At 69.3% G+C, this 55,866-nt stretch carries 54 protein-coding genes (2 of these 54 running past the window's edge); 36 read left to right on the top strand and 18 right to left on the bottom strand.

All coding sequences use genetic code 11. From position 1 onward, the window contains the following. The 3 genes from ACIBTM_RS19350 to ACIBTM_RS19340 form a co-directional block, all read left to right on the top strand. Positions 1-287, top strand: partial view of an IclR family transcriptional regulator gene (locus ACIBTM_RS19350; RefSeq protein ID WP_395878410.1) — the 3' end only. 484 nt of this gene lie to the left of the window's left edge; only the last 287 of its 771 coding nucleotides appear in the window; the start codon falls outside the window, past its left edge; it ends in the stop codon at positions 285-287. 32 nt (positions 288-319) lie between these two features. Further along, on the top strand, positions 320-1,495 hold the full coding sequence (locus ACIBTM_RS19345) for a 4-hydroxybenzoate 3-monooxygenase (RefSeq protein WP_395878408.1): 1,176 nt from the start codon (positions 320-322) through the stop codon (positions 1,493-1,495). A gap of 83 nt (positions 1,496-1,578) precedes the next feature. Further along, positions 1,579-2,043 carry a hypothetical protein gene (locus tag ACIBTM_RS19340; protein WP_395878406.1) on the top strand — a complete coding sequence of 155 codons (465 nt, stop codon included), beginning with the start codon at positions 1,579-1,581 and terminating at the stop codon, positions 2,041-2,043. A 35-nt stretch (positions 2,044-2,078) separates the two neighbouring features. Here the strand turns inward: ACIBTM_RS19340 and ACIBTM_RS19335 are convergent, their stop codons facing one another. After that, complete coding sequence (locus ACIBTM_RS19335; RefSeq protein WP_395878404.1) at positions 2,079-2,654, bottom strand: TetR/AcrR family transcriptional regulator; 576 nt, start codon at positions 2,652-2,654, stop codon at positions 2,079-2,081. A 105-nt stretch (positions 2,655-2,759) separates the two neighbouring features. Here ACIBTM_RS19335 and ACIBTM_RS19330 point away from each other — a divergent pair, with 105 nt between their 5' ends. Continuing rightward, on the top strand, positions 2,760-3,290 hold the full coding sequence (locus ACIBTM_RS19330) for a hypothetical protein (protein ID WP_395878402.1): 531 nt from the start codon (positions 2,760-2,762) through the stop codon (positions 3,288-3,290). On the opposite strand, the gene ACIBTM_RS19325 is transcribed toward ACIBTM_RS19330, so the two are convergent. Both ACIBTM_RS19325 and ACIBTM_RS19320 read right to left on the bottom strand, forming a co-directional pair. Next, positions 3,267-5,057, bottom strand: a complete 1,791-nt coding sequence (locus tag ACIBTM_RS19325; RefSeq protein ID WP_395878401.1) for a bifunctional sugar phosphate isomerase/epimerase/4-hydroxyphenylpyruvate dioxygenase family protein — start codon at positions 5,055-5,057, stop codon at positions 3,267-3,269. The two genes, ACIBTM_RS19330 and ACIBTM_RS19325, sit on opposite strands and share 24 nt — an antisense overlap. Further along, complete coding sequence (locus ACIBTM_RS19320; RefSeq protein WP_395878399.1) at positions 5,047-5,895, bottom strand: shikimate dehydrogenase; 849 nt, start codon at positions 5,893-5,895, stop codon at positions 5,047-5,049. Before ACIBTM_RS19320 ends, ACIBTM_RS19325 begins: the two co-directional genes overlap by 11 nt. A 112-nt stretch (positions 5,896-6,007) precedes the next feature. Between ACIBTM_RS19320 and ACIBTM_RS19315 the strand changes: the two genes are divergently transcribed. Further along, complete coding sequence (locus ACIBTM_RS19315) at positions 6,008-6,649, top strand: TetR/AcrR family transcriptional regulator (RefSeq protein WP_395878398.1); 642 nt, start codon at positions 6,008-6,010, stop codon at positions 6,647-6,649. 121 nt (positions 6,650-6,770) lie between these two features. Beyond that, complete coding sequence (locus ACIBTM_RS19310; RefSeq protein WP_395878895.1) at positions 6,771-8,135, top strand: MFS transporter; 1,365 nt, start codon at positions 6,771-6,773, stop codon at positions 8,133-8,135. On the opposite strand, the gene ACIBTM_RS19305 is transcribed toward ACIBTM_RS19310, so the two are convergent. Beyond that, positions 8,033-8,608, bottom strand: a complete 576-nt coding sequence (locus ACIBTM_RS19305) for a TetR/AcrR family transcriptional regulator (protein WP_395878396.1) — start codon at positions 8,606-8,608, stop codon at positions 8,033-8,035. The genes ACIBTM_RS19310 and ACIBTM_RS19305 overlap by 103 nt on opposite strands. 79 nt (positions 8,609-8,687) lie before the next feature. Between ACIBTM_RS19305 and ACIBTM_RS19300 the strand changes: the two genes are divergently transcribed. Continuing rightward, positions 8,688-9,584, top strand: a complete 897-nt coding sequence (locus tag ACIBTM_RS19300) for an SDR family NAD(P)-dependent oxidoreductase (RefSeq protein ID WP_395878394.1) — start codon at positions 8,688-8,690, stop codon at positions 9,582-9,584. Here the strand turns inward: ACIBTM_RS19300 and ACIBTM_RS19295 are convergent. Both ACIBTM_RS19295 and ACIBTM_RS19290 read right to left on the bottom strand, forming a co-directional pair. Beyond that, positions 9,574-10,962 (bottom strand): PepSY-associated TM helix domain-containing protein, encoded by a 1,389-nt coding sequence (locus tag ACIBTM_RS19295; protein WP_395878392.1) that lies wholly within the window; start codon positions 10,960-10,962, stop codon positions 9,574-9,576. The genes ACIBTM_RS19300 and ACIBTM_RS19295 overlap by 11 nt on opposite strands. Positions 10,963-11,076: 114 nt before the next feature. Continuing rightward, positions 11,077-11,622 (bottom strand): hypothetical protein, encoded by a 546-nt coding sequence (locus ACIBTM_RS19290; RefSeq protein ID WP_395878390.1) that lies wholly within the window; start codon positions 11,620-11,622, stop codon positions 11,077-11,079. Positions 11,623-11,679: 57 nt separating this feature from the next. Between ACIBTM_RS19290 and ACIBTM_RS19285 the strand changes: the two genes are divergently transcribed. The 6 genes from ACIBTM_RS19285 to ACIBTM_RS19260 all read left to right on the top strand — a co-directional run bounded on the left by ACIBTM_RS19285 (position 11,680) and on the right by ACIBTM_RS19260 (position 18,967). Beyond that, entirely contained in the window at positions 11,680-12,876 is a 1,197-nt protein-coding gene (locus ACIBTM_RS19285; protein ID WP_395878388.1) for an MFS transporter, read from the top strand. A 32-nt stretch (positions 12,877-12,908) separates the two neighbouring features. Next, complete coding sequence (locus tag ACIBTM_RS19280; RefSeq protein ID WP_395878386.1) at positions 12,909-13,913, top strand: LacI family DNA-binding transcriptional regulator; 1,005 nt, start codon at positions 12,909-12,911, stop codon at positions 13,911-13,913. Positions 13,914-14,128: 215 nt separating this feature from the next. Continuing rightward, positions 14,129-15,502 (top strand): ABC transporter substrate-binding protein, encoded by a 1,374-nt coding sequence (locus ACIBTM_RS19275; protein ID WP_395878384.1) that lies wholly within the window; start codon positions 14,129-14,131, stop codon positions 15,500-15,502. Further along, positions 15,480-16,454 carry a carbohydrate ABC transporter permease gene (locus ACIBTM_RS19270; protein WP_395878382.1) on the top strand — a complete coding sequence of 325 codons (975 nt, stop codon included), beginning with the start codon at positions 15,480-15,482 and terminating at the stop codon, positions 16,452-16,454. Before ACIBTM_RS19275 ends, ACIBTM_RS19270 begins: the two co-directional genes overlap by 23 nt. Next, the gene (locus ACIBTM_RS19265; RefSeq protein ID WP_395878380.1) at positions 16,451-17,320 is read left to right on the top strand and encodes a carbohydrate ABC transporter permease; all 870 of its coding nucleotides are present in this window, start codon (positions 16,451-16,453) and stop codon (positions 17,318-17,320) included. Before ACIBTM_RS19270 ends, ACIBTM_RS19265 begins: the two co-directional genes overlap by 4 nt. Before the next feature lie 48 nt (positions 17,321-17,368). Next, positions 17,369-18,967 carry an alpha-amylase family glycosyl hydrolase gene (locus tag ACIBTM_RS19260; protein ID WP_395878378.1) on the top strand — a complete coding sequence of 533 codons (1,599 nt, stop codon included), beginning with the start codon at positions 17,369-17,371 and terminating at the stop codon, positions 18,965-18,967. On the opposite strand, the gene ACIBTM_RS19255 is transcribed toward ACIBTM_RS19260, so the two are convergent. Then, positions 18,968-20,518, bottom strand: coding sequence for a BTAD domain-containing putative transcriptional regulator (locus ACIBTM_RS19255; protein WP_395878376.1), 1,551 nt, complete (start codon positions 20,516-20,518; stop codon positions 18,968-18,970). A 139-nt stretch (positions 20,519-20,657) separates the two neighbouring features. On the opposite strand from ACIBTM_RS19255, the gene ACIBTM_RS19250 reads away from it, so the two are divergent. Continuing rightward, positions 20,658-21,089 (top strand): organic hydroperoxide resistance protein, encoded by a 432-nt coding sequence (locus ACIBTM_RS19250; RefSeq protein WP_037336829.1) that lies wholly within the window; start codon positions 20,658-20,660, stop codon positions 21,087-21,089. A 62-nt stretch (positions 21,090-21,151) separates the two neighbouring features. On the opposite strand, the gene ACIBTM_RS19245 is transcribed toward ACIBTM_RS19250, so the two are convergent. Further along, a complete protein-coding gene (locus ACIBTM_RS19245; protein WP_395878374.1) occupies positions 21,152-23,839 on the bottom strand; it encodes an AAA family ATPase in 2,688 nt (895 codons plus the stop codon). A gap of 238 nt (positions 23,840-24,077) precedes the next feature. On the opposite strand from ACIBTM_RS19245, the gene ACIBTM_RS19240 reads away from it, so the two are divergent. From ACIBTM_RS19240 to ACIBTM_RS19210, 7 genes are all read left to right on the top strand, one after another. Further along, on the top strand, positions 24,078-24,305 hold the full coding sequence (locus ACIBTM_RS19240; protein WP_395878372.1) for a hypothetical protein: 228 nt from the start codon (positions 24,078-24,080) through the stop codon (positions 24,303-24,305). 17 nt (positions 24,306-24,322) lie between these two features. Next, positions 24,323-25,894, top strand: a complete 1,572-nt coding sequence (locus ACIBTM_RS19235; protein ID WP_395878370.1) for a tannase/feruloyl esterase family alpha/beta hydrolase — start codon at positions 24,323-24,325, stop codon at positions 25,892-25,894. 352 nt (positions 25,895-26,246) lie between these two features. Continuing rightward, positions 26,247-27,593 (top strand): alpha-lytic protease prodomain-containing protein, encoded by a 1,347-nt coding sequence (locus ACIBTM_RS19230; RefSeq protein ID WP_395878368.1) that lies wholly within the window; start codon positions 26,247-26,249, stop codon positions 27,591-27,593. Continuing rightward, positions 27,578-28,219, top strand: a complete 642-nt coding sequence (locus tag ACIBTM_RS19225; RefSeq protein ID WP_395878366.1) for a sigma-70 family RNA polymerase sigma factor — start codon at positions 27,578-27,580, stop codon at positions 28,217-28,219. The genes ACIBTM_RS19230 and ACIBTM_RS19225 overlap by 16 nt, the downstream gene beginning before the upstream one ends. Further along, the gene (locus tag ACIBTM_RS19220) at positions 28,216-29,217 is read left to right on the top strand and encodes a LysR family transcriptional regulator (RefSeq protein ID WP_395878364.1); all 1,002 of its coding nucleotides are present in this window, start codon (positions 28,216-28,218) and stop codon (positions 29,215-29,217) included. Before ACIBTM_RS19225 ends, ACIBTM_RS19220 begins: the two co-directional genes overlap by 4 nt. An 81-nt stretch (positions 29,218-29,298) precedes the next feature. Beyond that, the gene (locus tag ACIBTM_RS19215; protein ID WP_395878362.1) at positions 29,299-29,775 is read left to right on the top strand and encodes a DUF6130 family protein; all 477 of its coding nucleotides are present in this window, start codon (positions 29,299-29,301) and stop codon (positions 29,773-29,775) included. Between the two features lie 18 nt (positions 29,776-29,793). Continuing rightward, complete coding sequence (locus ACIBTM_RS19210; protein WP_395878360.1) at positions 29,794-30,885, top strand: aldo/keto reductase; 1,092 nt, start codon at positions 29,794-29,796, stop codon at positions 30,883-30,885. 414 nt (positions 30,886-31,299) lie between these two features. Here the strand turns inward: ACIBTM_RS19210 and ACIBTM_RS19205 are convergent, their stop codons facing one another. Further along, entirely contained in the window at positions 31,300-31,863 is a 564-nt protein-coding gene (locus ACIBTM_RS19205) for a CGNR zinc finger domain-containing protein (protein WP_395878358.1), read from the bottom strand. 80 nt (positions 31,864-31,943) lie between these two features. Here ACIBTM_RS19205 and ACIBTM_RS19200 point away from each other — a divergent pair, with 80 nt between their 5' ends. Further along, entirely contained in the window at positions 31,944-33,095 is a 1,152-nt protein-coding gene (locus ACIBTM_RS19200; RefSeq protein ID WP_395878356.1) for an epoxide hydrolase family protein, read from the top strand. A 4-nt stretch (positions 33,096-33,099) separates the two neighbouring features. On the opposite strand, the gene ACIBTM_RS19195 is transcribed toward ACIBTM_RS19200, so the two are convergent. The 4 genes from ACIBTM_RS19195 to ACIBTM_RS19180 all read right to left on the bottom strand — a co-directional run bounded on the left by ACIBTM_RS19195 (position 33,100) and on the right by ACIBTM_RS19180 (position 35,484). Further along, the gene (locus ACIBTM_RS19195; protein WP_395878354.1) at positions 33,100-33,345 is read right to left on the bottom strand and encodes a hypothetical protein; all 246 of its coding nucleotides are present in this window, start codon (positions 33,343-33,345) and stop codon (positions 33,100-33,102) included. A 282-nt stretch (positions 33,346-33,627) separates the two neighbouring features. Continuing rightward, positions 33,628-33,804, bottom strand: a complete 177-nt coding sequence (locus ACIBTM_RS19190; RefSeq protein ID WP_395878352.1) for a hypothetical protein — start codon at positions 33,802-33,804, stop codon at positions 33,628-33,630. Positions 33,805-33,832: 28 nt separating this feature from the next. Next, positions 33,833-34,477, bottom strand: a complete 645-nt coding sequence (locus tag ACIBTM_RS19185) for an alpha/beta fold hydrolase (protein ID WP_395878350.1) — start codon at positions 34,475-34,477, stop codon at positions 33,833-33,835. Next, positions 34,477-35,484, bottom strand: a complete 1,008-nt coding sequence (locus ACIBTM_RS19180) for a hydroxyacid dehydrogenase (RefSeq protein WP_395878348.1) — start codon at positions 35,482-35,484, stop codon at positions 34,477-34,479. The genes ACIBTM_RS19185 and ACIBTM_RS19180 overlap by 1 nt, the downstream gene beginning before the upstream one ends. 182 nt (positions 35,485-35,666) lie before the next feature. Here ACIBTM_RS19180 and ACIBTM_RS19175 point away from each other — a divergent pair, with 182 nt between their 5' ends. The 10 genes from ACIBTM_RS19175 (at position 35,667) to ACIBTM_RS19130 (ending at position 46,723) form a co-directional block, all read left to right on the top strand. Further along, positions 35,667-36,995, top strand: a complete 1,329-nt coding sequence (locus tag ACIBTM_RS19175) for an extracellular solute-binding protein (RefSeq protein ID WP_395878346.1) — start codon at positions 35,667-35,669, stop codon at positions 36,993-36,995. Next, positions 36,992-37,948 carry a carbohydrate ABC transporter permease gene (locus tag ACIBTM_RS19170; protein ID WP_395878344.1) on the top strand — a complete coding sequence of 319 codons (957 nt, stop codon included), beginning with the start codon at positions 36,992-36,994 and terminating at the stop codon, positions 37,946-37,948. The genes ACIBTM_RS19175 and ACIBTM_RS19170 overlap by 4 nt, the downstream gene beginning before the upstream one ends. Continuing rightward, positions 37,945-38,811 carry a carbohydrate ABC transporter permease gene (locus ACIBTM_RS19165; protein ID WP_038514598.1) on the top strand — a complete coding sequence of 289 codons (867 nt, stop codon included), beginning with the start codon at positions 37,945-37,947 and terminating at the stop codon, positions 38,809-38,811. Before ACIBTM_RS19170 ends, ACIBTM_RS19165 begins: the two co-directional genes overlap by 4 nt. 27 nt (positions 38,812-38,838) lie before the next feature. Further along, on the top strand, positions 38,839-40,140 hold the full coding sequence (locus ACIBTM_RS19160; protein ID WP_395878343.1) for an alpha-L-fucosidase: 1,302 nt from the start codon (positions 38,839-38,841) through the stop codon (positions 40,138-40,140). Between the two features lie 13 nt (positions 40,141-40,153). Beyond that, a complete protein-coding gene (locus ACIBTM_RS19155) occupies positions 40,154-41,596 on the top strand; it encodes a chondroitinase-B domain-containing protein (RefSeq protein WP_395878342.1) in 1,443 nt (480 codons plus the stop codon). A 78-nt stretch (positions 41,597-41,674) separates the two neighbouring features. Beyond that, positions 41,675-42,712, top strand: a complete 1,038-nt coding sequence (locus tag ACIBTM_RS19150; RefSeq protein ID WP_125690705.1) for a LacI family DNA-binding transcriptional regulator — start codon at positions 41,675-41,677, stop codon at positions 42,710-42,712. After that, positions 42,709-43,470: a sugar phosphate isomerase/epimerase family protein gene (locus tag ACIBTM_RS19145; RefSeq protein WP_395878339.1), complete on the top strand. Its 762-nt coding sequence runs from the start codon at positions 42,709-42,711 to the stop codon at positions 43,468-43,470. The genes ACIBTM_RS19150 and ACIBTM_RS19145 overlap by 4 nt, the downstream gene beginning before the upstream one ends. After that, positions 43,467-44,099: an SGNH/GDSL hydrolase family protein gene (locus ACIBTM_RS19140; RefSeq protein ID WP_395878337.1), complete on the top strand. Its 633-nt coding sequence runs from the start codon at positions 43,467-43,469 to the stop codon at positions 44,097-44,099. Before ACIBTM_RS19145 ends, ACIBTM_RS19140 begins: the two co-directional genes overlap by 4 nt. Before the next feature lie 17 nt (positions 44,100-44,116). Further along, on the top strand, positions 44,117-45,424 hold the full coding sequence (locus ACIBTM_RS19135) for a serine/threonine-protein kinase (protein WP_395878335.1): 1,308 nt from the start codon (positions 44,117-44,119) through the stop codon (positions 45,422-45,424). A 120-nt stretch (positions 45,425-45,544) separates the two neighbouring features. Beyond that, positions 45,545-46,723 (top strand): cytochrome P450, encoded by a 1,179-nt coding sequence (locus tag ACIBTM_RS19130; protein WP_395878894.1) that lies wholly within the window; start codon positions 45,545-45,547, stop codon positions 46,721-46,723. Here ACIBTM_RS19130 and ACIBTM_RS19125 read toward each other — a convergent pair. The 3 genes from ACIBTM_RS19125 to ACIBTM_RS19115 all read right to left on the bottom strand — a co-directional run bounded on the left by ACIBTM_RS19125 (position 46,713) and on the right by ACIBTM_RS19115 (position 49,167). Further along, positions 46,713-47,741, bottom strand: coding sequence for a LacI family DNA-binding transcriptional regulator (locus tag ACIBTM_RS19125; RefSeq protein WP_395878333.1), 1,029 nt, complete (start codon positions 47,739-47,741; stop codon positions 46,713-46,715). The two genes, ACIBTM_RS19130 and ACIBTM_RS19125, sit on opposite strands and share 11 nt — an antisense overlap. Beyond that, entirely contained in the window at positions 47,742-48,386 is a 645-nt protein-coding gene (locus ACIBTM_RS19120) for a flavodoxin family protein (RefSeq protein ID WP_395878331.1), read from the bottom strand. A 76-nt stretch (positions 48,387-48,462) separates the two neighbouring features. Continuing rightward, the gene (locus tag ACIBTM_RS19115) at positions 48,463-49,167 is read right to left on the bottom strand and encodes an alpha/beta fold hydrolase (protein ID WP_395878329.1); all 705 of its coding nucleotides are present in this window, start codon (positions 49,165-49,167) and stop codon (positions 48,463-48,465) included. Positions 49,168-49,293: 126 nt separating this feature from the next. On the opposite strand from ACIBTM_RS19115, the gene ACIBTM_RS19110 reads away from it, so the two are divergent. The 3 genes from ACIBTM_RS19110 to ACIBTM_RS19100 all read left to right on the top strand — a co-directional run bounded on the left by ACIBTM_RS19110 (position 49,294) and on the right by ACIBTM_RS19100 (position 52,099). After that, positions 49,294-49,854 (top strand): TetR/AcrR family transcriptional regulator, encoded by a 561-nt coding sequence (locus ACIBTM_RS19110; protein ID WP_395878327.1) that lies wholly within the window; start codon positions 49,294-49,296, stop codon positions 49,852-49,854. Between the two features lie 80 nt (positions 49,855-49,934). Next, positions 49,935-51,518: an AMP-binding protein gene (locus ACIBTM_RS19105; protein WP_395878325.1), complete on the top strand. Its 1,584-nt coding sequence runs from the start codon at positions 49,935-49,937 to the stop codon at positions 51,516-51,518. Further along, positions 51,515-52,099 carry a tyrosine-protein phosphatase gene (locus ACIBTM_RS19100; protein WP_395878323.1) on the top strand — a complete coding sequence of 195 codons (585 nt, stop codon included), beginning with the start codon at positions 51,515-51,517 and terminating at the stop codon, positions 52,097-52,099. Before ACIBTM_RS19105 ends, ACIBTM_RS19100 begins: the two co-directional genes overlap by 4 nt. Before the next feature lie 309 nt (positions 52,100-52,408). On the opposite strand, the gene ACIBTM_RS19095 is transcribed toward ACIBTM_RS19100, so the two are convergent. After that, complete coding sequence (locus tag ACIBTM_RS19095) at positions 52,409-53,683, bottom strand: MFS transporter (RefSeq protein ID WP_395878321.1); 1,275 nt, start codon at positions 53,681-53,683, stop codon at positions 52,409-52,411. Then, entirely contained in the window at positions 53,683-55,068 is a 1,386-nt protein-coding gene (locus tag ACIBTM_RS19090; protein ID WP_395878319.1) for a M20 family metallopeptidase, read from the bottom strand. The genes ACIBTM_RS19095 and ACIBTM_RS19090 overlap by 1 nt, the downstream gene beginning before the upstream one ends. A gap of 117 nt (positions 55,069-55,185) precedes the next feature. Between ACIBTM_RS19090 and ACIBTM_RS19085 the strand changes: the two genes are divergently transcribed. Next, positions 55,186-55,866: the 5' portion of a LysR family transcriptional regulator gene (locus tag ACIBTM_RS19085; RefSeq protein WP_395878317.1), read on the top strand. The gene runs 243 nt beyond the window's last position; 681 of the gene's 924 nt are visible here — the first part of the coding sequence; it begins with the start codon at positions 55,186-55,188; the stop codon falls past the right edge of the window.

Here is a 55,866-nt window from a genome sequence, read left to right as displayed (position 1 = left end):
CGCTCACCCGCGTCACGCCGTACACCGTCACCCAGCCCGGGCGCCTGCGCGAACAGTTGCGACGTGTCCGCCGGGAGGGCTACGCGCAGACCGTCGAGGAGATGAGCCGGGGCGCCTGCTCGGTCGCCGTCCCGATCCGGCCCGCCGGTGGCGACGTCGTCGCCGCGCTCGGCCTGGTCGTCCCGGATCTGAGCCGTGGCCGGGCCCGGCTGATCTCCGCGCTCCAGGTCGCGGCCGCCGGGATCGGCCGGAGTCTGCGGATTTCACTGAGTGGAAGCGAACGCTAGGACTTCGGCCGGCACCCGACCAGACTCCGGTCATGCGTACCCCAGTCGCCATCGTCGGCGCCGGCCCGGCCGGACTCCTCCTGTCGCATCTGCTCGATCTGGCGGGGGTCGAATCGGTGCTCGTGGAGACCCGCTCGCGCGAGTACGTCGAGGCGCGGATCCGGGCGGGCATCCTCGAACAGTCCACAGTGGATCTTCTCCGCGCGACCGGTCTCGGCGACCGGCTCGACCGGGAGGGCGACGAGCACCGCGGGATCTACCTGCAGTGGCCGGAGGAAAGGCACCATCTCGACTTCGTGGACCTGGTCGGGCGAAGCGTCACCGTCTACGGCCAGACCGAGGTGACGAAGGACCTCGGCAAGGCACGTGAGGCAGCTGGTCAGCAGATCCACTACGAGGTCACCGGCACCGCCGTGCACGACATCGAGACCGATCGGCCGTACGTCACTTTCACCGACGCGGACGGAGTACAGCAACGGCTGGACGCCGACGTAGTCGTAGGCTGCGACGGCTCCTTCGGGCCTTGCCGTACCGCGATCCCCGACGCCGCGAAGCAGACTTGGGAGCGCACCTATCCGTACTCGTGGCTCGGCGTCCTCGCCGACGTCGCCCCGTCGACCGACGAGCTCATCTACGCGTGGCATCCCGACGGTTTCGCCATGCACTCGATGCGCTCGGCCACCGTCAGCCGGCTGTATCTGCAGGTGCCCAACGGCACCGACATCGGCGCCTGGTCCGACGAGCGGATCTGGGCGGCGCTCGCGACCCGGCTCGGCCACGGCCAGCACGGCTGGACCCTCACGCCGGGACCGATCACCGACAAGAGTGTGCTGCCCATGCGCAGTTTCGTGCAGCAGCCGATGCGGCACGGCCGCCTCTTCCTCGCCGGCGACGCCGCCCATATCGTGCCGCCCACCGGCGCCAAGGGCCTCAACCTCGCCGTCGCCGACGTCGCCCTCCTCGCCCCCGCATTGGCCGCTTTGGTGCGGGACAAGGACTTCACGCTCGCCGACGCCTACTCCGACACCGCGCTGCGCCGGGTCTGGCGGTGTACGCATTTCTCGTGGTGGATGACGACGATGCTGCACCGCTCGGACGACCCGTTCGACCGGCAACTCCAGCTTTCCCAGCTGCACTGGCTGGCCCGGAGCGAGGCGGGCCGGGCCGGGCTCGCGGAGAACTACGCGGGACTGCCCATCGGGTTCTGACCACACGAGGCGTCGTCACCGCATAGGATCACCCGGCGTGGCCGGACGTCCCGATCTCCGGCGGAGAGCTGTGAAAGGCAGGCATGTCACCCTTAACGTTCGCGAGCATCGAGACCATCCCCCTGGTACTGCAACTCGCGGTGGGCCTGCTCGGCCTGATCGTCTCGGTCAAGGGACGCGCTCGGGGAATCTCCGGCCTGATGGTGGCCGCTTTCGCGATCATGCTCGCCACGACGGTGATGGGCATCGTGTGGCAGTTCTTGGCATTGAACGTGCCGGACTGGAGCGACTCCGGCGGTCTCTCCATCGACGCCATCCGTTGGATCTACCTGGCGGTCGCCATGGTGTTCGACACCGCCTCGCTGCTGTCCTGGCTGCTGGTCGCGATCGCGGTCGTCAAGAGCGGCCGTCCTTCTCGGCAGCAGCAGGGCTTCGCGCCGCCGGCCGGCTATCCGATGGCGCCCCAGCCGGGCTACCCGGCCGCGCAGCCGGGCTACGCCCCGCCCGCTCAGCAGCCCAATCCTCCGGCACAGCAGCCGCCGAGCTGACGCCTCGCCTCGTGAGCGGCGATCATCGAGTCCGCTCACGAGGTGACGTGAAGCCGCAGCAGGTCTTCGACTCCCTCAAGGAACGTTTCACAGATCGGCGCGGGATCGGTCAGGCAGCCGGTGGCCATCGCGCCGTCCCGCAGCAGGACGAAGCGCCGGGCGGCGACCCCGGCCCGGGCGCTTCCCAAGCCGGCCAGCACCTCGGTGATCACCCCCGCGAACCAGTGCCGGTGGGCGAGGACGGCCTTGTGCACGGGGTAGGCCGGGTCCGGGTACTCCGACGCGGCGTTGAGGAAGGCGCAACCGCGGAAACCGGGTGACCGGATGCCCTCCGCGATGTTCGCGGCGATCGCCCGCAGCGTGTCGGGCGCCGCCGCCCCCTTGGCGACGATGGCTTCGATCTGGCCACGGATCGCCTGGTCGGCTTCCTGCAGGTAGTAGACGATCAGATCGTCCTTGCCCGGGAAATGCCGGTAGAGGGTCGCTCGGGTCACCTTGGCCTCGGCCACGATCCGATCGATGCCCACGGAGTGAATGCCCTCCGTGTAGAAGAGCCTGGTCGCCGTGGTGAGCAGCCTTGTGCGCGCTTCGGACGCTTGACCTTTTGACATTACGGCCACCTTACGGGATAGAACGTTCGGTCTTGACGCTGCCGCCCGGCACTGCCAGTCTCGGGGTAGACCGAACGTTCTCCTCACCTATCGCAAGGAGCTCTTGTGAGCAGCCCTACCGCCAGCCTCGCGCCAGTCCTCCGGCGCTTGTACTTCGTTCGTTTCGGCTTCGCCCTCGTATGGGCGGGCCTGCTGTTCACGAGTGCGTCGAAGCTCGGGCCGGTCAGTGTCGCGCTGCTCGTGCTGTACCCGCTGTTCGACGTCGTCGCCGCCGTCATCGACCTTCGCTCGTCGCAGGACACGAAGCCCGCATCGGGCCTGTACGTGAACATCGCGATCAGCGCGATCGCCGGAATCGGCCTCGCGTTCGCCGCCGCGTCCGGTATCCCGGCGGTTCTGCGCGTGTGGGGCGTCTGGGCGGTCGTGTCGGGCCTCGTCCAGCTCGCCGTCGGCATCGGCCGCCGCAAACTGGGCGGCCAGTGGGCGATGATCGCCAGCGGGGCCATCTCGACCCTCGCCGGCGCCTCCTTCGTCCTGCAAGCCACGCAGCCGGACGCCTCACTCGTGAACCTGGCCGGATACGCCGCACTCGGCGGGGTGTTCTTCCTCGTCTCAGCGATCCGCCTCGGCCGCTGACGTCGCCTGGGCGAGGCTGAGGCGGCGCTCCCGATGCGCGGTCATGTACACCGGCGTGTTGACGACGCCGTAGCCGCGATAGCCGCCGATCCGTTGCACCACCTCGAAAAAGACCCGGGACCCGGCCAGCTCGGTGCAGAAGTGCAGGAATTCGCCGTGCTCGTCACGGTCGTACAGCACCGAGTTCTCCCGCAGCCGCGCGGCGAACGGCAGATCGAACCGCGCTTCGAGGTCGTCGTAGTAGTTCCCGGGAATCTCCAGTACCGGCGCACCACCCTCCCGCATGGCGCGTGCGACGGCGATCGCGTCGTCGCACGCGAAAGCGATGTGTTGCGGCGAAGGCACTCCCGGCGCCCACTCCCCTCGCCTCACCAGTGCGCTGTCCAGTGTCAAGCGGACGTCCTGATCACCGACCGCGCGGCTGCGCACCAGCCCGAACGGCGCCGCGAACTCGGACACCGGTTCCGGCCGCAGACCCAGCACCGAACGATAGAACAGCGTCGCCTCGTCGAAATGGTCGAAAGGCTGGGTCAAGGCGATGTGGTCGATGCCGGTGATCCCCGTCCCGGCCGGCGCCGTCCCGGTCGGAACGAAGTCCTTAAGCCATTCATCGTCGCCACAGAAGAAGATCTCGGTGCCGTCCGGCGCGGCGATGGCGGAAAGGTCCGCCTCGCCGGGGCCGTGCTCGCGGGGCAGCACGGGCGCGAGCAAGGTCTCCGCGCGCCGCGCCGATCCGGCCGGGTTCGCGCTGATCAGGCCGAGCGCGCCGATCGTGCCGTCCGCGGCGGCTTCGTTCACCAGCAACCGCGCCGATCCCTGTTGCCACAGCTGAACCGGTTTCGAGCGATGTGTCCCGACGTGTGCGAAACCGAGATCCGCGAGCACGGCCCCCGGAACGGCGAGCTCCGCGAAGGCGGGCCCGAGCAGCCGAGGAGCCTCGGGAACTTCAAGGGCGCCAACGGATTCGCGTAAGGCCACCAGCGATCGCATGGCGTCGACGGCCGCGGGCCGCGGATCCGCCTGCCGGAAGACGTCGTTGAAGACCTCCAACGAAAGCGGACCTCGATAGCCGGCCGCCAGCACGTGCCCGGTGAACGCGGTCAGGTCGAACGAGCCTTGTCCCGGGAAGAGCCGGTGGTGCCTGCTCCAGTGCAGCACGTCCATGTCCAGCAAGGGCGCGTCGGCCAGTTGCAGGAAGAAGATCTTCTCCCCCGGGATCGTCCGGATCGTGCGGGGATCGCCGCGCCGGGACAGGATGTGGAAGCTGTCGAGGCAGACGCCCAAGGCCGGGTGATCGGCCCGGCGCACGATACGCCACGCGTGCTCGTAGGTGTTCACGAACCGGCCCCACGCGAGCGCTTCGTAGGCGACACGGATCCCGCGCTCCCCCGCCAGTTCGGCCAGTTCACGTAGCTGCGCGGCGGCGAGATCGTCGTCGTCGACGGCGTCAGGCGAAACCGACGAACAGACCAGGACGGTGTCCGCCCCGAGTTCGGTCATGAGATCGAATTTCCGTCGCGCCCGGCGAAGGTTCGATCGGAGCAGTTCCGGCGGCACCGCCTCGAAATCGCGGAACGGCTGATAGAGGTCGATCGTGAGCCCGAGATCGGCGCAGAGCCGGCGGATCTCCGACGGCGACCTCCTCGACGCGATCAGGTCGTTCTCGAAGATCTCGACACCGTGGAAACCCGCCGCGGCGGCCGCGGCGAGTTTGTCCTCGAGCGTGCCGGAAAGGCAGACGGTCGCGATGGCGGTGTCACCGGACATGGACGGGCTTTCCTTCCAGCGCTTCGAAATGCCGGAGCATCCGGTCGGCGTCCGGCTCCGCGCCGGTGAAGAGGCGGAACGAGTCCGCCGCCTGGAAGACCACCATTCCGCCGCCGTGCAGCGTCCGGCAGCCCCGCTCGCGCGCCTGCTTGAGCAGCGTGGTCTCCAGCGGCCGGTACACGATGTCGGCCACCCACATCCCCGCCCGCAGCGACTCGGCGGGAACCGGCGACCCCGGGTACGCCGCCATCCCGGTCGGCGTGGCGTGGACGAGGCCGTCGGCACCCCGGACGTCGTCCAGGGAACCGGAAAAGGCCCGGTCGTCACCGAAACGCCTTCGCAGCGCGGAGACCAGGGTTCCGGCTCGCGCGGCGTCGACGTCGTGGACGATCAGCCGCCCGGTGCCCAGGGAGAGCAGGGCGTGGGCCACCGCCGCACCCGCCCCGCCCGCGCCCAGGAGGACGACGGTGTCCATGTCGGCGTCCGGCAGCCCTTGGGTGAGGTTGCGGGCGAAACCGGTCGCGTCCGTGTTGTGCCCGGTCGCGAGCGCTTCGCGGAACACCACCGTGTTCACCGCGCCGAGCGCCGCGGCGTCGGGTGCGACCTCGTCGAGATACGGCAACACCTGTTGCTTCACCGGATGAGTGATGTTGAGACCGTCGAAGCCCGCGGTCCGGGCGGCGGCCAGCACCTCACCGATCGGCAGCCTCAGCACATCGAGATCGAGGCGCCGGTAGAGATAGCGCAGCCCGAGTTCGTCGGCTTCCCGTTCGTGCAGCGCCGGGCTCAGCGACGGCCCGATGCCGGTGCCGACCAGGCCGATGAGGTAGCTGCTCACCAAGATCCTCCGTTAATGTACGAACTAGTGAGTTCACTGTAGCGCGGACCAGTCGACACGAGAAGGGCTGCGCTAGAGTGAGGCCTTCCACCAGCGGTTCGGAGGGAGTCAGGTGGCCGCACCGTCGTCCGAGGTCGAGCGCCAGCGCGACAAGGAACGCACCCGCGCCGAAATCCTCACGGTGGCCACCAGGGAGTTCGCCGACAAGGGGTACGCCGGCGCGAGGGTGGACGAGATCGCCGCTCGCACGAGCACCACGAAGCGGATGATCTACTACTACTTCGGCGGCAAGGAGCAGCTTTACGTCGCCGCGCTGGAGCGGGCGTACGCGACCATCCGCGCGCTGGAACAGGATCTGGACGTCGACCACCTCGAACCCGAGGAAGCGATCCGTCAGCTCGCCGAGCTCACCTTCGACCACCACGAGGCGAACCCGGACTTCATCCGGCTCGTGAGCATCGAGAACATCCATCACGGCGAGCACATCGCACGTTCGGAAGCCTTGTCCGGTATGGCCAACCCGGCCCTGGACGTGCTCTCCCGCATCCTCGACCGCGGCCGCGAAGCCGGCCGGTTCCGCGACGACGTCGACGCACTCGACGTGCACATGGTGATCAGCTCGTTCTGCGTGTTCCGCCTCGCGAACCGGCACACCTTCTCGGCGATCTTCGGCCGGGACATGCTCGACCCCGCGCGCCGCGACCACTATCGCCGGATGCTGGGCGACCTGGTCATCGAGTACCTGACCGCCTGAAATCCCGGCTCTTGACAACCGGGGCACCGTCTCGCACGCTGTATTAACTAACTAGATCGTACATTGCTGGATCGCATCTTGGAGCGTCGACGTGGCCTCTCCCTCCCCTGTCACGCAAGGCATGCCCCGCAAGGCCGCACTGGCCGCCTGGATCGGCAGCGCCTTGGAGTACTACGACTTCTTCATCTACGGAACCGCCGCCGCACTGGTGTTCAACAAGGTCTTCTTCCCCGCCTCCTCCCCCGCCACCGGCACCCTGCTCGCGCTGGCGACCTTCGGCGTCGGATATCTCGCCCGCCCGGTCGGCGCGTTCGTGCTCGGGCACGTCGGCGACCGGCTGGGCCGCAAGAAGGTTCTGGTGTTCACGCTCTTGCTGATGGGCGCCACGACATTCCTCGTCGGCTGTCTGCCGACATATGCCTCCGTCGGTGTGCTCGCGCCGGTCCTGCTGGTGGTCCTCCGCCTGCTACAAGGACTTTCGGCCGCCGGCGAGCAGGCGGGTGCCAACTCGATGTCGCTGGAACACGCGCCGTCCCACCGGCGCGGCCACTACACGAGCTTCACCCTCAGCGGCACCCAGGCCGGGCAGATCCTCGCCACCGCGGTCTTCCTGCCGATCGCCGCACTCCCCCAGGACCAGTTGCTCACCTGGGGCTGGCGGATCCCGTTCTGGTGCAGCGCCGCCGTCGTGGTCGCCGGCTTCGTGATCCGGCGCAAGATCGACGAAACCCCGGTGTTCGAGCAGAACCGGTCCGACGTCGCCAAACTGCCGGTCGCGGTGCTGTTCCGGACGCACTGGAAGGACGTGCTCCGCGTCGTCGTCGCGGCCACCATCGCCTCGGTCAGCACGATCTTCACCGTTTACGCGTTGAGCTACGCGGTCAACACGATCGGACTGGACCGCGGGCCGATCCTGTGGGTCGGCGTACTGGCCAACGTCGTCGCACTGCTCGCGATCCCCTTACTGGCAGGGCTTTCCGACCGGATCGGCCGCAAACCCGTGTTCATCGCGGGCTGTCTCGCCTGCGCGGTGCTGATCTTCCCGTACCTGTGGTCCATTTCGGACGGTTCGTATCCGCTGATCTTCGCCGTCGGCATCCTGCTGTTCGGCGTCGCCTACAGCGCCGTCAACGGGGTGTGGCCGTCGTTCTACGGCGAGATGTTCAGTGCCAAGGTCCGTCTTTCGGGGATGGCGATCGGTACCCAGATCGGGTTCGCCATCGCCGGATTCGCCCCGAGCGTGGTGGCCGCGATCGGCTCGGGGAAGGGCGACTGGCTCGGCGTCGCCGGCTTCACCGCCGCGGTGTGCCTGGTCAGCGCCGCGGCCGCGCTCACCGCACGCGAGACGCACGACGTGCCGACCGAGGACCTCGGCGCGGCCGGTCAGAACCCCGGCCAGCCTCGCCGCAAAAAGGCGAACGCGGCGTCCAGCGCGGCGGCGGGATCCGCCTCCACCCCGGCCAGGTCCGGGACCTCCAGGACGTAGCGCGCCAGCAGCCGCACGGAGAAATCGTCCTGCCCCGACGCTTCGGCGATCACCTTCGCGAGCGCGTCCTCGCACCCGGTCCACAGCGCCCTGGCGTAGGCGCGCAGCGCCGGGGTGGCGACCACCAGATCCGCGACCCGGCGCGCCAGTGGATCGGGATCCGGGTCGAACGGGCCGCGGGTCGCGAGGAAGTCCCGCAGCGCTTGCAGGATCGATGCGCCCTCGGCCCGGTCACGCACCGCGGCGGCCAATGCCGCTTCGCGTTCGTGGCCGTGGCCGAGGATCAGTGCCTCCTTGCCACCCGGGAAATGCGCGAACAGCGTGGACACCGCCGTGTCCGCGGCGTCGGCGATCTCCGCGACGGTGACGTTGTCGAAGCCCCGTTCCAGGAACAGGTCTCGCGCCGCCCCCGACAGGGCTTGGCGTGTCGCCGCCTTCTTGCGTTCACGCCTGCCCGGCTCGGTCGCTCCCATACGACCACGATACATCGAAGTCACTCCGAATTCGTAGCGAGTGTATCTTCGGAGTGACTTCGAATTCGAGGAGCGCGCCATGAGTCACTGGGACGTCCACCACCTGCCGCGTGCCGACGGCAAGACCTTCCTGGTCACCGGCGGCAACGCGGGGATCGGCTACTTCGTCGCCGAACAGCTCGCCGGAACCGGCGCCACCGTGCTCCTCGGCAGCCGGGACACCACCAAGGCGGAGGCGGCGATCGCTTCGATCCGTTCCCTGGTGCCGGACGGGAGGCTGGGGCACCTGCGGCTCGATCTTTCCGATCCCGCGTCCCTCAAGTCCTCAGTGGACACTCTGGAGATCGAGCGGCTCGACGCCGTCGTCTGCAACGCGGGCGTACTCCTGGAAGACCAGCCGAGGCGGGAGACCGCCGATGGCCTCGAACTGACCTTCGCCACCAACCATCTCGGGCATTTCGTGCTGGTACACCGGTTGATGCCCTTGCTCGAAGCGGCGGAAGCCGGCCGCGTCGTCACCACGGGCAGCTTCGTGGGCAAGTCCGCGGAACTCGATCTGGACGACCTCCAGAGCGAACGGGACTACCAGCCCAAACGCACTTATGCGCGCTCGAAGCTGGCGCAGATGCTGTTCGCCTTCGAACTCGACAGGCGGCTGCGCGCGGCCGGGAGCACGGTACTGAGCGTCGTCGACCATCCCGGTGGCGCGCTCGATTCCCTGACCCCGCCGAGGCCGGTGCACCCCGAGACGGCCGGGCGGAAGTTCCCTGCCGGGCTTCTGTTGCAGGGCAAGGAAGCCGGTGCCTGGCCCGCGGTGCGCGCCGTACTCGATCCTTCCGTGCGCGGCGGCGAGATGTTCGGCCCCCGCGTGTTCGGCCTGCGCGGTGAGCCGAGGCGGGAGCCGGTCCGCGGGAAGCTCGCCGACACCGCGCTCGCCGCCCGGTTGTGGGCGGCGAGCGCGGAACTCACACCGTGACGTCGGTCGAGTCCGGTGTGGACCGGCCACGGGATCGCAGGCCCAGCACCAGGTCGATCACCAGGAACGCGAGCAGGCTGATGCCGAGCAGCGGCACGAACCAGCCGATCGCGGCGGCCAGGACGAGGAGACCCACCAGCAGCCCGGGCGGCGCCTTGCGCCACTGACCGCGCGGGATGGGCCGTCCGAAGGTCAGCCCGGTGGCCCGGGTCGGCCTGCGCTGCCACCACATCCGGTAGCCGAGCACGACCAGCGTGACCAGACCGCCGCCGAGCAGGAGCAGCACGAGCTGGTTGGGCCAGCCGAACAGCACGCCCATATGCGCGTCGATCCCCCAGCGGGCGAGCTTCGCCATCAGCGGGTAGTCGGCGAATCGCACCTCGCCCAGGATCTGCCCGGTGGTCCCGTCGACCGCGACGGCGTCGACCTGCGTCGGCCAGCCGCGCTCGATTTCCGCCACCTGCCAAGGAGCGCCGGGTTTCGCGGGCAGCCCGATCTCCACCGACGCGGCGTCGATCCCGGCCGCACGGGCGGAGGCCAGCATCGCGTCCACGCTCTCGGGCTTCGCGGGCGCCGGTGCGGCGGGGGCTTCGCCGTGACCGGCGTGGCCGGCGTGTTCGTCGGCACCAGTGACCTTCAACGCCGGAGTGGCCCAGCCAAGGGACTCGCGCAGCGCCGAGACGTTCTCGCCCGCGTAGGCCGACCACGTCAGCCCTGTCGCGGACAGGAACAACGCGCCGAGCAGCACCCACAGACCGACGGATCCGTGACGGCGTACCGACTTCCCGCGCGCGGACTCGGCTTTCTCGGCCCGGCGGGCACGACGGCGGCTCACCCACAGCACGAGGCCGCCGAGCGCGACCGCCCACAGCCAGGACGCGGCGAGTTCGCTGTAGAGCCGCCCGGGCTCACCGAGCAGCAGGTTGCGGTGCAACTGGTCGAGTGTGGTCCGGAACGGCAAGGCGCCGCTTGAGCCGTACGCGACGAGGTCACCGCGCACCTGTGCGGTGGCGGGATCGACGAACACCGCGCGCCGTTCGGACTCGCCGAGACCTTCCTCGGCGAACAGCACGCGGGTGGTGTCACCCGGCTCGGGAGCGGGCCGGACGGCGACGAGGTCGCCGCCGGGGTGGGCGGCTTGAGCCGCCTTGACCTGATCGGCGAGTGAAACCTGGCTCAGTCCGACGGGGGCGCGGAGCTGATCGGAGTAGATCCAGGACTCCATCTGCGGCGTCGCCGCGTAGAGAACGCCGCTCAGCGCGGCGATGAGGATGAACGGTCCGACGAGAACGCCGGCGTAGAAGTGGAAACGGAGGATCAAGCCGCGCCAGCCGGTCGCGCGCGGCGGGCTCGTGGTCGATTCGATTCGCGTTGCCATGGAGGAACTCCTGAGGCGTCGGTGGGGAGGCGTGCGCCTGCGCCGCGCGCCGGGATGGTCACGGCACGCGCGCTGAGCCCTGCCGCGACACGGGTCTCGGCAGGGTTTCGGGGATCAGGCGGACGTCACCGGCGGGCCGCGCCGGGAAAGCACGTCTCGCAGGAGTGCCTCGGTCGCGGGGAACTCCACCGCGAGCGGGACGTGGATCCGCAGCGGCGCCGTCGCCGGCCGCGGTGTCAAGCGTCGGGGAAGAACCGAAGCGATGAGGTTCGTGAGCGCGTACATGACGTGCTCGGCACCCGCGAGCACCATCGCCACCACGAGGGTCGCGGCGGCGTGCCCGGCCGCCATGGACAGGCCGTTGCCCGGGGATTCGGTGTGCTGGGCATGTGACTGCCAGGTCAGGAAGCTCAGGCAGGCGTGCATCGCCAGCTGCCCGCCCGCCACCAGACCGAGGATGGTGAGCGGGCCACGGCGGCGTCCCGCGAACGCGTACGCCACCCAGCTCAGCAGGGCGACGAGCAGCACGACGACGCCGAGGTCGGGTATGCGACCGCTGGTCCCGACGTGGGCACCGGTCGCCAAAGTGCCGGTCAGGACCCCCACGGCCCCGCCGCGGAGGCGCCTGGCCGGGCCTCGGGTCGGGGTCGGCGTGCGCACGGGAGGCAGAGTAGAGCGCGAACGGGCCCGTTGTCTCTCCTTGCTATCGTCACCCCGGTGTTCCGCAGCCTGTCGTTCCTCCGGCTCTGGACCGGGAACACCGCCTCCGGGCTGGCGACCTGGGCCCTGCCGTTCATCCTCGGGCTGGCGGTGCTGGAACGGTCGCTTTCGGCTGTGGACCTCGGCATCGTGCTCGCCGCGCGGACGGCGGGATTCCTCGTGGCCGTCCCGGTGGCGGGCGTACTGGCCGACCGGCACTCCCGCCGCGGGGTCGTGCTCTGGGCCGGTCTCATCGCCGGTCTCGCCACTCCGCTGATCGCCACCGGGATGGGCCGATCGGTCCTGCTGATGGCCACCGCGGCCGCCGTCGTCGGCGTCGGGCAGGGCGCGTGCCGTCCGGCGTTCCAAGCGCTGACGGCCGAGGTGATCGCCGAAGACCGGCGCCAGCAGGCCAACGCCGCGATGACCCTCGCCGTCCGGGTCACGACCTTGGTCGCGCCGGGGCTCACCGCTCTGCTCTCCCAGTTCGCCTCGACATCGGCCCTGGTGATCGGGACCGGCGTGCTGTGGCTGGGCGCGGCGCTGATCCCGCCGCGAGGCACTTTCACGCCCGCCCCGGCCGCCACCGGGACCCGCTTCTTCGGCGAGTTCGCCGACGGTCTCCGTGAAGCTCGCCGCCACCCGTGGTTCCTGGCGGGGCTCGGCGCGCTGACCGCCGTCGTCGCGACCGGCTATTCCGCCACCGGTGTGGTGCTGCCGCTGGTCAGCCGCGACCGCTACGACAGCGAAACGGTACTGGCCGCCGGGCTCACCGCGTACACACTCGGCGCGCTCGCGGGCGCCGTCGTCATCGCGCGCTGGCGCCCGAAGCGGCAAGGCTGGACGGCGCTGGCCGGGCTCGGCTGCTATGGCTTCGCGCCACTGAGCCTGCTGTTCCCGGTGCACCCGGTCTTCGTCATCGCCGCCTACGCCGTCGCCGGGCTGGGCATCGAACTGTTCAACGTCCCCTGGTTCACCGCGACCCAGCGGGAGGTCGAACCGGGGAAGCTCGCGCGGGTGTCCTCTTTGGACTTCCTGTTCTCCTACGGCCTCGCGCCCGCCGGGCTCGCGCTCATCGCACCCGCGATCGACCGGTTCGGGGCGGCGCCGGTGCTGGCGGCCTGTGCGGTCGTCTGCTTCGCCGCTCCGGCGGCCGCCGCTCTCGTGCCTTCCTCGCGTGGCTTTCGGGCGACCGCACCGATCAAGAGTGTCTAGTTTTTGCGCTCGCTTGCGGTAATGTTTCAGCCATGACGCGTCGTCTTGCCGAAGTCGCCCGCAAGGTCGGGGTCAGTGAAGCCACGGTCAGCCGAGTGCTCAACGGCCGGTCCGGGGTCTCCGCGAACACCCGGGCCGCCGTCCTCACCGCGCTGGACGTGATGGGCTACGAACGGCCGACCCAGCTGCGCGGGGATCGCGCCCGCCTGGTCGGACTGGTCCTTCCCGAACTGCAGAACCCCATCTTCCCCGCGCTGGCCGAGATCATGGGCAACGCGCTGGCCCAGCAGGGTTTCACCCCGGTGCTGTGCACCCGCACGGCGGGCGGCGTCTCCGAGGCGGAGTACGTCGAACTGCTCCTGCAGCAGCAGGTCTCCGGTGTCGTGTTCGCCGGCGGGCTCTACGCCCAGGCCGACGCGGTGCACTCCCACTACCACCATCTCGCCGAACGCCGCCTGCCGACGGTGCTGATCAACGCCGCCGTCGACCACCTCGGGCTGCCGCAGATCTCGTGCGACGACGCGGTCGCCGTCGAACAGGTCGTCGGGCATCTGAGCTCACTCGGCCACGAGAAGATCGGCCTCGTCCTCGGTCCGAACGACCACGTGCCGTCCCAGCGCAAACTTGAGGCCTTCCGCGCCTACGCGGGGAAACTCGGGCTCCCGGTCCTGGACGAACTCGTCGAACACGGCATGTTCTCCATCGAAGGCGGGCACGCGGCCGCGGCCCGGCTGTACCCGCGCGGCGCGACCGCCGTCCTGTGCGCGAGCGACCTCCTCGCACTGGGCGCGATCCGCGCGGCCCGGCGGCAAGGACTGTCCGTCCCCGAAGACATCTCGGTGGTCGGCTACGACGATTCCGCCCTGATGAACTGCACCGATCCGCCGCTCACCACGACCCGTCAGCCGATCGAGGCGATGGGGCGTGCCGTGGTGGAACTACTGGTCAAGCGCATAAACGGCGGAGAAGTGGCGGCCGAGGAGCTGCTGTTCGCGCCCGAACTCGTCGTCCGGGGCTCCACCGCGCGCCGCGTTTAGCCGACTAATTGCGGGGCGTCGCGCCCCAAGTACATGAAGGCCCCCTTCCTTGCGCCTAGCGCAGTGAAGGGGGCCTTCATGTACTTGAAGCACCCCGCGACCGCGCCTGTCGCAAAGTTGCAAGTTCTCATCCAGTTATTGCGTTGATCGGGCCTTCACTTTAGAGTGACCGCAATCACGTGACAGCCGTCGCGATCCCGAGATGAGGCTTGAAGATGAGCAGCACTTGGTCCCCCACCGTGCGCCGCCGGATGTTCTGCCTGCTCCTCGCGAGCGGACTCACCCTGGGGGTGGCCGCCTGCGGTTCCGGCTCCGGCGAAAGCCCCGGGGGCAAGGTCAAGATCACCGTGACCGGTCAGCCCCCGACCAGCCAGCCGTTCGAGCGCGGCGTGTTCGACGCCGACGTCAAGGAGTTCGAGGAGAGCCACCCGGACATCGACATCGAGCCGCACGAAGGGTTCATGGACCCGAAGACCTTCTCCGCCAAACTCGCCGGCGGGCAGCTCGAAGACGTCTACTACGTCTACTTCACCGACCCGGCGCAGATCATCGCGCGCCGCCAGGCCGCCGACATCACCGAAGCGGCCAAGGGCCTGAAGAACTTCGGCGACATCAAACCGGAATTACTGGACAACTTCCGGGATGCCGACGGCAAGCTCTACGGCCTGCCGACGATGAACTACAGCATGGGCCTGCTCTACAGCCGCCCGCTGTTCCAGAAGGCCGGGCTGGACCCGAACAAGCCGCCGCGGACCTGGGACGAGGTCCGCGCCGCCGCCAAGAAGATCGCCGCGCTGGGCAACGGCACCGTCGGATACGCCGACTACAGCAAGAACAACCAGGGCGGCTGGCATCTGACCGGCTGGCTCTACTCCATGGGCAGCGAGGTCGCCCGCAAGGACGGCGACAAATGGGTCGCCGCCTTCAACAACGAGAAGGCCAAGGCCGCGCTGAACCAGTTGCGCGCCATGCGCTGGGACGACGACACCATGGGCGGCAAGCAGTTGCTCGAAGCGCAGGACGTCCAGCGCATGATGGGCGCCGGCCAGCTCGGCATGTACATGGCCGCCCCGGACAACATTCCGGTGCTCGTCAAACAGTTCAACGGCAAATACGAGGACTACGGCGTCGCGGGGATGCCGGGCGGGCAGGGCACGCTGCTCGGCGGTGAGGGTTACATGATCAACCCCAAGGCCTCGCCGGAGAAGATCAAGGCGGGCTTGGAATGGGTCCGCTGGAAGTACCTCAACCCGGAGCGCTTCGAGAAACACGTCCAGCAGTACGTCGACGGCAAGCAGCCGGTCGGGCTGCCCGCCGAGCCGACCCCGGACGTCTGGCAGGGCGCCGTCCGTGATCAGCAGCTCGCGGTGAAGGCCAAGCATGCCAACGTTCCCGCCGAGAACTACCAGTCCTATGTGGACTCCAGTTCGCGGATCAAGGGCAGTATCGAACCACCGAACGCGCAGCAGGTCTACGCCGTCCTCGACAGCGTGATGCAGGCGGTGCTCACCGATCGGAACGCGAATATCGATCAGCAGTTGTCGTCGGCGGAGTCGAAGGTCAACAGTGTCCTCGCCCAGGTCAAGTAGCGTCCTCGACTGGCCCGCGACAGCGTCGTCGCGGGCCGGTCGTCCGGTCGCCTCGGCGGCCGAACGCCGCCGGAACCGGTTGCGCCGCAAGCTCAAGGAGAACGTCACCGCGTACGGCCTGCTGTGCGCCGCGCTCGTGGTGTTCGCCCTGTTCTCGTGGTATCCGATCGTGCGCGGGGTGCTGCTGAGCTTCCAGCAGGTCGACTTCGTCAACCCGCCGACGTGGGTCGGTTTCGACAACTTCACCCGCCTGTTCGAAGACCCGCTGTTCGGCGTCGCCTGGCGCAACACGCTGTTGTTCACCGGGCTCGCGCTGGTCTTCGGGTTCGTGGTGCCGTTCCTGACCGCGGTGCTGCTCAACGAACTGCGGCACGCCAAGGCGTTCTTCCGGCTCGCGGTCTACCTGCCGGTGATGCTGCCACCGGTGGTCACCGCCCTGATGTGGAAGTGGTTCTACGACCCGGGTGCCGGCCTGTTCAACTCCGCGCTCGGCGCCGTCGGCCTGCCCGGCGGTCAATGGCTCGACTCGAGCGACACCTCGATGCTGTCGCTGGTGTTCGTGTCGACGTGGGCGAACATGGGCAGCACCACACTGATCTATCTCGCCGCGCTCGGCACCATCCCCGGCGAGCTCTACGAAGCCGCGGAGCTGGACGGCGCGGGGCTGTGGAAACGCCTGATCCACGTCACCCTGCCGCAGACCAGGTTCGTGTTGCTGGTGCTCCTGCTGCTGCAAGTGGTCGCGACCATGCAGGTGTTCACCGAGCCCTACGTGATGACCGGCGGCGGACCGGACGACTCCACCGTCACCGTCCTCCTGCTGTTGTACCGCTACGCCTTCGTCTACAACGACTTCGGCTCGGCGAGCGCGTTGAGCCTGCTGCTGTTCGTCGCGCTCGGGGTGTTCTCCGCGTTGTACGTGCGCCTGACCCGGAAGGCGGATGAGTCATGAGGACGCTCGTCTCCCCCAGCACGTTTCGCAGCCCCGGCGGCAAGATCGGGTACGCCGTGATCTTCGCCTGCACGCTGCTCCTGTTCGTCATCGCGTTCCTCTTCCCGCTGTACTGGGCGGTGACCGGTGCGATGAAGTCGCCCCAGGAACTGGCGCAGACGCCGGCGACGTTCGTCCCGGGCGAGTGGCATCCGGAGACCTTCGCCGACGCATGGGACCAGCTGAGCCTCGGCAAGTACTTCCTCAACACCGTCATCGTCGCCGGAGGCGCCTGGCTGGCCCAGCTGGCGATCGACGTCCCCGCGGCGTTCGCGTTGTCGAAGCTGCGGCCGAAGTTCGGCAACGTCGTGCTCGGGCTGATGCTCGCGACGTTGATGCTCCCCGCCGCGGCCCTGCTGGTACCGACCTACGTGACGATCACCGACCTGCCGTTGCTGGACCTCAACCTGATCAACTCACCGGCGGCGGTCTGGCTGCCAGCCGCCGCGAACGCGTTCAACATCTACCTGCTGAAACGGTTCTTCGACCAGATCCCGGACGAGCTGATCGAGGCCGCGCGGCTCGACGGCGCGGGACCGGTGCGCACCCTCTGGCGCATCATCCTGCCGATCTCCCGGCCGATACTGGCCGTGGTCTCGATCCTCGCGGTGGTGGCCGCGTGGAAGGATTTCATCTGGCCGCTGCTGGTGTTCCCGGACACCGAAAAGCAGACGCTGTCGGTGATGCTGCAACGCGTGGCCATCGACATGCCGCTGAACGTGCTCGTCGCCGGCATGGTGCTGGCCAGCCTGCCGATGGTGGCGCTGTTCCTGGCGTTCCAGCGCCATATCCTCGCCGGGCTCACCGCCGGCGGTCTCAAAGGCTGACTCTCGCCGCATTCGGGGTTTCCACCAACGATTGGGAGGGCATTTTCCGTGACCGCATCAGGGCAGGCCGCCGGATGGTGGCGGAGCGCGGCGATCTACCAGGTCTACCTCCGCAGTTTCGCGGACGGGAACGGTGACGGCGTCGGCGATCTCGCCGGGGTCCGCGCGCGGCTGGACTACCTGGCCGAACTGGGGATCGACGCGATCTGGTTCACCCCGTGGTATCCGTCGCCGATGGACGACGGCGGCTACGACGTCGCCGACTTCCGGGAGGTCGACCCGCTCTTCGGCACACTCGCCGAAGCGGAGGACCTCATCGCCGCGGCCCACGCCAAGGGGATCCGCGTGATCATCGACATCGTGCCGAACCACTGTTCCGACGAGCACCGCTGGTTCGCCGAAGCACTCGCCGCCGAGCCGGGATCGCCGGAGCGGCAACGGTTCTGGTTCCGGCCGGGCCGTGGGCCGGACGGCTCCGAGCCGCCGAACAACTGGAAGTCGCGGTTCGGCGGGCCGGCGTGGACGCGGGTCCCGGACGGCGAGTGGTACCTGCACCTGTACAGCTCGCGCCAGCCCGACTTCAACTGGGACAACCAGGAGATCCGCGCCGATTTCGAGGACGTGCTGCGGTTCTGGTTCGACCGCGGGGTCGACGGCTTCCGCATCGACGTCGCCGACGGGCTGGTCAAGGACCCGCTGCTGCCCGACGTCGATCCCGGTGACGAGACGCCGTTCTCCGATCAGGAGGGACTGCACGAGATCTACCGGGCGTGGCGCAAGATCGCCGACAGCTACCCGGGCGACCGGGTGCTGGTCGGCGAGATGTGGCTGCCGGATATGTCCCGGGCCGCACGGTACCTCCGCCGCGACGAACTGCATGCGGCGTTCAACTTCGATTTCCTGGTGTGTCCCTGGGATTTCGCCCGGTTCAGAGAGGTCATCCAGCGCACGCTGGCGGCGCACGAGGAGGTCGGTGCGCCCGCGGCCTGGGTGCTGTCGAACCACGACGTCACCCGGCACGTGACCCGGTACGGCCGCGAGAGCGACACCGGGTTCGCGTTCGCGGACCGGTTGCACGGCACCCCGGTGGACCTCGGACTCGGGACCCGCCGGGCACGGGCGGCGGCGTTGCTGACCATGGCGCTGCCCGGCGGGCTCTATGTCTACCAAGGGGAAGAGCTCGGCCTGTGGGAGATCGAGGACATCCCGGGCGAACTCCGTCAGGATCCGGTGTGGACCCGGACGAACGGCGCGGACCCCGGCCGTGACGGCTGTCGTGTCCCGCTCCCCTGGTCCGGTGACGCGCCGCCGTTCGGTTTCGGCACCGGTGGGGCGTGGCTGCCCCAGCCCGAGGAATGGCGTTCCAGTACGGCGGAGGCCCAGGCGGCCGAGCCGGCGTCGATGCTCCGGCTCTACCGTTCCGGTCTGCGTCTGCGGGACGAACTTCCCGCGCTCGGTCCCGGTGAGCTGGAGTGGCTGGCGCTGGGCGACGGCGTGCTCGCCTTCACCCGGGAGCCGGGCTTCACCTTCGTACTGAACTTCTCGGACCGGCCCGTGCCGCTCCCGCCGCATCGCGAGGTGCTCATCGCCAGTGGCCCCGTCGACAGTGAGCTCCCGACGGATACGGCGGTGTGGCTGCTCACCTGATCACCGGCCGGTCGTGACCCGGCTGATCCGGCCGCGCATCCGTGCGCGGCCCGCCGGGTCACGCCATCGGAGGTGCCTGTCGAGCACCTCGCGGAGCACACCGCCGAGGACGAGGCCGTGGGTGGCGGTCTCGACGCAGGGGTGGGCACGGAGCCAGTCGAACAGCTCCGAAGACCGTCCTCCCGGCAGCACGGACCTGAGGAGGTCTTCGGTGGTGTGGTCCGCTTGGGCGCACACGTACAACGCCCAGCGATGCGCCTCCGTCGGCGGATCACCGGCCAGGTTCGCATAAACGGTGTCCACCACGTAGCGCGCCGCGTCCGCTCGCGGTGACCTGCTGACTTCGGCGGCCAGGGAGAGCGCGAACGGGTTCCCCGCCGCGAAGTCCACAATGGACTTCCGAAGCTCCGGGGCGACACCGCGTGCTTCGAGCAACGCCGCGGACTCGTTGTCACTCAAGGGTTCGAGCTTCCGGATCGTGATCCGCCCCGACCACGCCGGATCGACCAGCAACGCGGCGTCCGGGCCGCTCCGGCCCGCGATCACGACCGCGACGTCTCCGGGCAGTCGGCGCAAGACCTCCGCCGGATCGTCGAGCCCGTCGAACAGTCGCACGGGTTTGCCCATGGCCGCCGCGTCGTCGGCGAACTTCCGGATCAGAGTCGACTTCCCGATTCCGGGGGCGCCGGTGAGGAACAGCACCCCGCCTCTCGCGAGCAGCCGCCGGAACTCCGCGCGTTCGCGTTCACGTCCGACGAACAGCGGGTCCGGTCCACGGGATGTGGGCGTCCGCTCGTCCTCGGCACGAAGCACCTTCTCGTGCAGCGCCCGCAGTTTCGGTCCCGGCCGGACCCCGAGTTCCGTGTCGAACAGGTCGTGGATCGCCCGGTAGAGCTCAAGCGCCTCGGCGCGGCGCCCGCCGCGATGGAGGGCGAGGAGGTAGATCTCGTACAGCGGTTCCTCGAGGCGATTGCGCTCGATCAGCGCGGGCACTTCGGCCATCACCTCGTCGTGTTCCCCCAGTTCGAGGCGCAGCCGAAGCAGCTCCTGGGTGGCGGTCAGTTTCAGCCGCTCCAGCCGCGAACGCTCGTGCTCGGCCGCTTCGCCGGGGACTCCGGCCAGCGCGGTTCCGGTCCACAGTCCGAGCGCCCGCTCCAGCAGCTTCGCCGCCGTCTCCACGGTGTGCGCCTGACGCGCGCGCTCGATCAACCCGGCGAATTCGACCGCGTCCACCTCGAAGCGATCCGGATCCAGCCGGTACCCGCCGGATCGCGAGACGATCGCCGAACCCAATCCCTGCAAGGAGAGCAGCCGCCGGAGACGGGAGATGTAGGTCCGGATGACGGCCTCGCCGGTCGCGGGCGCCCGCTCGCCCCAGAGCCCGTCGATCAGCTCGCCGGTCCGGACGAAACTGCCCGCGTTGGCCAGCAGCAGCATCAACACCGCCTGCTGTTGCGGCGAACCGAGGTCCAGCCGGGTGCCGCCGCTGGTGAACCCCGGCGGGCCGAGCACGGTGAAGCGGTACCGGACTTCCTGCGGTAGCTGGGACATGCGCGGAACGGTAGGCGAGCCCTGACCGCGGCGGCGACCGTCGGACGACGTCATCGGCGTACGTCGTCCACCCATGACGTACAGGAATGACGTCATCCGACGGTCGCCGAGGTCAGGGGCGGATTCCTACGGTTGCGGCATGTCTGAAACCACGTACACCGCCGTCGCCACTTCGACCGCGGAAGGCCGCAACGGCGGCCGCGCGACCTCCGACGACGGAGTGCTCGACGTCGGCCTCGCCGTCCCGAAGGCCTTCGGCGGCTCCGGCGACGGCACGAATCCCGAGCAACTGTTCGCCGCGGGCTGGGCGTCGTGCTTCGTCGGCGCCGTCCGCCGCGTCGCGGGCGTCAAGAAGGTGAAGCTGGAAGACCTCGCGGTCGTCGCCGAGGTGACGCTGCACCACGACACCGACGCCGGCGAGTTCCACCTGAGCGCCGCGCTGCACCTGGAGGCCACCGGCATCGACCAGGCCACCGCCGACGAGCTGGTCCAGGGCGCTCACCAGGTGTGCCCGTACTCCAAGGCGACACGGGGGAACGTCGAGGTCACGTTGGACGCCACCGTCGCGTGAGCCGCGGCCCCCGGATGTCATGAAAGGGTCGTTCAGGACACAGTTCGTCCTGAACGACCCTTTCATGACACGACGCCCTTGAGCTCCGCCCGCGAACTCACCCCGAGCTTCGGGAAGATCCGGTGCAGATGGGTGCCGACCGTCCGGTGCGAGAGGTAGAGCCGCTGCCCGATCTCCCGGTTCGTCAGGCCTTCGGCGGCCAGTTGCACGATGCTCAGCTCGTGCGGAGTCAGTTTCTCCCGCGCGTCGGGGCCGCGGTTGGGGCTCGACTCCCCCGCGCTCCGCAGTTCACGGCGCGCCCGCTCGGCCCACGCGGTCATGCCGAGCGCGTCGAACGTCTCCCGTGCGGTGCGCAGGTGCGCCCGCGAGTCCACCGCACGCCGTTGCCGCCGCAGCCATTCGCCGTAGGCCAGGTGCAACCGCCCGCGTTCGGCCGGCCAGCCGTCCAGCTCCGCCCGCAGCGCGGCCTCGAACAGTTCGTCGCTCGGTTCGAGCACGGCGCGGGCGTAACGCAGTCCGATGTGCAAAGCGGGCGCCGGGGTCGTCAAGGCGAGCCGCTCCATCTCCGCGACGATCTCGCGCAGGGCCTCGGCCTGCCCCGCCCGGACCGCGACCTCGGTGAGTTCCGCGACGAAGTAGACGCGCAGCGCCAGCTGGAAGGCGGGATCGGCGGGGTCGAAGAGACGCCGCAGGTCGGCGAACGCGTCGTCGAAACGGCCTTCGCTCGACGCGGCGATCCCTCTGGCGAGCTGCACGGTCGCCAGTACCGGCCGGGCACCGGCGGCGAGCGCGGTCCGTTCGGCCTCGTCGGCCAGGGTCCTGGCCTGTTTGTGCTCACCCCGCAGCGCGGCGATCTCGGCCTGGACCGCGGTGGCGAACCCGTACATGAACGGCTGCCCGGTCTCCTTGGCGAATTTGGCCGCCTCCGCCGCGACCGGTACGGCCCCGGCGAGGTCACCGAGCCGGACCCTGCTCCATGCCTGGACCGCCAACGCGCGCGGCAGCAGCCCGAGCCTGCCCTGCGCTCGCAGCCCCGGAGCCGCGGCCTCGGAGAACCGGGCCGCCAGATCGACCGCGCCGACCTGCAGTGACGCGCTGCCGAGAAACCGGTCGACCTCGGGATCGGCACCGGTTGCGGCGGCGAGTCCGCGCAGCTCGCCGAGCACGGCCTCGGCCCGGTCGAACGGCGCGACGTAGGCGGCGACAGCGACAAGCCTCGGGTCGGAGTTCTCCACCGGCAGACGGTCCGCGACGGCCAGCAGCGTTCGCCGCGTGTCCGCGCCCGGTTCGGCCCAGAAACAGCGCATGGCCGCGCCCCACAGGACACGCATCGCCGGATCAGGGTGGCCGTCCTCCGCGACCGACTCGGCCAGCCGCGCCAATTCCGCGATCCGTGAGAGATCCTCGCGGGCGCCGTCCTCGAACCCGCTGAGCAGCCAGCTCGCCGTCGCTCGTTGCCGTGGCGTGAGTTCTCCCGCGCGTGCGTCTCTCACGAGCCGTTCCGCCGTCTCACGACCACCGGTCTCGACGGCCAGCTCGGCCGCGCGCAGCAACCGGTCCGCCCTGCGCTCCGGGTCAGGGCTCAACAGGGCCGCCTGCTCCAGCGCGGCGACGGCGGCCGTCGCTCCGCCGCGGTGCCGGGAACGGCCGGCGGCGTCCTCCAGTTCCCGTGCCACGTTTTCGTCGGCGCCGGTAGCGGCGGCGGCCTGATGCCAGGCACGGCGATCGGGCTGTTCGCGGAAGATCTCGGCGAGGCTCAAGTGCGCGCGTCGCCGTTCCTCGGCCGGCACCGAAGCGGGAATGGCCGAGCGCATCAACGGGTGCCGGAACGAGACCGTCCTGGCTTCGAGGTCGATCAGCCGGGCTTCCGCGGCCGGCGCCAGCACCGACGGCTCGACGTCTTCGCCCAGCAGCGTCGCCGCCGCGGCGAGGGTTTCGGTGAGCGAACCGGTCTCATTGAGCGCGGCCACCAGCAAGGTCGTGCGCGCCGGTTCCGGCAGGGCGGTGAAGCGGGCGCCGAACGTGCGCTCGAGCCGTTCGGTCAGCGGCAGCACGGGATCCGCGGTGTCGGTCACGGCCGACGGCAACTCGGTCAGTGCCAGCGGATTGCCGGCGGCTTCGGTGAGGATCCGGGAGCGGACCGTCGAGGTGATCCCGGGGGCGACGGAGTCGAGCAGCTCGGCCGCCACCTCTTCGGGGAGGCGCTCCAGGTCCATTGAGGACAGTCCCGCGTCGCGCAGCGGCGACGACTCCCCGGCCCGCAGGGTCGCGATCAGGACGATCGGTTCCGTCTCGATCCGCCGGGACACGAACGCGAGCGCGTCGGCGCTCTCGCGATCCATCCACTGGACGTCTTCGGCGACGATCAGCAACGGCTTGGCCGCCTCCTCCGAAAGCAGCGTCAGCGCGGCGAGCCCGACCAGGTACGCGTTCGGCTCCGCCCCTTCGGCCAACCCCAACGCCACCCAGAGCGCGGATCGCTGCGGCGCGGGCAGCAGGTCGGCGCCGGATCGGACCGGATGGAGCAGCTGGTGCAGCGCGGCGTAGGCGAAGTTGCGTTCGGCCTCGACCCCGGTCGCGCGCAGGACCCGCAAGCCCCCGAGCGTCGCCGCGGCAACGGCCTTCGCGACGAGAGCGGACTTCCCGACGCCCGGTTCGCCCTGGATGAGCACCCCGCCGCAGCCCGCGGCGGGGCCGTCGACGAGTTCGGTCAAGTCCTTCAGCTCGGCTTCCCGTCCGAAAAGCGGCATGGTGCGGCATTCCTCCCCTCGGCCGTGGGCGGCCGCCCGTCCGACGATACCCAAACGGTCCGGTTAGGACTCCCCGTGGCGTCCACAGGATGTAGACGGCGTGTCAACACGATCGGCCTAGCTTCGGTCGCATGCACCAGGCTTCCCGGCTCACCCTCGCCCTCGCGCTCACCGGCCTGGCCGCCGGGCTCGCCCCCGCGACCGCGGCAGCACCGGCTGGCATTTCCACCCCGGTTCGGTGAGCGGAGTGGTCGAACGCGGCGTCCTGAACCACCACGACGCGACCTGCGCGAGCGACGGCGTCTACCACGCCGGGCAGGCGATCACCGAGGAGAGCGACCCCGGGTACGTCCACATCGGACGCAACCTCGGGACCGAGCCGGTCGTGCTCGAAGTGCTCTACCGGGTGCCCGCGGGCCGGGCACTGGCCGTCGACGTGCCCAACCCCGGCTGTTCGTTCGACTGAATCCCTGAAGGAAAGTGATGAGACGCAAGAAGTTGTTCCTGGCGGCCGCTCCGCTGGCCGCCCTGCTGCCGCTGGTGCTGACCTCGGTCACCCAGACGGCGCCCGCCCAGGCGGCGGCGACGTCGTGCGCGGCGGTCCCCGTTTCGGCGCCGGACGGGGCGCGGATCGAGTCCGTCCAGGCGGCGCCCAAGCCGGGCGGGACCGTCACGTTCCCGCCCACCCCGTTCACGGCTCCCGCCACGATCACCGACGTGCCCGCGTACTGCGAAATCACCGTCACCCTGACCCACGGCGATGCGGGCGATCACGTCAAGGTCGCCGTCACCCTGCCTCAGACCGGGTGGACCGGCAGGCTTCAAGCGATCGGCGGCAGCGCGTACACCGCCGGTGACTTCGGCGCCCCGCTCGTCCAGGCGGTCAAGGACGGCTACAGCGGCGTGACGACCGACGCCGGCGTTCCGTTGACCTTCCTCGACACCTCGTGGGCACTGACTCCGCGGGGCGAGATCGACAAGCCCCTCGTGACGAATTTCGCGACCCGGTCCGTGCACGAAGCCGCCCTCATCGGGAAGGACGTGACACAGAAGTTCTACCAGCGGGAAGTCGCCTACTCGTACTGGAACGGCTGCTCGACCGGCGGCCGTCAGGGTTACTCCGAAGCTCAGCGGTATCCGGGCGATTTCGACGGCGTCCTGGCGAACGCGCCCGCCGTGCACTGGGCGGAGTTCGCGGTCGCGACGCTCTGGCCGAGGGTCGTGATGAACCAGGAGAAGACCTTCCCGGCGACCTGTGTCTTCAGCGCCTTCCAACAGGCCGCGATCAAGGCCTGCGACGGCCGGGACGGGGTCACGAACGGCATCGTCGACCGGCCGGACGAGTGCGGTTACGATCCGCGGTCGTTCATCGGCACGAAGGTGCTCTGCGGCGACAAGGAGGTCACCGTGACCGCGGCGGACGCCGAGGTCGTGCGCAAGATCTGGGCCGGGCCTGCCGACGAGTACGGACGACGGCTCTGGGCCGGTCTGCCCAAGGGAGCGGATTTCGGCCCGGTGACGACGGCTCCCGGTTTCCCGGTGGCCGTGGGCTGGGTACAGACGTTCCTGAAGAAGCAGCCGGGATTCGACACCGAGAAGCTCACCTATCGCCAGTTCGCCGACCTGTTCCGCCAGTCGGTGCGGGAGTACGACGACGTCATCGGGACCTCCGACCCGGATCTGTCGGACTTCCGCCGGGCGGGCGGCAAGCTGATCACCTTCGTCGGCACCGACGACCAGCTGATCCCGCCGGGCGGCACGCTGCGGTATCGCCACGAGGTGGAGCGCGAGATGGGCGGCTCGAAGCGGGTGAACGACTTCTACCGGCTGTTCCTCGCGCCGGGTGTCGCGCACTGCGGCGGCGGTGCGGGCGCCACCCCGGTGAACGCGCTGGGCGCGCTCGTCGACTGGGTCGAACACGGCAAGGCGCCGGCGACCCTGCCGGCGGCGAACGGCGACAAGACCCGCGATCTCTGCCCGTATCCGCAGGTATCGCGGTACCGCGGCCACGGTGATCCCGCGGCGGCGGCCGGCTACCGCTGCACCGGTCGCTGAGGTCCGCCAGACCCGTGCCCGTCGTGCCGGCGCCCCCTCCGGTACGACGGGCACTTCCTCACTCTGTGAGAAGTTCCGGCGTTCCCTTTGCCATACCCCTCAAAAGTACGGTATTGACGACAGTGGACACCGCGACGGAGCATCTCGCGCGGCTGTGCACCACTTCTTCCGACGACGGCTGAACCGTTGCACCGCAACGGAATCGCCGGTCGGATCGGCACGGGACATCGCCATATCGCCCCGCGTCACGGCCGGGCGATATGACCCAAATGGTATGTACCAGTCGAGTGATACGCCTCGTACGGTCGGGAACGAATCCCCCTCCCCCGCCCGTTTCGAGGAAAGCGTTGAAATGAACAGAAAGATCTTAGCCGCGACCGCCGCGGCCATAACCGGGGCAGGCTTGATCACCGCCATCGCCCTCACCCCCAGCGCGAGCGCCGGTCAGCATGCCACCGCCGAAGACCAGGCCCAGTCCGAAATGCTGGCCGCGATGGCCCGTGACCTGAAGATCAGCCCCGAACAGGCCAAGCTGCGGCTCGCGAGCGAACAGCGCGCCGCGGTCGCCGACAACACGCTGAAGAAGCAGCTCGGCACGTCGTACGCCGGATCGTGGCTGGACGGCAGCGGGACCACGCTCACCGTGGCGGTCACCGACGCCGCCCAGGCCGACCTGGTGCGCGCCGCGGGCGCGACGCCGAAGACGGTCGGTCGCAGTGCCGCCGACCTCGACGCCGCGAAACTGCGGCTGGACGCCAAGTCCACCAAGGCACCGAAGACCGTGCCCGGCTGGTTCGCCGACGTCACCACGAACTCGATCGTCGTACTCGCCAACGCCGGTGGCGAAGCCGCAGCGAAGTCGTGGGCCGCCGAGTCCGGTGTGCCGTCCGATCTGGTCCGGATCGAAGCCAGCACCGAACAGCCGCGTGCGCTGATCGACATCATCGGCGGCAACGCCTACACCTTCGGCTCGGGCCGGTGTTCCATCGGTTTCGCGGTGGAAGGCGGCTTTGTGACCGCCGGCCACTGTGGCACCACCGGCACGCGGACTTCGAACCCGAGCGGGACCGTCGCGGGCTCCAGCTTCCCCGGCAACGACTACGCCTGGGTCCGCGCCGACGCGGGCAACACCCCGCGCCCGCTGGTGAACCGCTATCCCGGCACCGTACCGGTCGCCGGTTCGACCGAGGCGCCGGTCAACTCCTCGGTATGCCGCTCCGGCTCCACCACCGGCTGGCGCTGCGGCACCATCCTGCAGAAGAACACCTCGGTCACCTACCCCGAGGGCACCATCACCGGCCTGACCCGGACCAACGCCTGCGCCGAGCCGGGTGACTCGGGCGGTTCGTGGCTCACCGGAGACCAGGCACAGGGCGTCACCTCCGGCGGCTCCGGTAACTGCACCTCCGGCGGCACCATCTACTTCCAGCCGGTCTCGGAGATCCTGAGCGTCTACAACCTGCGCCTGACGGTCAGCGGGAACCCGCCGTCCAGCACCACCACGACGCCGACCACGCCCACCACCCCGACCAGCCCGACGACGTCGAACCCGCCGGGCGGCACCTGGGCGCCGTACACGTACTACGGCTCCGGCGCGACCGCCAGCTACGGCGGCAGCAACTACCGGGTCATCCAGCCGCACACCTCCCTGCCCGGCTGGGAACCGCCGAACGTGCCCGCGCTTTGGGAACTCGCCTGACCTGGACCGCCCCCGGCGACCCGACCTCGCCGGGGGCGGCTCCTCCCCCTGACGACGGCGCGCTCACGGCGGATCTCGAATCCCTCGTCCCCCGCGCCCGCCGCGGTGATCCCGCGGCGACGAACGAGCTCATGAGCATCGTCCAGCCGGTGGTCGCGGACTACTGCCGGAGCAGGATGGACGGAACGAACGCGCGCGAGGTCGCCGCGGAGGACGTCGCGCAGGAGACCTGCCTCGCCGTGCTCACCGCGCTGCCCACCGCGAAGACGACCGGCGGCTCCTTCCTCGCCGCCGTCCTCGGGATCGCCGCCCGGAAGGTCGCCGCTGCCTTCCGGCGGCGAGCCCGGGACAGATCGGAACCCACCCCCGATCCGCCCGACCGCGCGACACCCGAGACCGACGCACCCGAGCGGCTGGCCCTCGCCGCCGACGGCCACGACCGGTTGACGCGGCTGATGAGCACCCTTCCCGGTATCCAGCAGGAGATCCTCCGGTTGCGGATCACGGTCGGGATGACGGCGCCCGAAACGGGGGCGGTTTTGCGGGTGAGCCCCGGCCTGGTCCGGGTCGCCCAGCATCGCGCCCTGCACAAACTCCGCACGATCATCAGCGAGGACGACCTGTGATCAGCCCCCTCATCGGCCCCGGGGACGGCCATACCTGGCCGGCGGAAGTCGATGTCCGGCATCTGCGACTCCTCGACGCGATCGCGTCGGCAGGCAGCATCGCGAAGGCCGCGACCGCGCTCGGGCTCTCCCAGCCCGCGCTCAGCGCGCAGCTCCACCGTGTCGAGCGGGCACTGGAGCGGACGGTGTTCGAACGCGACCGGCACGGCGTGCGCCCCACCGCGCTGGGCGAGGTGCTGCTGAACCACGCCCGGCGCGTACTGGCCGCGGCGGACGACCTGGAACTCGCGATCCGCCGGTTCCACACCGCGCCCTCCGAGGGGTTGCTCCGGATCGGAGCGCTACCGACGGTCTTCGCCGAGACGTTGAGCGGTGTGGTCGCCACGGCCGCCCCCGGCCGTCCGGTCGAACTGCTCACGGTGACCAGCCGGACCGCGCTGTTCTCGGCGCTTCTCGACGGCACGGTGGAATTGGCGCTGTATGCGGATCACCCCGGGCAGGAGATCGTTCCGCCCGAAGGTGTCCACTTGCTTCCCGTCGGGACCGAGCCGGTGTTCGTGATCGTGTCCCCGGACCATCCCGTCGCCGGACGCGGTGAGGTGTCGCTGGCGGAGCTCGACGGCTCGGCCTGGCTCACGGTGGCGGGCGAGGACGACGCGTTCCGCGATCACCTGACCGATCAGTGCGCCCGGGCCGGTCTCGGCACGATCACCCCACGGAAGCTCGAACCGGCGGAGCTGCGGCAGACCGTCCGGCGCGATCCCCGCGCGGTGGCGCCCGCGCAGTCCCTCGATCCCGGTTCCACGAGGCCCGGCCCGGTGGTGGCACTGCGGGGTGTGCCGCTGAGGACGCGGCATGTTCTGCTGTGGCGGGACGGCTCGCCGGTCGACGTCCCGGCTGTCCGAAGTGGACTGGTGCACGCGATCACCGAGCTGGCCGCGATCCGGCACCGCCTTCCCGAGTGGGCGGCGGCCAATCCCGGCTGGCTCGGGACCTGAGAGGGAGGCTCGCGGGCGACGTACATCGACTACGTCGTCCGACGGGCGCCGCGGCCCTCTCGGCCGTCCTAGCGTGGGTTCATGCCCGCATTTGGGAAGCTCGCCCTCACCGCCGCCGTTCTGCTCACCGCCGCCTGCGGTGCTCCCCCGCCCGCCCCGGCGGCGCCCGCTCCCCCTGGCGCGGCCGCCGCCGGCTGGTCACCCGCTCCCGTCGTGCCGCTGCCGTCGCAACCGCCGCCTTCGCTGGTCGTGGACGCGCCCTTGCCCGACCAGCTGGCGATGGGTCTTGTCGTGCTGCGGTACCGAGCGGAAAACCTCCGGATCGTCCCGGTCTACGGCCCGGCCGCCCTGGACGTGTCGCCGCGGATCGGCCACATCCACGTGACCGTCGACGACGCGGCGTGGCACTGGGCGGACGGCAGCGGAGAACCGCTGATCATCCAGTCGCTGCCGGCGGGGCCGCACAAGGTGTGGATCGGTCTCGCCGATCCGACGCACAAGATCCTCGACGAGAAAACGGTGAACTTCGTCGTCCCTGTCCACAGTGGACACCACTGAAAGCCTGGAGTTCCTTCCATGACACTCGATCAGTACTACCTGCTCGGCCGCTCCGGACTGCGTGTCAGCCGGATCGCGCTCGGCACGATGAACTTCGGCACCGGCGGTTTCCACGCCGCGTACGGGAAGACCGAGGACGAGGTCCGCCCGATCTTCCGCCGGTACCTGGAGGCGGGCGGGAACTTCGTCGACACCGCGGACTTCTACACCGCGGGCGAAAGCGAGACCATCCTCGGCCGCCTCATCGCCGAGGCGAAGGTGCGCGACCGGGTCGTGCTCACCACCAAGTACACCAACAGCGTCGACCTCGGCGACCCGAACGCCGGCGGCAACGGCCGCAAGCATCTGATCCGGGCGCTCGAAGCATCGTTGCGGCGGCTGGGCACCGACCACGTCGACCTGTTCCTGCTGCACACCTGGGACCGCATCACGCCGGTCGAAGAGGTGATGCGCACGTTCGACGACCTCGTGCGCGCGGGAAAGATCCGCTACGCCGGGCTTTCCGACGTACCCGCTTGGTACGCCGCCCGGGCGCAGAGCTTCGCCGAGGCGAACGCGCTGACCCCGGTCGTCAACCTCCAGCTGCCCTACTCGCTCGTGGAGCGGACCATCGAGACCGAACATGTGCCGATGGGACAGCATCTCGGGCTCGGTGTCACCGCGTGGAGCCCGCTGGCGGGCGGATTCCTCACCGGCAAGTACCGGCCGACCGGCGAGACACCGTCCGGCGAAGGCAGGCTGAGCGATCCGGGGAACCCCGGGAAGTCGTGGACGGACCGGGACTGGGCGTTGCTGAAGCCGCTGGAGAAGGTCGCGGGCGAACTCGGTGTCACGATGGCCCAGGTCGCGATCAACTGGGTCGCGACCCAGCCGGGCGTCGCGGCCGCGATCGTCGGGGCGTCCAGCGCGGACCAGCTGGGGAAGAGCATGGCCGCCCTGGACTTCGAACTGCCGCCGGAGTCGCGGGCGCTCCTCGACGAGGCGAGTGCCGTGCCGCCGGAGTCGGTGTACCGGATGTTCACGCCCGAGTACCAGAACTGGGTGATCTCGCCCGGGGTGAAGGTCGGGGACAAGCCGGCGGGATACGCGCCCGGGGTGCGGAACTGGTGACCGCGCCTCAGGTGCCCCTGGTCTGTTGCCGTTTTGCGGCGACGGGCCAGGGGTCGTGTCGTTGGTTTGTCGCCTGAGTTCGTAGCCGTTTTTTGGCAACAGGCCGGAATGGTCAGGCGACGAAGCCGTCTCGCAGGAAGCCGGTCGCCGTTCCCATTTCCCGGCAATCGGCCGGAACAGTAAAGCCGCGAAGCGGGCCTCACGCGAGCCGGTCGCCGTTTCCCGGCAACGAGCCAGAACGGCCAACTCGCAAAGCCGCCCCCACACGACCGCCGCCGTCCAAACAGTCGCCGTTTCCCGGCAACGCACCAGCCAACCGCGTCACGGACCGCCCCCACACAGCACCACCGCTTGTCTGAACCCGTCGCCGTTTCCCGGCAACGAACCACCGCACTTCCGAGCCCACGAGCCCGATCAGGAACTCCCGGAGTTCTTCCGCTGATTGGCATGGAACCGCGCCTTCTTCTGACGGTTCCCGCACGTGTTCATGTCGCACCACCTGCGCGTGCGGCTCTGGCTGGTGTCGAAGAAGGCGGCCAGGCAGGTCGGCGACGCACACAACGCCATTCGCCCGTCTCGTTCGCCCGAGATGATGCTGATCGCGTCGGCGGCGATCACGCTGAGGGCGTCTTCCACGCACGCGACCCGCCATCGCCGCTCCCCTTCGGGCGTGAGGACGGCCGCGGCCCGCCCCTGGGTGCTGCGGTCGTTGATGACTTGGACAGCAGCAGCGGGCAGGGCCTCTCGAGTCGCGGTCGCCGTCGCGGCGGCGTGAATCGCTTCCCTCAGTTGCCGGGCGGAGTCGAGCTCAGCAGTGGTGCAGGACTCCACGGCGAGGCCGCTCACCGCCAGCCAGTCCACGAGCCGCTGCGGCGTGGGGATGCGCTCCACGGCCTCACCACGACGCTCCGTCAGCGTCGCCGTGAAGCTGGTCGCCAACACGCTACCGAGGCGGAAATCAGGGAAGTCGGAACGCATGGAACCACCTTAGCCGGTTGCATCACGGTCGGGCGAACTGATAGAACCGTCTTAGCTGGTTCCAGCGACGAGGAGGCCCCATGACCACCGACGTGCAAGCATTCGAAGCCCGCGCGACCGACTCTGACCTCGACGATCTGCGTGCGCGCCTGGCCGCGGCACGGCTACCGGAAGCCGAGACGGTCCCTCGCTGGGGGCAAGGCGTTCCTCTCTCGGACCTCGTCGAGGTCGTGGACTATTGGCGCACCGGGTACGACTGGCGGCGGTTCGAAGAGCGTCTCGACCGGATCGGCCAGTTCCGCACGACCATCGACAGTCTGGGGATCCACTTCCTGCACCGCCGGTCCGCCCGCGCGGATGCCACTCCCCTGGTACTGACGCACGGCTGGCCGGGCAGCGTCGCCGAGTTCATCGATGTGGTGGACGAACTGGCGGATCCGACGGACCCGGGCACACCGGCGTTCCACGTCGTGGTCCCGTCGCTGCCAGGCTTCGGCTACAGCGACAAACCGGCCGTCAACGGATGGGGAACCGAAAAGATCGCGGCCGCTTGGGTCGAACTGATGGGCAGGCTCGGTTACGACAGGTTCCTCGCCCATGGCGGCGACTGGGGAGGCAACATCACCACGGTCCTCGGCGGCAGGTTCCCGGAACACGTTCTCGGCATCCACACGACGTTCGCGGAGGGACCGCCCGGGCTGACGACTGATGGACTGACCCCGGCCGAGCGCCAGTGGACCGAGGAAACCCACGACTTCTGGCATCACCGCGCGGCTTACGCCAAACAGCAGGCGACCCGCCCGCAGACCATCGGCTACTCGCTCGTCGACTCACCTGTCGGCCTTCTCGCCTGGATCCTCGACAAGTTCGCCGAGTGGTCGGACACCGAGGACAGCCCGTTCGAGACGATCTCCCGTGACCGCGTTCTCGACGACGTCACCCTGTACTGGCTGACCCGGACCGGCGCGTCATCGGCCCGCATCTACTACGAAAGCCACAACTCGCTCGATCCCGAGCTCCGCGTCGACGTCCCGTCGGCCATCACCGTCTACCCCCGCGACATCGAGAAGTATCCGCGTCCCTGGGCACAGGAGCGGTACCGGCGGATCGTCCGATGGAGGTCACCCGAAGCCGGCGGGCATTTCCCGTCGTTGGAGGTTCCCGGGTATTTCGTCAAGGATCTGCAGGAAGGCCTCGCGGCGGTACTGGCCGCCGATCGGCAAGCGGTATAGGGCGTTATACAACTCTCGACACGGGACCGCCCGCCATCACCCGGTCGTAGATCGCCCTCAGCCACGGCTGCCGAACGGCCGGGAGTCGTGCCAGCGTGTGCAGGAAGACGTCCCGCGCGGGCGCGAAGGGCGTGCTCGGATGCTTCGGTAGCGGGTCGTCCCGGAGGACACCCGCCGGCATGACCCCGGAAGCCGGAGCGGTCACCGGGTCATGACCGAACGCCAGCCACGTCCGCACCTCGGCGGCCACCGGCACCACGTCGGCGGCGCCGGAGTGCGGCCACGGCCGCCTCCCAATACGGGCTCCACGCTCCTGAGGGTTCGACCGGCGCTACACCTTCGACGGCCCAGTCGTCGGCAGGAGATTCCCCGGACGGCTCGAATCGCACGGAGTCCGGGAAGAACCGCACCTCCTGCCAGCGCGAGCAGTCGTCGATCCGGGTCCCCACCTCCAGCCCGCAGCGGGCGCACGCGAGGTTGGGGCCATCGCGCCCGTCCACGCCGTAGCAGTAGCCGTCGCAGCGGTCCGGGATCAGCACGGTCCCACGGGTGTCCCCGGCGCGACCACGATCGATCCGCCGGGCCCGTCCGAAAGCGAGTAGACGGGCGCGAACAGCCTCCAGGCTTCGGCCTCGTTCCATGGTCGCCACGGCGGGCCGAACGGCACGGTCAATCCGGCGGCGCAGCCCGCACAAGTGAACACGGCCACCGGACCCTCCCCCAGGCAGATGTCCAGACTACGCCCGGCCGAGGAACTTCCCCGCCACCGCCGCGAACTCCTCCGGCCTGGTGCCGTGCACCCGATGCCCCGCGTCCTCGATGATCGCCAGGCGGCAGTCCGGGATCAGCCCGCACATCCGTTCCAGCGACTCACGGCTGACATGGCTGGACGGCCCGCCGCCGATCAGCAGGGTCGGCGCGGTGATCGCGGCGAGCCGCTCCCACCAGGCGGGGTCGGGCGTCCGGAGTTCGGCCATGATCGGGTCGATCAGCCGCCAGTCGAACGGCAACGGCTCGGACGGCTCCGACGCGGGTGCCAACGGCTCCAGAACTTCGAGCGGAGGCGGCGGAGCGTCCTCGACGACCAGCCGCCGCACGCGGCCGGGCAGGCGCTGGGCGAGCAGCACGGCGACCCGGCCGCCCAGCGAATGGCCGACCAGGTCCGCTTCCTCCCCGAGGAGTTCGGCCACGCTGTCTGCCATCGCATCGAGCGAGTAGGTGTCGACGTGGGCGCTGTCGCCGTGTCCCGGCAGGTCGACAGCCAGGACACGGCGAGCCAGGCGGGCGGCGAAGTCGTCCCAAGTGCCGGCTTTGCTGCCCAGGGCGTGCAGCAGGACGACGGGCACCCCGCCGGACGGGCCGGTCTCCCGAAAGGCGAGCATCAGGCCCGCAGGTGCGCCCGGTCCGGCGCGACGGCGTGCCGCAACGGCTCCCCGAGCACGAACCGACGCAGCTCCGCCGCCACGAGTTCCCCCATCCGGGCACGTTCGGCGCCCAGCGCGCCCGCCAGATGCGGGGTGAGCACCACGTTCGGCAACGTGTACAGCGGCGAGTCCGGCTCGGGCGGTTCGGGCCAGGTGACGTCGAGGATCGCCGTCAGATCAGGGCGCTCCCGCAGCACCGGGACGACGGACGGCTCGTCGACGACGGCACCGCGGGCGGTGTTGATCAGCGTCGCGCCGATGCCCATCCTGGCCACCAGCTCACCGTCGACCAGCCCTTCGGTCTCCGGGAGCAGCGGCGCGTGCAGGCTGACCACGGGACACGTGGCGAACAGTTCGTCGAGGCCCACCAGCCGCACGCCGAGGCCGTCGGCGGTCGCCGGGTCGACGACGGGGTCGCTCGCGAGCACCTCCACGTCGAAACCGCGCAGATGCGACGCGACGAGCGCGCCGATCTCGCCGAGGCCGAGCAGGCCGACGCGGGACCGGTAGGCGCCCGCGACCCTCGGATCCGGCGGATAGGCCCGCCGTTCCCGGATCTCCCGGGAGATCCGGTGCACCTGCTTGAGTCCTAAGAGGACCTGGGCAAGGGTGAACTCGGCGACCGGGACGGCGTTCGCGGCCGCGGCGGACACGATCGGCAGCTCGCGTGCCCAGAACTCGGGCGTGGTCAGCGGCCGGACCGATCCGGCGGCGACGAGGACGGCCCGCAAGTCCCGCGCGTGTCCCAAAAGGACGGAGTCCAGCACCGGGGCACCCCAGCCGGACAGCAGGATCTCGACGCCTTCCAGCGCCGCCGGGTCCTCCGCCAGGCGCTCTCGGGTGAGCGGCTCACGCAGGTCCGCCAGCGTGCCGATCTCCTTCAGCACCGCCTCGGGGTAAACGTCGTCGCGGCGGCGCTCCTCCATCACGAGAAGTGCCGTCGGCCGGTGTTGCAGCTCGGTCATCCCTACCTCCGGCGGCGACCATACATCGGATGCTTGAGCCGGTCCACGCGCGGCGAGTCCCACGCAGAGGCAAACACGGGCGATTGAAATTCGTAATGATCGGACCATTGACCGGAGACCGTGAAAGCGCTTACCGTCCCCTCCGAGGTAGACAGCGTGGTCCACAGTGAACAGGAGAAGCGATGCGGAAATCGCGGTGGATCGGCGCGGGACTCACTGTCTCGGCGCTGGTCCTTTCGGGCTGCTCGGCAGGTCCCGCCGGAACGAACGTCGCACAGGACACCAAGGCGCCGTTGGAACTGTGGACCCGGACGACCCCCGGTGGCGCCGGCGAGCAGGCCACCAAGCGGCTCGCCGAGGCCTTCGAAAAGGCCACGGGATTCAAAGTGCAGGTCACCGCGATCTTCGACGACTTCGAGACGAAGCTGGCCCAGCGCGCCGCCCAGCGCGACCTGCCGGACATCGTGATGAACGACGTCACCCAGGTCGGCACCCTGAAGAGCCAGGGTCTCGTGCGCGAGATCGACCAGGGCAAGATCAAGCACGCGTCGGAGCTCACCGAGCAGGCGCTGAAGTCCAACCAGGCCCCGGACGGCAAGCTGTACGGCCTGCCCTACAGCGCGCAGGCCTCGGCGCTGCTGATCCGCAAGGACTGGCGCGAGAAGCTCGGCAAGAGCGTCCCGCAGAGCTGGGCCGAACTGGCGGACCTCGCCAAGGCCTTCACCACCGGCGACCCCGACGGCAACGGGAAGAACGACACCGCGGGCCTGAACGCGACGCTGTCGACCAAGCGGGGTTACGCCTCCTGGTACTTCTCGAACTTCCTGTGGGCCGCGGGCGGCGACTTCATCAGCGAAACCGGCGGTGGCAAGTACAAGCCGGCGATGAGCACACCCGAATCCGTGGCCGCGGTGCAGTGGTTCCGCGACCTCGGCTGCAAGGAGAACGTGATCCAGCCCGGTTCGGTCACCATGCCGACCCCGGCGACCAACGAGACCTTCGAAGCGGGCAAGGCCGGGATGTACGTCGTCGGCCCGTACCTGCTGCCGCGGTTCGACAAGTCGCTCGGCAAGGACAAGTACGAGGTCGTCCCGATGCCGAAGGGCGCCAAGAACGCCGACGTCCTCGCCGAGGGCCTGTCGATCTTCATGATGGCCGGTTCGCCGAACCAGGCCGGGCAGGACGCTTTCGGTGACTTCGCGATCTCGGCCGACGGCCAGAAGATCGGCATGGAGGGCGAGTCGGCCTTCATCGTACAGCTCCCGGTGAACAAGAACGTCGACATCACCCAGGTCCGCTCCGACCCGCGCTGGAAGACCTACGCCGAGATCTATGCCAAGTCCGGCCACTACGCGCCGTCCATCCCGAACTGGACGCCGGTCCGCCAGGACACCGCGGACACGATCAGCGCGCTCGTCGCCGACTGCAAGCTCGATCTCAAGGCGGAACTGTCCAAACTCGACACCAAGCTCACCGCGACGTTGCAGCAACAGGGGATCAGCGCCTCATGACCGTAGATCACGCCAAGCCGGCGGCCGTCGGCGCGGACCGTCCCGCCGTCAAGCGGGCGCCCGCGCCGAAGGCCCGCAGGCGCAGCGACCGCGACGGGAAATGGTGGACGCCGTGGCTGTTCCTGGCCCCCGCCCTGATCCTGTTCGTGTACTTCAAGTTCATCCCGATGATCACCGCGGTGACGATGTCCTTCCAGGACGTCCAGCCCTACCTGGGCAACCAGTGGGTCGGCGGGCAGAACTACAGCACGGTCCTCGGTGACGAGGCGTTCCATTCCGCGATCTGGCACACCGTCGTGATCGCGATCGGGCAGACCGCGGGGTCGATGATCATCGGCCTCGCGCTCGCTCTGCTGATGGAGGGCCAGAGCAAGCGGCTGAAGTTCCTGCGGTCGGCGGCGTTCCTGCCGGTGGTCGTGCCGATCGCGGTGGTCGCCGAGCTGTGGCGGATCATGTACCACCCGACCGAGGACGGGATGCTGAACTCCATCCTCGGCCTGGTCGGGCTGGGCCCGTCGGGTTTCATCAACGACCCCGACAGCTCGATGGTCTCGGTCATCATCACCGGGATCTGGCGCGGCGCCCCGTACGACATGATGATCTTCCTCGCCGGTTTGGCCGGTATCGACCGGGGGCTCTACGAAGCGGCCACTGTGGACGGTGCCTCCCGCTGGCGCAAGATCCTCCATGTGACGCTGCCGGGCCTGCGGTCGGTGTTCTCGATCCTGTTCGTCCTCGCGGCGATCCGCGGCCTGCGGGTGTTCACCGAGGTGTTCCTGCTGACCAACGGCGGGCCGAACGGCTCGACCGAGGTGGCGATGACCCTGATCTACAAACTCGGCCTGGAACAGAACCGGCTGGGCGTCGGCGCGGCGGGCGCGGTCCTGCTGTTCCTCGCGACGCTCGTGCTCACCCTGTTCGTCCAGGTGCTCCGACGGAGGCGAGACGCATGACCGCGGCCAACGATTCGGCGCTCGGCCTCGACGCCGTCAAGTCGCCGGGCGGACGGATCCTGAAGTTCGTCCTGTACGCCCTGCTGCTCCTGGTGTTCGCCGGACCGCTGCTGGCGCTGCTGGTCAGCGCGTTCAACGACGTCTCCGACCCGACGGCGCTGAGCGTGGTGCCGTCCAGCCCGACCCTGGACAACTTCGGCATCGCCTTCGACCTCGGCGTGGGGATGTACCTCCTCAACTCGTTCCTGGTGGTCGGCTTCGGCCTGCTGCTGCAGGTCGTCATCTCGGTGCTGGCGGGCTACGCGCTGGCGCGCAAGAAGTTCCGGTTCATGACCTTCGTGCTGGTCGCGATCCTGGCGACGCTGATGCTGCCGGAGGAGATCCTCGCGATCCCGCTGTCGCTGATCCTGTCGGATCTGCCGGTCGTGCACCTCAACCTGATCGGCAGCCTCGCCGGGATGATCGTGCCGCTGGGCGCGTGGGCCTTCTCGATCCTGGTGATGACCGAGTTCATGAAGGACGTCCCCCGCGAACTCGAAGAGGCCGCGCGGATCGACGGGGCGGGCGATCTGCGGATCTTCGCGCAGATCATCCTCCCGATGTGCAAGCCCGCGCTCGGCGTGATCGGCGTCTTCGGCTTCACGATGATCTGGGACCAGTACCTGCTGCCCCTGCTGGTGTCGACCGACGCTTCGACCTACACCCTGCCGCTGGCCCTGCGGACGCTGCGGATCGACACGAACGTCACGCCCGGCGTGATCATGGCGGCGTCGCTGCTGGCGCTGCTCCCGTCGGTCGCCGCGTTCCTGTTCTTCCAGCGTTCGTTCGTCCGCGGCCTCGCTTCGGGCGCGCTGAAGGGCTGACCCACCATTACAAGGAGCGATCCTGAAGTGAGTTCCACCGCCTGGTTCACCCACGACCGGTTCGGGATGTTCGTCCACTGGGGACTGTATTCGCTGGCCGCCCGGCACGAATGGGTGCAGAACCACGAGAAGCTGACCGACGAGCGGTACCGGGTCTACTTCGACCATTTCGAACCGGACAAGTACGACCCGCGGTCCTGGGCGCGGGCCGCGAAGGCCGCGGGCATGACCTATGTCGTGCTGACCACCAAACACCACGACGGTTTCTGCCTGTGGGACAGCGACCTCACCGATTTCAAGGTGACGAACACGCCCTACGGCAAGGATCTGCTCGGCCCGTTCGTCGACGCCTGCCGCGAAGAAGGCCTGAAGGTCGGCTTCTACCACTCGCTGATCGACTGGCACCACCCGGCTTTCCCCGTCGACGGCACCCATCCCCGCCGTGACGACGCGGAGTACATCGCGGCGCACCAGTACGCCGACATCGCCGAGTATCGGCTCTATCTCCACGGTCAGGTGCGCGAACTGCTCACCCGCTTCGGCACGATCGATTACCTGTTCTTCGACTTCTCCTACCGGGGCCGCAAGGAATGGTGGGGTGGCAAGGGACCGGACGACTGGGACTCCCCCGGTCTGCTCGCGATGGTCCGCGAGCTGCAGCCCGGCATCCTGGTCAACGACCGCACCGGGATTCCCGGCGACTTCATCACGCCGGAGCAGTACCAGCCGTCCGGACCGATGACCCGCGACGGTGTCCCCGTGGTGTGGGAGGCCTGCCAGACCCTCAACGGCAGCTGGGGTTACGACCGCGACAACCTCGACTACAAGAGCCCCGAACTGCTCATCCGGATGCTGGTCGACGGCGTGTCCAAGGACGGCAACCTGCTGCTCAACGTCGGGCCGAACGGCCGGGGCGAGATCGACCCTCGCGCACACGAGGTGCTCGCCGGGATCGGCCGCTGGATGGACCGGCACGAACGCTCCGTCCGCGGCTGTGGCCCCTCGGAGTTCACCGCGCCCGCCGACGGCCGCTACACCCAGCGCGGGGACCGGCTCTATCTGCACCTGTTCAGCTGGCCGATGAACCACGTCCACCTGCCCGGTCTCGCCGGGCGAGTGCGCTACGCCCAGCTGCTCGACGACGCCTCCGAAATCCGGCAAGTGCACACGGATCCCGGGCAGACCGCGCAAAACACCCAGATGGGCGGGCAGCCGGAAGGCACGCTCACCCTCAAACTCCCCATCCGGAAACCAGACACCCCGGTCCCGGTGATCGAACTGTTCCTGAACACGGAAAGCCCCGCCGCCGAAACCCTCCCCACCGATTGAGCACGGAGGCATCATGGATCGCAGAAGGTTCCTCAGCGGCGCCACCCTCGGCGCCGCGCTGATCACCGTCCCCTGGGTCACCGCGGGCACGGCGTCGGCCAAACCGAAGGGGCTGTGCGCCCTGAACGTCAGTTCGCTGACCGAACTGCAGAACGCGATCGACCGGGCGGGCCCCGGTGCCGTCATCACCGTGAACAACGGCACCTACACCGTGCCCACGGGCAAGCCGATCAGCATCAAGGGCAGGCGCGGCACGAAGGACGTGCCCATCACCATCGTCGCCCAGTCCCGCGGTGGGGTGACGCTCAACGGTGAGCAGAGCTTCGTCTTCGACGACTCCACCGGCGTCACGATCAGCGGGTTCAAGTTCCGCCAGAGCACCACGATCGAGATCCCGCCGAACTGTTCGGTGATCCGCCTGACCCGCAACGACTTCCAGCTGGCCGACATCGAAGGCCTGCACTGGGTGATGGTCCGGGCCGACAAGAGCAAGATCGACCGCAACCACTTCCACCACAAGACCACGCTCGGCGTCATGCTCTGCATCGAGGGCGCGGACGAAGACAAGATGGCGGTGGACGTCGAAGTCTTCCGGAACTACTTCTCCGACCACACCTTCGCCGGCGACAACGGCGGCGAGCCGATCCGGCTCGGCGTCAGCCCGCGCGCGCTCAGCACCGCCGGCGCCAAGATCGAGTTCAACCTCTTCGAACGCGCGAACGGCGACCCGGAGGCGATCTCGGTCAAGTCGTCGGGCAACTTCATCCGCAACAACACCATCCGGAACAGCCTGGGCGGCATCGTGCTGCGCCACGGGAACAAATCCGTCGTCGAATCCAACTTCATCCTCAACGGCAAGGAAGGCATCCGGATCTACGGCAACGACCACAAGATCCTCAACAACTACGTCGCCGGCGTGTCCGGCAGCGCGCTGGTCGTCGGCAGTGGCTCCGTCCGGGACCATTTCCCGGGTGAATCAAAGGAATCGCGGCGCGGCAACGACGCGGCGGACCGCGTGCTCATCGCGCACAACACGCTGCTGAACAACAGCGGCACGCTCGCCGGCGAGACCAAACGGACGATCGAACCGCGCGACTGCACGATCTCCGACAACCTCTTCGTCGGCAGCAACGGCGACCTGGTCGCGATGAGCACCACGGGCAACTTCACCTGGTCCGGCAACATCCTGTGGGGTTCGGGCGGGGACGGCAACATCCCGGCCGGCACCTTCCGCCGGGTCGACCCGAAACTCGTGCAGGGCACCGACGGCGTCTCGCGGCTCGCCGCGGGCAGCCCCGCGATCGACGCGGCGACCCTCTCGACCGCGCCGGTCACGCTGGACCTCGACGGCCAGGCCCGCGGCAGCCTGCGTGACGTCGGCGCCGACGAGTACTCGACGGCCGCCATCGCCAACCGGCCGCTCACCACCGCGGACGTCGGCCCCGGCGCTCCGTAGCAGGGCGACATCAGAGCCGGGCTCACGCCGGCGGCAGCCCACGCCGGCGTGAGCCCACCGCACCACCGAGGAGGAACCATGGCGCAGCGTGCCGCGGGTTCGGCCACCCTGGCCGACGTCGCCCGCGAGGCCGGAGTGTCGCTCGCGACGGCGTCGAGGGCGCTCAACGGCGGGACGAGACAGGTCAGCGGCACCCTGCGCGAATCGGTGCTGCGGGCCGCGGAACGCTTGCAGTACACGGCGAACGTGCCCGCGCAGGCGATGGCCCGCGGCCGCGGCAACGTCGTCGGGCTGCTGGTGCACGACATCGTCGACCCGTACTTCTCCTCGATCGCGTCCGGTGTGATGCGCGTGGCCGCCCGGCACGGGCTGACGGTCACCATCGCGAGCACGGAAAACCATCCGGAGAAGGAACTCGAGTACGTCACGACGTTGCGCGGGCAACGGGCGCGGGCGGTCATCCTCGCCGGGTCGCGGAACGAAGACAGTGCCCTGCAACGGAATCTCACCAAGGAGCTCAAAGCGTTCGAGGCCGCCGACGGCCAGGTCGTGGTGATCGGGCAGCGGAAACTGCCGTTCGACACCGTCATGCTGGAGAACCGTGCGGGAGCGGCGGATCTGGCCGAACAGCTCGCCCGGCTCGGGCACCGCGACTTCCTCGTCCTCGCCGGGCCGTCCGGCCTGCTGACCTCGCGGGACCGGGTGCTGGGTTTCCGTGACGGCCTCGCCCGCCACGGCGTCCCCTTGCCCGAAAACCACGTGCTGCGCGCGGAATTCACCCGCGACGGTGGCTACGCGGCGATGGTGCGGGCGATCGAGAGCGGCTTCCGCGGCTGCGTGTTCGCGGTCAACGACGTGATGGCCGTCGGCGCGATGGCCGCCTGTCGCGACCGCGGGCTGCAGGTGCCCGCCCAGATCGCGATCGCCGGATTCGACGACATTATTACCTTGCGGGACATAAGGCCCTCGCTGTCCACTGTGCGGGTGCCGATCGAGCGCATGGGCGAACAGGCCCTCGACTTCATCCTCGACCACCGCGCGGACGGTCCCCGCGTCAAGCCGATCACCGGCGAGGTCGTGCTGCGGGAAAGCACTCAACCGTTGGAGGGAAAATGATCCGCCCGGGACTGTGTTCGGTGACCTTGCGGCGGCTGGACGCCGACGAGGTCGCCCGTCGCGCCGAAGAAGCGGGACTTCAGGTGATCGAGTGGGGCGCCGACGTCCATGTGCGTCCCGGTGACGACTGGGCGGCCGAGCGTGCGTTCGAGGCCATGACACGGCACGGGCTGACCTGCGACTCCTACGGCTCCTACTTCCGCGCGACACCGATGGAGGCCGGGACGTTCGGCGACATCGCCGCCACTGCGGTCCGGCTCGGTGCCTCGCGGATCCGGGTGTGGGCCGGGAAAGCGGGCTCCGAGGACGTCGACTCCTACGAGCGCGAGCAGATCGTCGCCGGTCTGCGCGAGGCCGCCGACGTCGCGAACGAGCACGGCCTGGAGGTCGCGCTGGAGTTCCACGGCGGGACGCTGACCGACACCGCCGAATCGACCGTGCGGTTGCTCGAAGAGGTCGGCCGCGACAATCTCGGCACCTACTGGCAGCCGCCGCAGGATCTGCCGGACGAGCAGGCGCTGGCGGGACTCGAACTGGTGCTCGGCCAGGTTCGCGCGGTGCACGTGTTCTCGTGGTGGCCCAGCAACGAGCGGCATCCGCTGACCTTCCGGACGGAGCTCTGGACGCGGGCGTTCGGCCTGCTCGCCAAGGCCGGGCGGCCGCTCGACGCACTGCTGGAGTTCGTCCCGGACAACGACCCGGATCTGATCCCCGGCGAGGCCGACTCGCTGCGGAAGCTGATCGAGGCGGGCGCGTGAGGTTCACCGAAGCCGACAGGCTGCTCTTCGCCGGCGACTCCATCACCGACTCCAGCCGCGACCGCACCGATCCCGCGTCGCTGGGCAAGGGTTACGTGCGGCAGATCGCGGACCTCCTCGGCGACGGGCCGGAAGTGGTCAACCGGGGGATCAACGGCAACCGGATCTACGACCTCGAAGCCCGGTGGGCCACCGACGTCCTCGCGGCGCGGCCCACGGTGCTGACGGTGAAGATCGGCATCAACGACACGTGGCGGACCTTCGATCGCGGCCTGTCGAGCCCGATCGGGAAGTTCCGTGCCGCCTACTCCCGGCTGCTGGCCGCTGCGCGGGAGCACCTCCCGGCCGAGTTGTACGTGATCACGCCGTTCCTGCTGCCGGTGGAGCCGGCACAGCGGGACTGGGTCGGCGATCTGGCGCCCCGCATCGAAACCGCGATCGACGTGGCGACCGAGTTCGGCGCGCGACTGGTCCGCGCGGATCTGTTCATGCCGCGCGCGGCGGCCGAGCACGGGGCCGCGACGCTGGCCCCGGACGGCGTCCACCCCAGCCCGCTGGGACACCGCCTGCTCGCCGAAGCCTGGCTCGCGGCGGCCGGGGCGCCGGTCGAGGAGGTCCCGCTCCCCTAGCGGATACAGTTGCGGTCGTGAACCGGGATGCCGTCATAGCCGGACGTTACCGGCTGGAGCGCGAGGTCGGCCGGGGCTCGATGGGCGTGGTGTGGCGGGCGCGGGACGAGCGGCTCGACCGCACGGTGGCGCTGAAGCAACTGCTGCCGGACACCTCGCCGGACGACGCGCCGTTCCGGTCGATCGTGCGCGCCATGCGGGAAGCCAGGGTGGCAGCGCGGCTCAAGCACCCTCACGCCGTCACCGTGTACGACGTCGTGGAGCAGGACGGAACCCCGTTCCTGGTCATGGAATACCTGCCGTCGCGGCCGCTGACGGAACTCCTCGCCGACGACGGCCCGCTCCCCGCCGGCCGGGTGGCGGAACTCGGCGGGCAGATCGCCTCGGCGCTGGCCGCCGCGCACGAGGACGGGATCCTGCACCGCGACGTCACGCCCAACAACATCCTGATCACCGGTGACGGGCGGGCGAAGATCGCCGACTTCGGCCTGTCCCACGCCACGGGCGAAGGGACCATGACCGGCGGCGGGCTCGTCGTCGGCACCCCCGCGTACCTCTCCCCCGAAGTCGCCGACGGCGAAGAGCCCGGCTATCCGTCGGACGTGTTCTCGCTCGGCTCGACGCTCTACACCGTGCTGGAAGGCGCGCCGCCGTTCGGCACCGACGCCAACCAGATCGCGCTCCTCAAACGGGTCGCCCGCGGCGAGATCGTCGCGCCGCGCACCACCGGCCCGCTCACGGACGTCCTGCTGCGCATGCTCCGGCGCGATCCCGCGGAGCGGCCGGACATGGCCGAGGCCGAACGGATGCTCGCCGCCGTCGCCGTCGCCGACGGCCGTCCGGCGATCCTGTCCGGCACCAAAAGGCTGCCCGCGCCCACCCGCCGATCGCGCTTGCCGATCGCCATCGCGGGCGGTGTCGTGGTGGCGGGTGGTGTCCTCGCGGGGATCCTGCTGTTCGACGGCGACTCACCCGACGCCGTCGCCCCGGTGGCGGCACCGTCCCCACCGGCCGCGCAACCGGTGTGCGAAGCGCGTTACGAGATCGCCAACCGCTGGCCCGGCGGCGCGGAGATCCGTGTGTCGGTGCGCAACGCCAAGGACACCCGGCTCGCCGGCTGGGAGGTCAGCTGGACCCTGCCGCCCGGCACCCGCATCGCCAATCTGTGGAACGGTTCCCTGGCACAGGACGGCGACCGCGTGCGAGTGTCCGAACTGGACTGGAACGCGGTACTGCCCGCCGGCGGGACGACCACGTTCGGCTTCATCGCGACCACCGAGGACGACGGCGGCGACACGCCGGTCGCGGTGTGCCGGAGTTCCTGACCAAAATGTGACGCATTTCACGTCTGATTTGTCCGATTACCGGGGTCTCCCGCACCGGCATGCTGCGAGCGCGAAAGCATTCGACAGCAAGGAGAAACCGTGGACGACCGGCGATTCCCCATGGCGCGCGCGGCACGCCGCCCCTTCGACCCGGCACCGGAACTGACGCGGCGAGCCGAAGACGACCCGGTGTCGCGGGTGAGGTTGTGGAATGGCGGCACACCGTGGCTGATCACCCGGTACGAGGACGTGCGGACGGTCTTGGCCGATCCGCGGGTCAGCGTCGATGCCACGTGTCCCGCCTTCCCGCACACCAACGCGGTGAGCAAGGCGCGCGACACGACGATGAAGACGTTGATGCAGATGGACGCGCCGGAGCACACCGCCCAGCGACGGCTGCTGAGCCCGGAATTCACGATCGAGAAGATGGCGGCCCTGCGGCCCCGGATCCAGCGGATCGTCGACGACCTCATCGACGGGATGCTCGGCGGTCCCGAACCGGTGGATCTGGTGGCGGCGTTCGCGTTGCCGGTCCCCACCCAGGTGATCTGCGAGCTGCTCGGCGTGCCCTACGCCGACCGCGGCTTCTTCCAGGGAGTGGCGCACACCCTCGTCATGGACGAGCCCGATCCCGGACAGGCCGTCGCCGCCAGCGAGGAGCTGAACGCCTACCTGGAACGACTGGTGATCCGCAAAAGCGCCGAGCCCGCCGAAGACCTGCTCAGCACACTGGCCGTCGGGCAGTTCCGGACCGGCGCGATGACCCCGCATGAGATCGCCACACTGGGCCAGCTCCTCCTGGTGGCCGGACACGACACCACCGCGAGCATGATCGCGCTGGGCACGGCCGCGCTCCTCGCGAACCCGGATCAGCTCGGCCTCGTCCGGGACGGCGATCCCGCGCGGGTGGCCGGCGCGGTGGAGGAACTCCTGCGCTACCTGTCCATCACCCACACCGAAGCGCGCCGCGTCGCGCGCGAGGATCTGGAGATCGGCGGAAAGCTCGTCCGCGGCGGCGAGGGCATCATCGCGGCGAAGAGCACGGCCAACCGGGACCCGGCAGTCTTCCCTGATCCGGATTCCGTCGACGTGCGGCGCGAAGCCCGCCACCATGTCGCCTTCGGCCACGGCAGGCATGTATGCCTCGGCGCGCCACTGGCCAGGGTGGAACTCCAGGTCGTCTACGGCACGCTCTTCCGGCGCATACCGACCCTGAAATCGGCCATTCCACTGGAAGAGCTGAAGTTCGACGAGAACGCGGTCTTCTACACGGTGAAGGAGCTGCCCGTCACCTGGTGAGCCGGGCGGTGGATTCCCGCGCGTTGAGCCGCACCGGAACTTCGATCCGGTGCGGCCCATCGTCCGGGGCCGCACCCTCGACGAGATCCATCAACGCCGTGGCCGCGCGGCCGCCCACCTCGCGGGGATGCACGAACATCCCGGTCACCTGGGGCGAAACGAGCCGAAGAGAACCGCTGTCGACCGCACTGCAGATCCCGAGCTCGCCGGGTACCGCGAGCCGCCGGCGGCGGGCCTCGTGGAGGACCCCGAGGGCGAGGTTCTCCGACGTCGTGAAGACGGCGTCCGGACAGACTCGGCGGTCGAGTAGCCTGCCCAGCGCCTCCGCCGTGCCTTCGGTGGTCGGCGGCTCGTCGATCTCGGCCACCACCGGCTCCAGTCCCCGGCCTTCCATCCAGCCGGTGTACCCCGCGACCAAATCCGCCGCGTAGGAGCGGCCGGTATCGGTGGTGATCATCGCGGGCCGCTCGTAACCGTTGCCCGCCAAGTGATCCAGCATCAGCTGGGCGGCCGCGACCAGGTCGTTGTCGACGACGACCGGAACCGGGCACGGCGCCGCCATCGGCCGCCCGACGGTCACCAAGGGCCGGTCACGGCACCAGCCGCTCGCGAAGAAGGGCTCGTCTCCACGGGGATCCACCAGGATCGCGCCGTCGACGGCGAAGGCGTTCAGCCGGTCGAGGTCGGCGTCCGTTGGCGCCAGGAGCAAGGCGTACGACCGTTTCGACGCGGCTTCGGCCGCCCCGTTGAGTACTTCGAGGAAATAGTCCGAATTGGGCACGAGCGCACAGGCACTGCTCGCGTCGACCGAGTTCGCGAGCTGGATCGCCAGGGTGCGGCTGCGCCGGGTGACCAGCTGCTGCGCGTGCACACTCGCCTGATAGCCGAGGTCGGCCGCCGCCCGCGTGACACGCTGCCGGGTCTGCTCGGAGATCCGGCCCTGCCCGCTGAGCACGTGGGAGACGGTGGTGATCGAGACCCCCGCGGCGGCGGCGACGTCACGGATGGTCGGCGACACTCAGGCCTCCACTGGCGGTCCCCAGACGCGGTTCGGCCGGTCGGTGTCCAGCCGATAGTCGGTGACATGGGCGTCGCCCAGCCTACGGCCGAGGTCGGCCGCCGCCACCAACGGCAGGGCGGGATCGCGCTCCACCTCGCCCCGGCTGTTGCCGACGCCGACCACGATCCCGGCGAGGTCCTGACGCAGATACCGGGTGAGTTCCTGGAACTGGGCCTCGAGGCCGAGCGTCGCGCCGCGATAGCTCTCCTCGCAGGAGATCAGCACCGCGGCTCGTTTGCCCATCAGCCCCGGCACGACCTCGGCGGTATGCGGTGAACTGCCGGAGGTGTAACAGAAAAGCCGGTCGAAGAAGGATTTGAGCCGCCCGGTCATGCCGTACCAGTGCAGCGGTGTCGCGTAGACGATCGCGTCCGCCGGGAGCACGTGCTCGAACAGCAGGCGCTCGTAGCCGTCCCCGATGCCGCAGGACCGGTCGCTCAGCCTGCAGTCGCGGCAGTCCCCCAGCGGCGACTCGACGAAATCGGAGAGCCGGGCGAAGCCGACCGTGTGCCCGGCTTCCTCCGCCCCCTTGGCCAGCGCCTGCGCGAGAGCCCAGGAATTGCCTTCACGACGCGGGCTCGAATCGAGCACCAATACCTTCACGTGGTTCTCCCCGGAGAGACTGCAAAAACGCTTTTTCAGTCTCTCCGGGAGAGTTTCACCTGTCAAGCGACCGAGGTCAGGCGACCTTGGCGGCCGCCGCGAGGATGACCTCCGCGACGACGTCCGGCCGCGAGACCGAGACCGCGTGCGAAGCATCGATCCTGGTGACCTCCGAACCGGCACGCTCGGACATGAACGCCTGCGCGGCGGCGGGGATCGCGTGATCCTGCTCGGCGATCAGGGCCCACGACGGCAGGTTCTTCCACGCCGGCTCGCCGTCGAACGGCGTACCGAGGGCGCGCTCGGTGACCGGACGCTGGGTGACCGCCATGACCTCGGCGACCTCCGCGGGGACGTCGGCCGCGAACACGTCCGAGAAGTTCTCGGGCTTGATCGACAGTTCCCCCTGGGCGGCCAGGACGTTCGTGGTGTCCGGGCCGAGCTTGCCGCCCTCGAACCGGCCGGACAGCTCGAACACGCTCTCCCCCGCCTCCGGCTGGAAGGCGGCGATGTAGACGAGCGCCTTGACGTTCGGCGCGGTGTTCGCCGCGCGGCTGATCACCACGCCGCCGTAGGAGTGCCCGGCCAGCACCACGGGGCCGTCCACCCCGTTGACGACGTCGGCGACGTAGTCCGCGTCGGACTCGATCCCGCGCAGCGGATTCGACGCGGCCAGCACGCGATAGCCCTGCTCGCGCAGCTTCGGGACGACGCCGTTCCAGCTGGACGAGTCGGCGAAAGCACCGTGGACCAGGACGATGGTGGGCTTCCGGTTGCTCATGGCTGCTCCTTCAAAGCTAGGGAGAATGATCGGTCTTTCTCTCTCAACCATGCTGCCCTGGGAGTCCTTCCGCAACGTGACGAAGGCGACCTGGTGGAATGACCGTTCTTTCTCTAGAGTTGAAAGATGCCGACTGTCGACCGGGACGTACACCCGAAGATCCGGCTGCTCGAGACAGCGTCGCGGCTCTTCTACGCCGAGGGCATCCATGCCGTCGGCGTGGAGCGCCTGGTCTCCGAAGCGGCCGTGACCAGGGCGACGTTCTACCGCCACTACCCCACCAAGGACGACCTCGTCGCCGCCTATCTGAGCACCACGAGCGAACGGATCCGCGCGGGTGTCGGCGCGGCGACGCAAGGGAAGCCCGCCCGCGAAGCCCTGCTAGCCGCGCTGGGCATCGTCGGCGACCGGACACTCGACGACGATTTCCGCGGTTGCCAGTTCCTCAACGCCGCCGCCGAATACCCCGATCCCGCACACCAGGTGCGGCAGGTCATCGACGACCACCGGAACTGGTTCTTCGGCGTGCTTCGCGACCTGGCGCGCGACGCGGGTCATCCCGACCCCGACCACGCCGCCCGCACCCTCGTCCTCCTCCGCGACGGCGCGCTCCACGGCGGGAACCTCGACGACCCCGAGACCGTGCGCGCCACATTGGGACGGGCGGTGTCCGACCTCGTCGCCTGAGCTTCATCGCGTCTTCTCGACGGTCGTAACAAGTGCTACCTTCGCGGGAGGGGGCACGGCCGGACCGAGGAGCGGCGACGATGAGGCTTTCTCCCAGCGCGCATGTCGACCCGTTCTGCCGTGACCGGCTGCCTCCCGCCGATCAATGGCCGGAGTTCGTGTTCGATCTGCCGGAACTCCGATATCCGGACAGGCTGAACGCCGCGACAGCGCTGCTCGACGACACCGTCGCGCGACTCGGCCCGGACCGCCCCTGCCTGCTCTCCCCCACGGAAACGTGGACATACGGCGAAGTCCTGGCCCGCGCCAACCGCGTCGCCCACGTCCTCGTCACCGAATTCGGTGTGGTTCCCGGCGATCGCGTGCTGCTGCGGGGCACCAACACACCATGGCTCGCGACGGTGTGGCTCGCCGTGATCAAGGTGGGCGCGGTGGCCGTCACGACCATGCCGATGCTGCGACGGGCAGAACTCGGCAAGATCGCCGGCCGCGCGAAACCCGCGCTCGCCGTCTGCGACGAACGCCTCCTGGACGAACTCCCGCCCGAACTGCCCGTCGTGTCCTACGGAACGGAACTCGCCGCCCGCGCAGAACGGCATCCGGCGACGTTCGCCGACGTCCCGACCGCGGCTGACGACGTCGCCCTGCTGGCCTTCACCTCCGGCACGACGGGCTCGCCGAAAGCGACGATGCATTTCCATCGCGACCTGCTCGCGATCGCCGACACGTTCTCCCGGCACGTCGTGCGTCCGACATCCGACGATCTCTTCTGCGGCACACCACCGCTGGCCTTCACCTTCGGCCTCGGCGGCCTCCTGGTCTTCCCCTTGCGCGCGGGAGCGGCGACGCTGCTCGTCGAACGCGCCACTCCCGCGGAACTCGCCGCCATCGCCGCCGAGAAGGGCGTCACCGTCCTTTTCACCGCCCCGACCGCGTACCGCGCGATCCTCAACGCCGGCGACGGACGGCTGCTGGCCGGAGTGCGCCGGGCCGTCTCCGCGGGCGAATCACTTCCCGCCCCCGTGGCCGAGCAGTACCGGGAGATCGTCGGGCGGCCGCTCATCGACGGGCTCGGCAGCACCGAAATGCTGCACGTGTTCATCTCCTCCGCCGACGACGACGCACGCCCCGGCGCGACCGGCAAGGTCGTGCCCGGATATGAGGCGGCCGTTCTCGACATCGACGGTTCACCCGTGCCGGACGGCACACCCGGGTTCTTGGCGGTACGCGGCCCCACCGGCTGCCGCTACCTCGAAGACCCGCGCCAGCAGGACTACGTCCGCGACGGCTGGAACTTCACCGGCGACACCTACGTGCGCGACGCCGACGGCTATTTCCGGTTCGTCGCACGCAGCGACGACATGATCATCTCGTCGGGCTACAACATCGCCGCCCCAGAGGTCGAGGAAGTCCTGCTGACCCATCCGGACGTGGACGAATGCGCCGTGATCGGCACACCCGACCCGGATCGCGGTTCGGTCGTCACGGCGTTCGTCGTCCCCCGGCCCGGCGCCGCCCCCGGGACGGATCTCGTGAAAGCGTTGCAGGAACACGCGAAGGCGACCGCGGCGCCGTACAAGTACCCGCGCCGCGTGCGGTTCATCGAAGCGCTGCCGCGCAACGCGAGCGGGAAGCTGCAGCGGTATTTGTTGCGGGAATTATGACCTGGGAAGGCTTCTACAACACCAGAGATCTTGGCGGCTTGCCGACCAGGTCGGGCCAAACGACTCGTCACGGCGCTTTCTTCAGGGCGGCCGACCTTCGTTTCGTCACCGACGAAGGCTGGTCCCAGGCACGACAAGCCGGGGTCCGAACCATTGTCGATCTGCGCAATGCCGACGAGATCCGGCCCGCAACGGCGAAGTCCCCGACAGCACTGGCGGGCTCGGCGCAATTCACCGCCGCCACCGCGGGCGTAACCACACCGACCGGCGTCGACCGCATCGAGGTACCCCTCGACGATATCGAGGACATCGAGTTCTGGCAGCACATCAACAGTGAGCAACTCAACGGCAGTCCCCTCTACTACCGCCCCTTCCTCGAACGGAAACCCGGCCGGTGCGCCGCCGTCAGGTGCCGGATTCCTTTGTGGACCGTGAGGCGCGGAAGGGGAAGGGCCTTCGGACCACGCTCCGATCGTGGTGGATCTTTCGCTCTGAGCGCTCGCCGGCTCCTGCCGGATGTCATGAAAGGGTCGTTCAGGACGTTTTTCGTCTTGAACGACCCTTTCATGACACTTGAGTGAGGGCCACCCGCGCTCCCCCACTCCCGAACGCTATGAAAGGTCCTTTCCTTGCAAATTTTGCAAGGAAAGGACCTTTCATAGCACTCAAAGGAGCCGGAGAGAGCGGCGTCAGCCTCCCCAGGCTCCAGTCGCCACACACGCCCACCGGTCACGATGGCCGCGCGTGAAGGGGGCCTTCATGTACTTGCACACCCAAGGACCGCATTCAGAGGACGAAATGCTACAAACACCCCGCCACAACCACCACTGAACCCGAGGGAACCCGCCGACCAACCAGGCGACGGCCCCCTCGGCATGCCCAACCACCTGTCAGCGGATCCCACGCCGTCGACTCGCCGCGACCAGCGCGACAATACTGAGCGACGCGGTCGCCAAAAGATAATAACCGGGCGAAACCGGCGATCCGGTGGCCGCGATCATCGCGGTCGCGATGGTCGGCGTGAATCCGCCGAAGATCCCGACGGTGGCGTTGTAGGCGAACGAAAGCCCCGTCGCCCTGGTGTGCGCCGGGAAGACGTCGGCCATCACCGAGGGGAGCGCGCCGAAGTAGGTGGCCTTCAACAGTCCCAGGATCGTCATCGTCACCGTGAGTGTCAGGAACGACGGCGAGCTGGTGACCCACAGGTACAGCGGAACCACACCGGCGCCGATCACCGCCGCGGCCCCGATCATGATCCTGATGCGGCCGTGCCGGTCGGTGAGCAGTCCCACGATCGGTGTCACGACGGTCAGGATGGCCGCGGTGATCATCAGGGCGACGAACGACAGCGAGTCGTCCAGGCCGAGGTTCTTGATCGCGAACGTCGGCAGTGACTGCAGGATGAAGTTCAGCGAGGTCGAGACGACCAGCGCTCCTCCCGCGATCAGCAGGCCGCCCCAGTGGAAGCGGAACAGCGTCCGGACCGGCGCGGACTCCGGCTGATTCCCCTTCGCGACTTCGGGTTCGTCGACGTGCCGCCGGATGTAGTAGCCGACCGGGCCGACGAGCAGCCCGAAGACGAACGGGATCCGCCAGCCCCACGACGTCATCGCGTCCGCGCTGAGCGAAGCGGTCAGCCCGGCGGCGAACCCGGCGGACATCAGGGTCGCGAAACCCTGGCTGGCGAACTGGAAGCTGCCGAGGAAACCCTTGCGGCGATCGTCCTGTTCGATCAGGAACGACGTGGCCGCCCCGAATTCCCCGCCCGCCGCGAATCCTTGGATCAGCCGCGCGACGATCACACCGACCGGAGCGAGGAAACCGATCGTCGCGTAACCCGGCATCACCGCGAGCAGGAAGGTCCCGATGACCATCAGCCAAATGGTGAGCACCAGCGCCTTCTTGCGGCCGAACTTGTCGGCGTAGGCGCCGAGCACGAGTCCGCCGAGCGGGCGCACGAGGAACGTGATGCCGAAGACGGCGTACGCCTGGACGAGCTGCACGGCGGCGTTTCCGCCGGGGAAGAAGGTCTTGCCGATGTAGGCCGCCATCAGCGCGTACACGCCGAGGTCGAACCATTCGAGCGCGTTGCCGATGGTCGCCGCGGCGATCGCGCGCCGCGTCGACGACGGCGTGCGGGGCTTGGCCATCGTCCGGTCGCTCATCACGCCTCCTCGCCTCGCCGCCCGAGCGCGTGGAACAGCGCCGTGGCGAGGACGAGCCCTTCCCGGGCGATCGGCGCGAGCAGGTGTTCGTCGGGCGCGTGCTGCAGGCACCCGGGATAGGAGTGCGGTAGCCACAACGTCGGGAGGCCGAGCAGGTCGGTGAACACATGGTTCGGCAGTCCTCCGCCGAAGCTCGGCAAGATCGCGGTCCGCTGATCGGAAATCTCGTCGAGCACGCTCTTCGCCCAGCCGACCCACGGGTCGTCGACAGGGGTGCGGCTGGCGAGGAAGCTGCCTTCGGCGGTGACGTCGACCATCGAAAACCCTTTCGCGACAAGGTGTTTCGTGATCGCTTCGCCCACACCGTCGACGTCGGTTCCCGCGACGTAACGCAGTTGCAGCATCGCGCGGGCGCGGCCGGGGATGGCGTTGACCGGGCGATCGATGTCGGCCGCGCCGAGCGAGAGGACTTCGAGCGTGTTCCAGCCGTACAGCCGCTCGGCCGCGGTCAAGCCGATGTCTCCCCAGCTCGCGTCCAGCGCCGGATCACCGGGTTTGTTCCCGATCTCCAAGTCGGTGAGCGCCGCGCGGACGCTGTCCGGGAGTTCGGGCGGCAGGAGTTCCGGCGCCTGGACGCGGCCGTGCCCGTCGACGAGACAGGCGATCGCCCCGGCGAGAGTGGTGGCGGGATTGCGCAGGACTCCACCCCAGTTCCCCGAATGGTAGGCGTCGGGGCGGAGGTCGACGTCGAGGGCGATCCGGACGCTGCCCCGCGCGCCGAGGAACAGCGTCGGCGTCGCCGCGTCCAGGCGCGGACCGTCGGAGGCGATGAGGACGTCGGCGCTCAGCGCCTCCCGGTTCGCCTCGACGAACTCGTCGAGTCCTGGCGAGCCGATCTCCTCCCCTGTCTCGAAAAGGAACTTGAGATTGAAGCCGAGCGAACCCGTTTCGGCGAGGAGCAGCCTGAGCGCGGTCAGGTTGATCAGATGCTGTCCCTTGTTGTCGGCCGAACCCCGGCCGTACCAGCGCTCGCCGACGGCGGTCAGCGTCCACGGGTCCCGGCCTTCGCTCCACCGGCCCTCGTGCCCGTCGACGACGTCGGCGTGGCCGTAGCACAAGAGGGTGGGCAACCTCGGGGACTCGACGCGGGTGCCGATCAGGAACGGCCCGCCGTCCGGGTCGGGGTTCGGGTACGTCTCCACGGAACAGCCGAGTGCGATCAGCGCCGGGGTAAGTACTTCGTCCAGGTATGCCTTGATGGCAACGCGGCCGCTCGGATGATCGCTCACCGTCGGATACCGGACGAGTTCGGCGAGTTCGGCGAAGAACGCCCCCGAGTCGACGTGCTCCCGGGCTTTCGAGACCAGTTCCGCAGGGATCGCCACGATGTCTCCCGATTCGCTCGCCGAGTGTCGCAGAGGAGCGTAAGTCGGTTTGCGTACCCTGACCATTGCCGTTTACCGTGCTCCGCGTTCTCATTGCGGCAAACCTGCGGAGATCTGATGCGACTACTGCCGATCGCGTTGACGTACTTCCTCGAAGTCGCCCGCACCGGCTCGGTGTCCGAGGCGGCGACGGAACTGACGGTGGCGCCCTCGGCGATCAGCCGTCAGATCGCCAAACTCGAAGCGGGTATCGGGGTGCCACTGTTCGTCCGGCATCCGCGTGGCATGGTGCCGACCGAGGCCGGGACCCGGCTGCTCGACCACGTCCGCCGCAGCGAGGCCGAATCAGCCGTTCTCGTCGACGAACTCCGCACCGGCCGCGGGCTGCACGCCCGGTCCCTGACCGTCGCCTGCTCCGAGGGATTCGCCCGCCGCGTGGTCCCGCAGGCCATCGCCGCCTTCCGGCGCGACCACGACGTCACGTTCCACATCGACGTCGTGACCAGGGATGAGGCGACGCGCCGTGTGCTCGAAGGCGCGGCCGACGTCGCCGTCACGTTCGCGACCGGGCCTCAGCACGGGGTGCGGGTCGAGAGCGCGGTCGTGGTCCCGGTGTACGCGATCGTCCCGCTCGATCATCCGCTGACCAGTCGTGACGCCGTCGAGCTCGCCGAACTGTGCGAGCATCCGCTCGCGCTGCCGGCTCCGGGACAGAGCCTGCGCGACCTGTTCGACATCGCAACCCGGATCGAGAACCTCACGGCGCCTCCGGTGCTGGAGTGCAACGAACTGAGCCCG

Origin of the sequence: Amycolatopsis sp. NPDC049868 (assembly GCF_044461365.1) — a bacterium.
Classification (GTDB): Bacteria; Actinomycetota; Actinomycetes; order Mycobacteriales; family Pseudonocardiaceae; genus Amycolatopsis.
The sequence above is the reverse complement of the archived record's forward strand: the minus strand, read 5'-3'. Positions and strand labels throughout refer to the sequence as shown.

What these genes read in the sequence shown, in the direction of transcription:
- ACIBTM_RS19345 (WP_395878408.1), top strand. Translation starts at nt 320, where the DNA reads ATGCGTACCCCAGTCGCCATCGTCGGCGCCGGCCCGGCCGGACTCCTC.
- ACIBTM_RS19340 (WP_395878406.1), top strand. Translation starts at nt 1,579, where the DNA reads ATGTCACCCTTAACGTTCGCGAGCATCGAGACCATCCCCCTGGTACTG.
- ACIBTM_RS19335 (WP_395878404.1), bottom strand. Translation starts at nt 2,654, where the DNA reads ATGTCAAAAGGTCAAGCGTCCGAAGCGCGCACAAGGCTGCTCACCACG.
- ACIBTM_RS19325 (WP_395878401.1), bottom strand. Translation starts at nt 5,057, where the DNA reads ATGTCCGGTGACACCGCCATCGCGACCGTCTGCCTTTCCGGCACGCTC.
- ACIBTM_RS19310 (WP_395878895.1), top strand. Translation starts at nt 6,771, where the DNA reads ATGCCCCGCAAGGCCGCACTGGCCGCCTGGATCGGCAGCGCCTTGGAG.
- ACIBTM_RS19305 (WP_395878396.1), bottom strand. Translation starts at nt 8,608, where the DNA reads ATGGGAGCGACCGAGCCGGGCAGGCGTGAACGCAAGAAGGCGGCGACA.
- ACIBTM_RS19300 (WP_395878394.1), top strand. Translation starts at nt 8,688, where the DNA reads ATGAGTCACTGGGACGTCCACCACCTGCCGCGTGCCGACGGCAAGACC.
- ACIBTM_RS19295 (WP_395878392.1), bottom strand. Translation starts at nt 10,962, where the DNA reads ATGGCAACGCGAATCGAATCGACCACGAGCCCGCCGCGCGCGACCGGC.
- ACIBTM_RS19280 (WP_395878386.1), top strand. Translation starts at nt 12,909, where the DNA reads ATGACGCGTCGTCTTGCCGAAGTCGCCCGCAAGGTCGGGGTCAGTGAA.
- ACIBTM_RS19275 (WP_395878384.1), top strand. Translation starts at nt 14,129, where the DNA reads ATGAGCAGCACTTGGTCCCCCACCGTGCGCCGCCGGATGTTCTGCCTG.
- ACIBTM_RS19265 (WP_395878380.1), top strand. Translation starts at nt 16,451, where the DNA reads ATGAGGACGCTCGTCTCCCCCAGCACGTTTCGCAGCCCCGGCGGCAAG.
- ACIBTM_RS19255 (WP_395878376.1), bottom strand. Translation starts at nt 20,518, where the DNA reads ATGTCCCAGCTACCGCAGGAAGTCCGGTACCGCTTCACCGTGCTCGGC.
- ACIBTM_RS19250 (WP_037336829.1), top strand. Translation starts at nt 20,658, where the DNA reads ATGTCTGAAACCACGTACACCGCCGTCGCCACTTCGACCGCGGAAGGC.
- ACIBTM_RS19245 (WP_395878374.1), bottom strand. Translation starts at nt 23,839, where the DNA reads ATGCCGCTTTTCGGACGGGAAGCCGAGCTGAAGGACTTGACCGAACTC.
- ACIBTM_RS19235 (WP_395878370.1), top strand. Translation starts at nt 24,323, where the DNA reads ATGAGACGCAAGAAGTTGTTCCTGGCGGCCGCTCCGCTGGCCGCCCTG.
- ACIBTM_RS19230 (WP_395878368.1), top strand. Translation starts at nt 26,247, where the DNA reads ATGAACAGAAAGATCTTAGCCGCGACCGCCGCGGCCATAACCGGGGCA.
- ACIBTM_RS19215 (WP_395878362.1), top strand. Translation starts at nt 29,299, where the DNA reads ATGCCCGCATTTGGGAAGCTCGCCCTCACCGCCGCCGTTCTGCTCACC.
- ACIBTM_RS19210 (WP_395878360.1), top strand. Translation starts at nt 29,794, where the DNA reads ATGACACTCGATCAGTACTACCTGCTCGGCCGCTCCGGACTGCGTGTC.
- ACIBTM_RS19205 (WP_395878358.1), bottom strand. Translation starts at nt 31,863, where the DNA reads ATGCGTTCCGACTTCCCTGATTTCCGCCTCGGTAGCGTGTTGGCGACC.
- ACIBTM_RS19200 (WP_395878356.1), top strand. Translation starts at nt 31,944, where the DNA reads ATGACCACCGACGTGCAAGCATTCGAAGCCCGCGCGACCGACTCTGAC.
- ACIBTM_RS19185 (WP_395878350.1), bottom strand. Translation starts at nt 34,477, where the DNA reads ATGCTCGCCTTTCGGGAGACCGGCCCGTCCGGCGGGGTGCCCGTCGTC.
- ACIBTM_RS19180 (WP_395878348.1), bottom strand. Translation starts at nt 35,484, where the DNA reads ATGACCGAGCTGCAACACCGGCCGACGGCACTTCTCGTGATGGAGGAG.
- ACIBTM_RS19175 (WP_395878346.1), top strand. Translation starts at nt 35,667, where the DNA reads ATGCGGAAATCGCGGTGGATCGGCGCGGGACTCACTGTCTCGGCGCTG.
- ACIBTM_RS19170 (WP_395878344.1), top strand. Translation starts at nt 36,992, where the DNA reads ATGACCGTAGATCACGCCAAGCCGGCGGCCGTCGGCGCGGACCGTCCC.
- ACIBTM_RS19165 (WP_038514598.1), top strand. Translation starts at nt 37,945, where the DNA reads ATGACCGCGGCCAACGATTCGGCGCTCGGCCTCGACGCCGTCAAGTCG.
- ACIBTM_RS19155 (WP_395878342.1), top strand. Translation starts at nt 40,154, where the DNA reads ATGGATCGCAGAAGGTTCCTCAGCGGCGCCACCCTCGGCGCCGCGCTG.
- ACIBTM_RS19150 (WP_125690705.1), top strand. Translation starts at nt 41,675, where the DNA reads ATGGCGCAGCGTGCCGCGGGTTCGGCCACCCTGGCCGACGTCGCCCGC.
- ACIBTM_RS19145 (WP_395878339.1), top strand. Translation starts at nt 42,709, where the DNA reads ATGATCCGCCCGGGACTGTGTTCGGTGACCTTGCGGCGGCTGGACGCC.
- ACIBTM_RS19130 (WP_395878894.1), top strand. Translation starts at nt 45,545, where the DNA reads ATGGCGCGCGCGGCACGCCGCCCCTTCGACCCGGCACCGGAACTGACG.
- ACIBTM_RS19115 (WP_395878329.1), bottom strand. Translation starts at nt 49,167, where the DNA reads ATGAGCAACCGGAAGCCCACCATCGTCCTGGTCCACGGTGCTTTCGCC.
- ACIBTM_RS19110 (WP_395878327.1), top strand. Translation starts at nt 49,294, where the DNA reads ATGCCGACTGTCGACCGGGACGTACACCCGAAGATCCGGCTGCTCGAG.
- ACIBTM_RS19105 (WP_395878325.1), top strand. Translation starts at nt 49,935, where the DNA reads ATGAGGCTTTCTCCCAGCGCGCATGTCGACCCGTTCTGCCGTGACCGG.
- ACIBTM_RS19100 (WP_395878323.1), top strand. Translation starts at nt 51,515, where the DNA reads ATGACCTGGGAAGGCTTCTACAACACCAGAGATCTTGGCGGCTTGCCG.
- ACIBTM_RS19095 (WP_395878321.1), bottom strand. Translation starts at nt 53,683, where the DNA reads ATGAGCGACCGGACGATGGCCAAGCCCCGCACGCCGTCGTCGACGCGG.